The 57671-nt window shown below is 65.0% G+C and carries 38 protein-coding genes, 2 tRNA genes and 2 pseudogenes (1 of these 42 running past the window's edge); 18 read left to right on the forward strand and 24 right to left on the reverse strand.

The features are described 5' to 3' along the window. Nucleotides 1–351 precede the first annotated feature (351 nt). The 6 genes from HPS01S_RS21880 (at nucleotide 352) to HPS01S_RS18605 (ending at nucleotide 7379) form a co-directional block, all read left to right on the forward strand. Entirely contained in the window at nucleotides 352–1992 is a 1641-nt protein-coding gene (locus tag HPS01S_RS21880) for a PKD domain-containing protein (protein ID WP_157576453.1), read from the forward strand. Between the two features lie 186 nt (nucleotides 1993–2178). Then, on the forward strand, nucleotides 2179–3075 hold the full coding sequence (locus HPS01S_RS18590; protein ID WP_066159573.1) for a glycosyltransferase family 2 protein: 897 nt from the start codon (nucleotides 2179–2181) through the stop codon (nucleotides 3073–3075). Then, nucleotides 3075–5033, forward strand: a complete 1959-nt coding sequence (asnB, locus tag HPS01S_RS18595) for an asparagine synthase (glutamine-hydrolyzing) (RefSeq protein WP_066159576.1) — start codon at nucleotides 3075–3077, stop codon at nucleotides 5031–5033. Before HPS01S_RS18590 ends, asnB begins: the two co-directional genes overlap by 1 nt. Nucleotides 5034–5332: 299 nt before the next feature. Further along, a tRNA-OTHER gene (locus tag HPS01S_RS21885) sits at nucleotides 5333–5441 on the forward strand. Next, nucleotides 5393–6244 (forward strand): glycosyltransferase family 4 protein, encoded by an 852-nt coding sequence (locus tag HPS01S_RS18600; protein ID WP_157576456.1) that lies wholly within the window; start codon nucleotides 5393–5395, stop codon nucleotides 6242–6244. Before HPS01S_RS21885 ends, HPS01S_RS18600 begins: the two co-directional genes overlap by 49 nt. Nucleotides 6245–6263: 19 nt before the next feature. Next, nucleotides 6264–7379, forward strand: coding sequence for a polysaccharide deacetylase family protein (locus tag HPS01S_RS18605; RefSeq protein WP_066159581.1), 1116 nt, complete (start codon nucleotides 6264–6266; stop codon nucleotides 7377–7379). Nucleotides 7380–7392: 13 nt separating this feature from the next. Here HPS01S_RS18605 and HPS01S_RS18610 read toward each other — a convergent pair whose 3' ends face one another. The 14 genes and pseudogenes from HPS01S_RS18610 to HPS01S_RS18665 form a co-directional block, all read right to left on the reverse strand. Continuing rightward, entirely contained in the window at nucleotides 7393–8283 is an 891-nt protein-coding gene (locus tag HPS01S_RS18610) for a hypothetical protein (RefSeq protein ID WP_133156608.1), read from the reverse strand. Beyond that, entirely contained in the window at nucleotides 8273–9727 is a 1455-nt protein-coding gene (locus tag HPS01S_RS18615) for an undecaprenyl-phosphate glucose phosphotransferase (RefSeq protein ID WP_066159587.1), read from the reverse strand. Before HPS01S_RS18615 ends, HPS01S_RS18610 begins: the two co-directional genes overlap by 11 nt. 40 nt (nucleotides 9728–9767) lie before the next feature. Then, nucleotides 9768–10712, reverse strand: coding sequence for a hypothetical protein (locus HPS01S_RS18620; RefSeq protein WP_127805923.1), 945 nt, complete (start codon nucleotides 10710–10712; stop codon nucleotides 9768–9770). Further along, entirely contained in the window at nucleotides 10709–16714 is a 6006-nt protein-coding gene (locus HPS01S_RS18625) for a non-ribosomal peptide synthetase (protein WP_066159593.1), read from the reverse strand. The genes HPS01S_RS18620 and HPS01S_RS18625 overlap by 4 nt, the downstream gene beginning before the upstream one ends. Next, nucleotides 16701–17924 carry a glycosyltransferase gene (locus tag HPS01S_RS18630; protein ID WP_066159597.1) on the reverse strand — a complete coding sequence of 408 codons (1224 nt, stop codon included), beginning with the start codon at nucleotides 17922–17924 and terminating at the stop codon, nucleotides 16701–16703. The genes HPS01S_RS18625 and HPS01S_RS18630 overlap by 14 nt, the downstream gene beginning before the upstream one ends. A 48-nt stretch (nucleotides 17925–17972) precedes the next feature. Beyond that, nucleotides 17973–18692: a 4'-phosphopantetheinyl transferase family protein gene (locus HPS01S_RS18635; protein WP_066159600.1), complete on the reverse strand. Its 720-nt coding sequence runs from the start codon at nucleotides 18690–18692 to the stop codon at nucleotides 17973–17975. Beyond that, nucleotides 18692–23320, reverse strand: a complete 4629-nt coding sequence (locus HPS01S_RS18640; RefSeq protein ID WP_066159604.1) for a MupA/Atu3671 family FMN-dependent luciferase-like monooxygenase — start codon at nucleotides 23318–23320, stop codon at nucleotides 18692–18694. Before HPS01S_RS18640 ends, HPS01S_RS18635 begins: the two co-directional genes overlap by 1 nt. A gap of 32 nt (nucleotides 23321–23352) precedes the next feature. Then, a complete protein-coding gene (locus HPS01S_RS18645; RefSeq protein ID WP_066159607.1) occupies nucleotides 23353–24345 on the reverse strand; it encodes a glycosyltransferase family 2 protein in 993 nt (330 codons plus the stop codon). Then, nucleotides 24342–26384 (reverse strand): thioesterase domain-containing protein, encoded by a 2043-nt coding sequence (locus HPS01S_RS22055; protein WP_371836605.1) that lies wholly within the window; start codon nucleotides 26382–26384, stop codon nucleotides 24342–24344. Before HPS01S_RS22055 ends, HPS01S_RS18645 begins: the two co-directional genes overlap by 4 nt. A 6-nt stretch (nucleotides 26385–26390) precedes the next feature. Further along, a pseudogene (locus HPS01S_RS22470) lies at nucleotides 26391–26852 on the reverse strand (KR domain-containing protein); the annotation flags it as partial. Between the two features lie 25 nt (nucleotides 26853–26877). Continuing rightward, nucleotides 26878–30843: pseudogene (locus HPS01S_RS22305) on the reverse strand (type I polyketide synthase); the annotation flags it as partial. A gap of 86 nt (nucleotides 30844–30929) precedes the next feature. Beyond that, the gene (locus HPS01S_RS18655) at nucleotides 30930–31829 is read right to left on the reverse strand and encodes an ExeA family protein (RefSeq protein ID WP_084397526.1); all 900 of its coding nucleotides are present in this window, start codon (nucleotides 31827–31829) and stop codon (nucleotides 30930–30932) included. Between the two features lie 175 nt (nucleotides 31830–32004). Beyond that, complete coding sequence (locus HPS01S_RS18660; RefSeq protein WP_066159611.1) at nucleotides 32005–32760, reverse strand: WecB/TagA/CpsF family glycosyltransferase; 756 nt, start codon at nucleotides 32758–32760, stop codon at nucleotides 32005–32007. Between the two features lie 122 nt (nucleotides 32761–32882). Then, entirely contained in the window at nucleotides 32883–33848 is a 966-nt protein-coding gene (locus HPS01S_RS18665; RefSeq protein WP_066159614.1) for a glycosyltransferase family 2 protein, read from the reverse strand. 314 nt (nucleotides 33849–34162) lie between these two features. On the opposite strand from HPS01S_RS18665, the gene HPS01S_RS18670 reads away from it, so the two are divergent. Next, entirely contained in the window at nucleotides 34163–36601 is a 2439-nt protein-coding gene (locus HPS01S_RS18670) for an AMP-binding protein (protein ID WP_066159812.1), read from the forward strand. Between the two features lie 12 nt (nucleotides 36602–36613). Here HPS01S_RS18670 and HPS01S_RS18675 read toward each other — a convergent pair whose 3' ends face one another. The 8 genes from HPS01S_RS18675 to HPS01S_RS18715 form a co-directional block, all read right to left on the reverse strand. After that, nucleotides 36614–38128, reverse strand: coding sequence for an O-antigen ligase family protein (locus HPS01S_RS18675; protein ID WP_066159617.1), 1515 nt, complete (start codon nucleotides 38126–38128; stop codon nucleotides 36614–36616). Between the two features lie 133 nt (nucleotides 38129–38261). Further along, a complete protein-coding gene (locus HPS01S_RS18680) occupies nucleotides 38262–39119 on the reverse strand; it encodes a CpsD/CapB family tyrosine-protein kinase (protein ID WP_066159620.1) in 858 nt (285 codons plus the stop codon). Nucleotides 39120–39133: 14 nt separating this feature from the next. Beyond that, nucleotides 39134–40735: a Wzz/FepE/Etk N-terminal domain-containing protein gene (locus HPS01S_RS18685; RefSeq protein WP_066159623.1), complete on the reverse strand. Its 1602-nt coding sequence runs from the start codon at nucleotides 40733–40735 to the stop codon at nucleotides 39134–39136. 14 nt (nucleotides 40736–40749) lie between these two features. Then, nucleotides 40750–41850: a hypothetical protein gene (locus tag HPS01S_RS18690; protein WP_066159626.1), complete on the reverse strand. Its 1101-nt coding sequence runs from the start codon at nucleotides 41848–41850 to the stop codon at nucleotides 40750–40752. A gap of 2 nt (nucleotides 41851–41852) precedes the next feature. Then, a complete protein-coding gene (locus HPS01S_RS18695; protein ID WP_066159629.1) occupies nucleotides 41853–42413 on the reverse strand; it encodes a polysaccharide biosynthesis/export family protein in 561 nt (186 codons plus the stop codon). Nucleotides 42414–42757: 344 nt separating this feature from the next. Next, a tRNA-Ser gene (locus tag HPS01S_RS18705) sits at nucleotides 42758–42847 on the reverse strand. A gap of 39 nt (nucleotides 42848–42886) precedes the next feature. Further along, nucleotides 42887–43804, reverse strand: a complete 918-nt coding sequence (locus HPS01S_RS18710) for an SPFH domain-containing protein (protein ID WP_066159640.1) — start codon at nucleotides 43802–43804, stop codon at nucleotides 42887–42889. A 51-nt stretch (nucleotides 43805–43855) separates the two neighbouring features. Then, nucleotides 43856–44281 (reverse strand): NfeD family protein, encoded by a 426-nt coding sequence (locus HPS01S_RS18715; RefSeq protein ID WP_066159643.1) that lies wholly within the window; start codon nucleotides 44279–44281, stop codon nucleotides 43856–43858. 159 nt (nucleotides 44282–44440) lie between these two features. Here HPS01S_RS18715 and HPS01S_RS18720 point away from each other — a divergent pair, with 159 nt between their 5' ends. Further along, nucleotides 44441–46735: an arginine/lysine/ornithine decarboxylase gene (locus HPS01S_RS18720; protein ID WP_066159646.1), complete on the forward strand. Its 2295-nt coding sequence runs from the start codon at nucleotides 44441–44443 to the stop codon at nucleotides 46733–46735. Between the two features lie 29 nt (nucleotides 46736–46764). Next, the gene (locus HPS01S_RS18725) at nucleotides 46765–46983 is read left to right on the forward strand and encodes an HP1242/YdcH family protein (protein WP_066159651.1); all 219 of its coding nucleotides are present in this window, start codon (nucleotides 46765–46767) and stop codon (nucleotides 46981–46983) included. A 9-nt stretch (nucleotides 46984–46992) separates the two neighbouring features. On the opposite strand, the gene HPS01S_RS18730 is transcribed toward HPS01S_RS18725, so the two are convergent. Continuing rightward, nucleotides 46993–47859: a DNA ligase gene (locus tag HPS01S_RS18730; protein ID WP_066159816.1), complete on the reverse strand. Its 867-nt coding sequence runs from the start codon at nucleotides 47857–47859 to the stop codon at nucleotides 46993–46995. Between the two features lie 27 nt (nucleotides 47860–47886). Next, nucleotides 47887–48684, reverse strand: a complete 798-nt coding sequence (gene fabI, locus HPS01S_RS18735; RefSeq protein WP_066159654.1) for an enoyl-ACP reductase FabI — start codon at nucleotides 48682–48684, stop codon at nucleotides 47887–47889. Nucleotides 48685–48722: 38 nt separating this feature from the next. On the opposite strand from fabI, the gene HPS01S_RS18740 reads away from it, so the two are divergent. The 9 genes from HPS01S_RS18740 to infB form a co-directional block, all read left to right on the forward strand. After that, on the forward strand, nucleotides 48723–50567 hold the full coding sequence (locus HPS01S_RS18740) for an extracellular solute-binding protein (protein WP_066159662.1): 1845 nt from the start codon (nucleotides 48723–48725) through the stop codon (nucleotides 50565–50567). A 1-nt stretch (nucleotide 50568) separates the two neighbouring features. Next, the gene (locus tag HPS01S_RS18745; protein WP_066159665.1) at nucleotides 50569–51594 is read left to right on the forward strand and encodes a microcin C ABC transporter permease YejB; all 1026 of its coding nucleotides are present in this window, start codon (nucleotides 50569–50571) and stop codon (nucleotides 51592–51594) included. After that, on the forward strand, nucleotides 51594–52628 hold the full coding sequence (locus HPS01S_RS18750) for an ABC transporter permease (RefSeq protein WP_084397528.1): 1035 nt from the start codon (nucleotides 51594–51596) through the stop codon (nucleotides 52626–52628). Before HPS01S_RS18745 ends, HPS01S_RS18750 begins: the two co-directional genes overlap by 1 nt. After that, nucleotides 52625–54220: an ABC transporter ATP-binding protein gene (locus tag HPS01S_RS18755; RefSeq protein WP_066159667.1), complete on the forward strand. Its 1596-nt coding sequence runs from the start codon at nucleotides 52625–52627 to the stop codon at nucleotides 54218–54220. Before HPS01S_RS18750 ends, HPS01S_RS18755 begins: the two co-directional genes overlap by 4 nt. Before the next feature lie 73 nt (nucleotides 54221–54293). Beyond that, a complete protein-coding gene (locus HPS01S_RS18760) occupies nucleotides 54294–55073 on the forward strand; it encodes a DUF2189 domain-containing protein (RefSeq protein ID WP_066159669.1) in 780 nt (259 codons plus the stop codon). Nucleotides 55074–55093: 20 nt separating this feature from the next. After that, nucleotides 55094–55315 (forward strand): DUF2788 domain-containing protein, encoded by a 222-nt coding sequence (locus HPS01S_RS18765; RefSeq protein ID WP_066159673.1) that lies wholly within the window; start codon nucleotides 55094–55096, stop codon nucleotides 55313–55315. Between the two features lie 154 nt (nucleotides 55316–55469). Continuing rightward, entirely contained in the window at nucleotides 55470–56045 is a 576-nt protein-coding gene (gene rimP / locus HPS01S_RS18770) for a ribosome maturation factor RimP (protein ID WP_066159677.1), read from the forward strand. A 48-nt stretch (nucleotides 56046–56093) separates the two neighbouring features. Beyond that, a complete protein-coding gene (nusA, locus tag HPS01S_RS18775) occupies nucleotides 56094–57593 on the forward strand; it encodes a transcription termination factor NusA (protein WP_066159681.1) in 1500 nt (499 codons plus the stop codon). A gap of 32 nt (nucleotides 57594–57625) precedes the next feature. Then, nucleotides 57626–57671: the beginning of a translation initiation factor IF-2 gene (infB, locus tag HPS01S_RS18780; protein ID WP_066159684.1), read on the forward strand. The gene runs 2810 nt beyond the window's last position; 46 of the gene's 2856 nt are visible here — the first part of the coding sequence; the start codon lies at nucleotides 57626–57628; its stop codon lies off the right edge, out of view.

A 57671-nucleotide genomic window follows, 5' to 3' on the forward strand; every position in this document is an offset into this window, starting at 1 on the left:
ATCCTGATGGGACGCCGCATGTCGTCGCGCGGCAATACCCGCGCCGATGGTGGCGTGCCCAACATCAACCAGTTCGGCAACTCGTACCAGCTGCTGCCGGCCGACTGGGTGGGGCCGTTCTACCTCCAGTGAGCAAGGATGGCACTGTTGCATTTCGTCCGTAGTACCTTTTGTGGCAGAGGCCTGCTGGTCTGCTGCTCCGGTCTTTCCTTCGAAGTGATCGTCTCAGAAGACTGCTGTCGTTCTTCATAGAATGGGCTCAGTTGCTGATGGTGTGTGTGCTGCCGCCCTGCACCCAGCTCTTTCGGGCCAAACGACACCGGGGCGACGCAGCCCCATGGGAAGGAACAAATGCCGATCCCTGCCAGTTCGTGTCTCTCCATGTTGCTGGCAGCGCTGGCCAGCGTGTCGATGTTTGCTGCCTGCGGTCCAGCACAGCCGGGAGTCAGTTCCCCGGGCCTAGTTGAGACCCTTGCCAGCAAGTCCGATCTGGTAGCGTCGCCGGAGCCCTGGGATCGCAAGTCTCTCGGTGGATTGGGGGCATCGTCGACGGGGGCTGGCACTCTCACGCAGGTGGTCTACCGCGCCACCGACCAGCGGAGCGAAACGCCGGGCAGCGCTCAGTCATCCCGCACGGTTGCGGCAAGCCTGGACGCCACGCGCTTGAGTGGTCCGGCGCCGCTGGCGGTGCAGTTTGACGCCACGGGCACCACCTCCAGTCTGGCGGGTCAGCACCCGTTCCACCAAGTGCGTTATTCGTTCAATTTCGGTGACGAGCGGGGCCAGACGTGGGCGATATCGGGTCTGCCAAAGAATGTGCAGTCGGGTGGTCCGCTGGCTGCGCACGTGTTCGATCATCCGGGTACTTACCAGGTGCGTGTTCGTGCAGCCGATCTGGCAGGGGGGTACTCTGAGCGCTCGGTCAGCGTGGAGGTGCTCGACCCCAACGTGGTCTACGCGGGGACGAAAACGATCTGCGTGTCGACGGTGGGCAACTTCTCGGACTGCCCGGACGGGGCGTCGCGCGTGGTGATGGTGCCCAACTCGGCAGCGCTCAACGGCCGCCGGGTGTTGTTGCGCCGAGGCGAGACGTTCGGGTCCATCGAGATCGGACATGGCAGCCAGAACGTGCAGGTGGGGGCGTTCGGAACCGGTGCGAAGCCGCGGGTGAGTCGTGTGCTGGTTGGGTCGATAAGACCCTCTTCTGCGGCGTTCCCTCAGGACATCTCCGTGATGGATCTCCACATTCTTCTGAATTTCGAACAGTTCGGGACGATGTCTCGTCTGTTGCTGTACCGGAACACCTTCGATGTGCCAACGGGTGATTTCCTGGCTGCCCAGATAAGCCTCGCAAGTGCGCTGGCCTACATTGTTCAACACCACAAGCTGGCACCGGACCAGTATTTCCAGCCACGCGAGCTGTTCGTGGTGGAGAACCAGCTGAGGGGAAGCACAACGCTCCCGCACATCAACATGGCGGGCGAAGGCAGCCGCTTCGTCATCATGGGCAACGACATGAGCACGGCCCAGCAGCACACGGTGCGTCTGTGGCGCATGAACAAGGGGTTCATCGCGCACAACGCACTGCGGGGACGCTCATCCGACGGCACCCGCCATGCCTTGAAGATCCACTCTGGAGGACTGGGCGCCTACGACGACAACTATGGCATTTCGGGGTCCACCTGGGCATCAAGGCAGATCGTCATTGCCAACAACCGCTTGGGAGACGCCACGGACAACAACTCCTTCACCGGCGGAGCAGCTCCTGAGAACAACGGCCCCGACAGCCGCCAAGGCCTGGAAGACGTGGTGCTGGAGAACAACGTGTTCCACCGTGGCCCGAACACGAACACCGAGTTCATCCTGATGGGGCGTCGCATGTCATCACGCGGCAACACCCGCGCCGATGGTGGCGTGCCCAACATCAACCAGCTTGGCAATTCCTACAAGCTGCTACCGCCCGACTGGGTGGGCCCGTTCTTCACCAAGTAGCCGCTGCGCCTTGCCCATTGACCGGCTGGTGGCCCCAAAACGCAGGCCTCATATCCGGCCGACGTCTGGCGAGCGCTTGCGCTGGAACAGGTACAAATTGTTGCGTGTACCATCCCTTCCAGTACCCAGCTGAATACTGCCGACTCAGTTGCGGGGCCCAAAACCCAAGATGTGCACAACCCAGATATGACACAGCGTTATGTTTTGATCTCGCCGTGCCGCAACGAGGCGAAGTACATGCGCCAGACGCTGGACACCGTGGTGAGCCAGTCTGTTCGCCCGGCCCGCTGGGTCATCGTCGATGACGGTTCCAGCGATTCGACGCCGCAGATCCTGGCCGAATACGCGGCCCGCCACGACTGGATCCAGATCGTCACCCGCCAGGACCGTGGTCACCGTGCGGTGGGTCCGGGCGTTGTGGATGCCTTCTATTCCGGATACGCAGCGATCCATCCGCAGGACTACGAGTTTGTCTGCAAGCTGGATCTGGACCTGCGTCTGCCACCCAGGTACTTCGAGATCCTGATGCAGCGCATGTCCGATGAGCCCCGTATCGCGACCTGCAGCGGCAAGGCCTACGTGGAGGAAGGCGGCCAGCTCATTCCAGAGCGCCATGGCGATGAAACGTCGCTGGGCATGACCAAGTTCTACCGGGTCAGCTGCTTCGAGGCGATCGGCGGCTTTGTGCGCGAGGTGATGTGGGATGGCATCGACTGCCACCAATGCCGCATGAAGGGCTGGATCGCCTGCAGCTGGGACGACCCCGATCTGCGCTTCGTGCACCTGCGACCCATGGGCTCCAGCCAGGACAGCATCTACACCGGCCGCATGCGCCACGGCTACGGCCAGTACTTCATGGGGACCGGCTTCCTGTTCATGGCGGCGAGCGCGTTGTCGCGCGTCAACCAGAAACCCTACGTGCTCGGCAGTGCAGCCATGTTGTGGGGCTGGCTGAAGGCGGCCCTGCAGCGAAAGCCGCGCTACGACAACCCGGAGTTCCGGCGCTTCCTGCGCGCCTACCAGCTCCGGGCGCTGCTGGTCGGCAAGGCCCGCGCGGCGCGCGAACTGACGGGGCGTGCCTGATGTGCGGCCTGGCTGGAATCGTTGGACGCGTCGGTGAGGCGAACCGCCTCGCGCTGCAATGCATGACGGACGCCATGGCGCACCGGGGACCGGATGGCGACGGCATCTGGATGGGGCCGGCGGACGCCCGTGGCTGGGGCGTCATGCTCGGGCACAGGCGGCTGTCGATTCTCGACCTCACTTCGGCAGCCTCGCAGCCCATGACGGACCCCGAGCGCGGCGACGTCACCGTGCTCAACGGCGAGATCTACAACTACATCGACATCCGCAGGGCGCTCGGCGCCCAGGGCCAGACGCTGTGGTCGAGCGGTGACACCGCGGCCATGCTGCGGCTCATCAGCATGCATGGGTTCGACGCGGTGCAGGAGCTTCGCGGCATGTTCGCGCTGGCCGTGTGGGACCCGCGTCGCCGCGAGCTGCTGCTGGCGCGCGACGCGCTGGGCATCAAGCCGCTGTATTTCATGAAGAATCCCGACGCCTCGGGCGACTGGACCTTCGCGTTCGCGTCCGAGGTGCGCGCGCTGCTGCGTTCCGGTCTGCTGCGCAAGCCCCGCCTGCGCCGGTCTGCCGTGGCCAGCATGGTCTGGAACGGGTTCACGGTGGCGCCGGAAACCATCGTCGATGGCATCGAGTCGCTGTGGCCGGGCGAGATGAGGGTGTATGCCCAGGATGGGCGCGAGCTGCGGCGCAAGCGCTACTGGACGCAGGCCGCGCTGCCGCGCACGGGTGAATCGACCGACCAGGACGTGGCCATGGCGCTCGAAGACAGCGTGCGCCGCCACCTCGCTTCCGATGTGCCGCTCGGGGTCTTCCTCTCGGGTGGAGTGGATTCCTCCGCCATCGCCAACGTGGCCAAACGCGTTTCCCGCGACCCGGTCCACTCCTTCACACTCGCGTTTGCCGAGCAAGAGCGCAACGAAGGCGAGATCGCCCGGGCCGTCTCCAAAGCGATCGGCACGCAGCACCACGAGATCGTTCTGCGCCAGGAGGGATTTGTCGATCGGCTGGACGAGGCCATGGGCAGCCTGGACCAGCCCAGCTTTGACGGCCTGAACTCGTTCTTCATGTCGCAGGCCGTCGCACAGGCCGGCTTCAAGGTGGCTCTGGTGGGCAGCGGAGGCGACGAGCTGTTCGGTGGCTACACCTCGTTCCGCGACCTTCCTGCGATGGCGGCATGGTCGCGCCGCCTTGGCTTCGTTCCGAGCGCTTTGCGCAACGCCGGCGCGCGGGCGTTTGCGCGCTGGAAGGCGCCCGATGGTGGGGCTTTCCGGCCCCAGACCCGCTGGGCCAAGCTGCCGACCATGGTCGAGGCCGGGGACGACCTGCTGGCGCTCTACCAGTGTGCCTATGCACTGTTTCTGCCCGACACCCACCGCAGCCTGCTGGGCACGGCGGCGCATGGGCTGGAGATGGGCTACTGGGGGCTGCCGTCCGAGGTGGTCGCGGCACTGCGCACCGAGGTGGACGGACGCAGCGATCTGTCGTCCATCGCCATGCTGGAGCAGCGCCTGTTCCTGGGCGAGCGCCTGCTGCGCGACGCCGACTCGACGAGCATGGCCGCTTCCATTGAAACCCGCCTGCCCCTGGTCGATCAGCAGTTGCTCGAAGCGGTGGCGTCCTTGCCGGACGACGTCCGTTTCCAACCCGTGCGCTCCAAGTCGATGCTGCGCAGCGCGGGGCTTCAGGGGCTGGACCCGGCCCTGTTCGACCGGCCCAAGTCGGGCTTCGAGCTGCCCTACGACCACTGGCTGCTTGGCGCACTGGGCTCGGAAGTGGGCGCGGTGCTCACCGACCGCGACCTGATGGCCAGCGTGGGGCTGGCGCCGACCGTCGTGGCCGACCTCTGGCGCGCCTACCAGGCGGGCGCCCCAGGTCTCTACTGGACGCGGATCTGGTGCCTGTACGCGCTGGCATCGTGGGCGCGGCGGCATGGTCTGTCGGTGGAGTCCGCGCCATGAGGGTGGCCTACCTCATCAGCGAGTATCCGAAGGTCAGCCACAGTTTCATCCGCAGAGAAATCGCAGCGCTGGAGCGGCAGGGTGTCGAGGTGCTGCGTTTTGCGATCCGAGGGCCGTCGGACGGAAGCCCCGACTCAGCGGACGTCGAGGAACTGCGGCGCACGCGCTACGTGCTGGGCGCGGGCGCCATGTCCACGCTCGCCCACGTGATGGCGGCCGTGGTGCGACGGCCGAGGGCCTTCATGGCCGCGGCCCGTTCCGCGTGGCGGCTGTCCCGTCGCGCAGACCGCAGCCTGCTGCACCATGTGGCCTATCTGGTCGAGGCCTGCATCGTCGGGAACTGGATGCACAAGGAAAAAGTGCCGCACCTGCACGCGCACTTCGGTTCGAACCCTGCCACGGTGGCCATGCTGGCGGCACAGATCAACGGCGGCACCTTCAGCTTCACAGCGCACGGCACGGTGGAGACGGACGCAGCGCAGTTCATCGGCATTCCCGAGAAGGTGCGCCGTGCGGCGCATGTGGTCGCGGTCAGCGAGTACGGACGAAGCCAGCTGTGCCGCTGGGTGGAGCCCTCTCACTGGAAAAAGATCTCGGTGGTGCACTGCGGACTGGACGAGGGCTACCGTGCGCCTCCCGCGCAGCCGTTCAACGCGGTGCGGCGCTTTGTCTGCGTGGGGCGATTGAGCTCGGAGAAAGGGCAGTTCGTGCTGATCGACGCGCTGGGCGAGCTGCGTCGCCAGGGCGTGGAGGCCGAGCTGGTGTTGGCGGGCGACGGCGAGCTCCGGTCCGCCATCGAACAGCACTGCCAGCTGCGCGGGGTGGCGGACCGGGTGCGCATCACCGGCTGGATTTCGGGTGCCGATGTGCGCAAGGAGATCGAGGCCTCGCGCGCGCTGGTGCTCAGCAGCTTTGCCGAGGGCTTGCCGGTCGTGCTGATGGAGGCCATGGCCTGTGCGAGGCCGGTGATCGCCACACGCGTGTCTGGCATTCCCGAGCTGGTGCGCGATGGTCAGGACGGCTGGGTTGTGGCGCCCGGCAACGCCCTGGAGCTGGCGCAGGCCATGCGCCGCTGCCTCGAAACGGAGGCCCCGCAGCTCCAAGCCATGGGCGAAGGGGCGCGGGCGCGGGCGCTGGAGCGGCACGATGTCGACCGGTCGGCGCAACAGCTGCGTGAGATCTTTGCTCCGCTCGCCGGGGCCAGCGCATGAGCGCGCGCAGGGAGTTGCCATGAGCGCGGTCTCGACCCTCAAGGCCCTGGTCCGGGACACCTGCGGCCAAGCCCTTTCGGTGGCACGCGTGACCGCGCCGTCGCGTCGGCTCGCGCAAAGACTCTCCATCGTCACCTTCCACCGCGTCCTGACCGGGCCGCAGCGACGGGTCTACCCATTGCCGGGCCTCGCCGTCACCCCGGACGAACTGGACGACCACCTCCGGTTTCTCACCCGTCATTTCCAGTGCCAGTCGCTTGATGCCGCCCTCGGGCTGTGGGAACAAGGTCGCATAGCCAGCCGGCCACTGCTGGCGATCACCTTCGACGATGGCCAGCTCGACAACTACGAGAACGCGCTGCCCGTGCTGGAGAAGCATGGCGTGACCGCCAGCTTCTATGTTCCCAGCCAGGTTCTTGAGGATTCGACGCCGCTGTGGCACGACACCATGGCGGTCTCGGTCGCCTGGCTGGTGAACCAACTGTCAGGAGAGGGCGTTCGGTCAGGATCCACGGACCGCGGCGCGGCGCTTGCGTTGTTCGTCGAACTGCACCCTGGCGGGGAGCTGGGCGGTGTGGCGGGCCACCTCACCGTTGAAGCCGCGCTGGAGCACACGAAGCGCTGGAGCCCCGCGCAGCGTGAGGACTGGATGCGGCGCGCCAGCGGCGTGCTGCCCCCCGCCCAGCGGCCCGGCTGGGATGGGTTCATGAGTGTCGAGCAGATGAGAGACCTCGTGGCCCGCGGTCACGAGATTGGTAGCCACTCCCACTCCCACGCGCTGCTGCCGCAGTGCACGGACGACGAACTGCGCGCCGAGATCGCCGGCTCCCGCCAGAAGCTGGAAGCCGTGCTCGGCACGCCGGTGACCACCTTCTGCTATCCCAACGGGTCTTTTGATTCGCGGTGTGTGGCGCAGGCCCGCGAGGCCGGCTACCGGGCGGCCGTCACCACCCGCTGGGGCAGCAACGCACCCGGTGCAGACCTCTTCCGCCTGCAGCGCTTCAACATGAACGCGCAGCATGCGCAGGACCGGAACGGGCGCTTCTCCGAGGCCCGTCTGGCCTGGCGCATGAGCGGACTGCACCCGGGACTGGACAGGGTGAGCCAGGACCCTTGCGGCGGCGACGCCACGTGACTTTGCAGGCAGCTCAGTCTTTTCTGGGCGAAAAACCCATCACGGCGGGGTGATCCAGCCGGTGCAGCAGCGCCTGCATGGAGGCGATGCTCTGGAAGCGGCCAACGAACTTGCCGAACAGCGAGCGCTTGAGCAGCGGGAAGCCGGCGTCGATCATCTGTTCCGGGCAATTCAGGCACAGGTCCAGATGGCGTGAGCCATCTGCGTACCAGTAGGCGCCCACGCTGACGTGGGGGCTGGCCACCCGGGCCAGCAGGGTCTCCTGCAGCAGGATGACCGATTCGGAGGAGTCGTAACACCACTCGGTGGAAATCACCGGCGCGATCACTTTCAGCAGCTCCGCGTCGACCTGCCGGGCGATCAGGGCAAAGGACTGCAGGTGGTTCTCTTCGAGCGCGTTGGCGCTCAGGCCCGCCACCCGCCAGGGGGCCTGCTCGACAAAGGGAGTCAGCGGGGAAAACGGACCGAGCACGGAGTCGTTGAACATCAGCACATCGGAGCCTGGAGCCCGTTGTGCCAGCTCGTTCAGGCAGATCGCGTAGGCCGAGAAGTCAAAGCCATCCGTCCCTTTCCAGTACAGCGCATCGCAGTGCCGCTTCAGCTCATCGAGCACCGGGTGACCGGGGGGGCAGGCGCACACGATCATCACCGAGGCATCCTCTGATGCGAGGCGTTGGAGCGTGAACCGGTGCTGGGTCGACAACTGGCCCTGGGGCGCGTACAGGAAGTACATGAGCCAGCGGCCGGCTCCGCTGGCCGGGACCACAGGCTTCCAGACCGGGGGCTTCTGTCGCGTCCGGCGGGCCCGCCACCGGGCCACGATGATGCGCGGGCGCGGCTGGCTGGGTTCGTAGTTCCAGAAGGTCTGCGCCCCTTCCACCGGCCTGGCGAGTTCAGTACGCATTCTTGCCCGTCAGCGCGCCCAGGGTGCGCAGCAGGATGGAGAAATCGAGCCACAGCGACCAGTTGTTGATGTACTCGATATCCGCTTCGATGCGCGCCTGCATGCGCTCGATGTCGGTGGTCTCGCCTCGAAGGCCCCGCACCTGGGCCAGTCCCGTGATGCCGGGTTTGATGTTGTGGCGGGCGAAGTAGGCGTTGATGCCCTTGGAGTACAGCTCGTCGTGCTGCACCGCGTGCGGTCTGGGTCCCACCAGCGACATCTCGCCCATGAGGACATTGAAGACCTGCGGCAGCTCGTCCAGACTGGTCTTGCGGAGGAAGGCCCCCACGCGGGTCACCCGGGGGTCGTTGCGGGTGGCCTGGCGAATCACGCCGGCCTCGGGCTGGTGCACATACATGCTGCGGAACTTCCAGATGTGGAACACCCGCCCGCTCCATCCCATGCGCGCCTGCCGGAAGAACACGGGGCCCTGGCTGTCGAGCTTGATGGCCGCGGCGATGATCAGCAGGACCGGCGAAATCACCATCAGGATCAGCAACCCCAGGATGCGGTCTTCTAGGGCCTTGAGCAGGAGCCTGGTGCCTGTCAGCGGGGTTTCAGACAGGGTCAGCACGGGCAGTCCCGCGATTTCCCGGACGCTGTGATTGACCAGCAGCAGCGAGAAGATGTCCGGCACCCAGTGCACCGACACATGGCGGTCCAGCAGCTGGAAATACAGGCTCTCGATCAGGTCGGACTCGCCCAGGGGGATGGCGAAATACACCGTGCGCACGTCGTGGCGCTCGATGATGGACAGCATCTGGTCGAGCGGTCCGATGATGTTGAGCTCCTTGAGCGATGCGAAGTCCGAGCTTTCGTACAGGGTGGCGCCCGCCCTGGCCTCGCTGACCTGCGCGGCCGAGGGCAGCTCCAGACAGCCCACCACCTTCTGGTTCAGCCACGGGTTGCCCGAAATCTTGTTCTGCAGATAGCTCGCGAGCTTGCCCGTTCCGACGATCAGCACGTTCTCGGCAGGCAGAGCGTGGACCATGACCCGGATCTGGATCTCGCGGCTGAGGTACTGCAGAAAAACCTGCAGCAGATAGCCCGCGATGAACAGCTGCCCCAGCAGCAGGCGGGAAAACACATCGGTCTGCTTGGTCACAAAACCGACGACCAGCAGGAAGCCGAATGTCAGCGACCAGGCCTTGAAGAGGGTCAGGGCCTTGCGCGTGAAACTGCTGTTGCTGCGGTAGACGCCGAACTGGTTGTAGGCGAACACCATCACCATGGCCAGAAGGAGCAGCAGCACGGAATAGGGCGTGGTGACGGTGCCGATGTGTTTCTGGATCAGCAGCAGGGACAGGGTCATCACGGCCACCACGTCCACCACGGCCTGCACCGCCGTGGAGATGCTTCCGCGGCGCTTGAGGATGGATCGATGGGGTCTCTTCGAGAGTGCCATGGAACAAATGTATCGGGTTACGACGAGCGGGCGACCCGCATCAGCTGCCGCGCTGTGCCACGCCGGTCTTGGGGTAGCTGGTCACCACCGACCAGATCACCTCGCTCATCAGTCGGGCCAGTTCCGGCGAGATGGGGGGCAGCTGCGTCCCGTCGACCAGCCGGATGGTCTGCGACTCTGCCGGAGGCGGGCGGTGATAGAGGACCGCGTAGTGGGTGAGGGCGACGAGGTAGTTGCCCAGCGCACTGAGATGAATCATGTCGCGTTTGCCCTCGTCGCTGATGTAGAACAGGTCTTCGCGCGATCGCAGCCGGTCGACGCCACCGCGGGCTTCCACCTCCCGCACCAGACGGGCCATCACCTGGCCGGCGGGAATGACGTACACCGGACCGCCGGTGTCGCCGTGCGCCAGGCCCCTTGCCAGGAGCACACCCTCCCAGTAGAGGCTCAGGTCCTCGTCCAGCCGTTCCAGCCAGCCTTTGGGGTCGTTCAGCTCGTGCCAGAGCTCGTAGAGGTATACCCGGATCTTGGGATTGGCTGCCCGCGCTGCCCGTGCCCACTGGCGGATGTACTGCGGGCTGTCGTGGTGCTTGATCGCGTCTTTGATCTCCACCGACTCCGTCAGGACCAGTACGTCGAACTGGCCGCTGTTGACGGCCTGGTGCGCGTCCTGGTAGCGGGGGTGCGCGTTCTCGATCTCGAAGCCGTTGACCGGAACGTCAGGTTCCCAGTGCGACCTCAGCGAGGCGCCCCATCCCAGCTGCGAGCGGTGGTCGTGGCCTGCGCCGGCCAGCTGCTCCAGCATCATGGGGATGTCCTTGTTGACCAGGCTGTGGCCGATGTGGAAGACGCGCAGCGGCTTGTCAGGCGGCGACAACGGCTGCGTGTACAGGGCCGAGAGTTCGACCGGGTCGAGCGACTTGTGCCATCCGCAGGCGGTGAGTGCGAAGGCCAGCAGGTATTTCAACGAGTGTTTCAGCATCATGTGGTGGAGGCACGGGTTGAAGAGGGCGACGCAGTATGACCGGTCTGGACCGGGGAAGTGCCCATGCGTCTGGCGTCGGCGAGGTGCGGGCGCATCGCTGCGGCCAGCACCTCCACATGGGGTGGCTCCAGGATGTCCATGTGTTTTCCAGGCACGCGTTCGATGGTCAACCGTGGCAGCAGCGAGCGCCAGCCATAGGCCGGCGCCGTGGACAGGTCGTCACCGGCTTGCAGGAAGACGGCGGGCAGGTCACAGGGTGTGGCCTCGTGGTCGCGCATGGCCTTGGCATAGACCTGGATGCGCCGACTGCCGGGTTCGTGTCGGTGTTCGGTCTGGTGCCGGAACACACGGTAGACGTGCAGGACGTGCCCCAGCCCCCCGCGCCGGAGCAGGCGCAGGCGCCTGACCACCCCCGCCACCAGGTGCCTGAAGCCATGTCCGGGCAATCTGGAGTCGAGCAAGGCGATCAGGCCGATGGTTTCGCCTTCTGTCTGCAGCTGTCGTGCCACCTCGAACGCCAGCAAGCCGCCGATCGAAAAGCCACCGAGGAAATAGGGGCCGTGCGGCTGGATGCCTCGGATCAGATCCTTGTATTCCCGCGCCAGCGTCTCCACGGTCACCACGGGCGGCGCCAGGTCCGTCGGCTGCTCCAGCAGGTCGATTTCGGTCTGTGAGAACACGCCGTACACCGGCATGCCCGGATCAAGCAGCTGCGCCAGCCGCCTGTACATCTCCGCGCCTGCCAGCAGGAAGAGGCCAGGACCCTGACCAAGGGGTTGCAGCACCGCCACCGGGATGTCCTTGTGGTCCCCGGGCGAGGTCTGCGACAGCGCCTCGGCCAGCTCCGCCACCGTGGGATGCTTGAACAGCAGGGCCAGCGCGCAGGGTCGTTGCAGCGCCGACTCGATGCGGCTGACCACCCCCACGGCCAGGATCGAGTGCCCGCCGAGGTCGAAGAAGTTGTCGTGGATGCCGATCGTTTCGGTCTGCAGGGCGGCTTGCCAGATGGACAGGATGACCGTTTCGGTGGGGTTGCGGGGCGGGGTCAGCGAGGTGCGCCCTCCCGAAGGATTGACGGAGGGCGCTGGAAGCGCACGGCGGTTGGTCTTGCCGTTGGGCAGCACCGGGATGCTGTCCAGTGCGACAAACAGGCCGGGCACCATGTGGTCCGGCAGCCAGCGGCGCAGGTGCTCGCGCAGCTCGTCGCGAGAAGGCAGAGGCCCTCTGGGGACCACGTAGGCCACCAGCCGGGGCTGACCTGGCGAGTCCTCGCGCAGCATGACCACCGCGCGTGCGATGGCTTCGTGGGCGAGCAGCCGGGACTCGATTTCCCCAAGCTCCACCCGGAACCCGCGCAGTTTGATCTGATCGTCGAGCCGGCCTCCGTGCTCCAGCGACCCGTCGCAGCGCCAGCGCCCGCGGTCCCCCGTGCGGTAGATGCGGGTGGTGAGCGGGTCCGGTGCATCGGGCTGGTCGATGAAGCGCTCGGCGGTCAGTGCCGCCTGCCGGTGATAGCCGATGGCCACGCCGGTGCCGCCGATGTAGATCTCCCCGGGAACTCCGATCGGGCATGGCTGCAGGTGCGGGTCGAGCACCTGGATCGAGGTGTTGAGCACCGGGCGGCCCAGGTCGATGGCCTGGACGGCGCCCGGAGACACCCGCCAGCAGCTGGACCACACCGTGGTTTCGGTGGGGCCGTACATGTTCCAGACCTCGTCGCAGCGGGCGAGCAGCTGGCTGGCAAGATCGGGCGTCAGGGGCTCGCCGCCCACCAGCGCCTTGAGCCGCGGGTTGCCAGCCCAGCCTGCGTCGAGCAGCAGGTGCCAGCGCGACGGTGTGGCCTGCAGCACGGTGATGTCCTCTCGCGCCAACAGCTCGGCCAGCGCCCGGCCATCGGTGGCGTCGGCCTGGCTGGCCACCACCACGGTGCCGCCCGTGCCCAAGGGGAGAAACAGCTCCAGGACGGCGATGTCGAAGCTGGGGGTGGTCACGGCCAGCAACCGGTCGTGCACGGTGCAGCCGGGCGCGCGCGCCATGCTCTCCAGCAGGTTCACCATGGCCCGGTGTGGCACGGCGACCCCCTTGGGCCGACCGGTGGAGCCGGAGGTGTAGATCAGGTAGGCCGGGTCTTCCGGGCGGGCATCGAGCAGGGCATCGTCCGGCAGCCGGTGCGGTGCGGCCGCGTCGATCTGCGCGCGGTCCCTATCGACCAGCAGGCGGGGGGTCTGGTCCTCGTCCAGCACCACCGAACTGTGGCTCACCAGCAGCGCCAGCTCGGCGTCCAGCATCTGGTCGCTCAGCCGTTGCCGGGGATAGTCCGGGTCCAGGGGCACGTAGGCCGCGCCTGATTTGAGGATGGCCAGCAGCACGATCACCAGTTCGTGGTTGCGGGGCAGGCAGACGCCCACACGGCAACCCCGCGCAACGCCGCGCTGGCGCAGCAGCCTCGCCAGCCGGTTCGAAGCCTCGTCCAGTTCGTGGTGGGTCAGCCGCGCAGCGCCGTGGACCAGCGCGGGCCGCTGGGCCGACTGCAGCAACCCCCGGGTCACCCAGGCGTGCGCCGATGCGGCGACGGGTGCCTCGACGGGGCCATGCGACCACTGGTTCAGGTGCTCGCGTTCGGCCTCGCCCAGCAGCGGGAGTGTGGCCACGCGGGAGTCCGGCGCCTGGATGGCGATGCGCAGGATCTGCAGCAGGTGCTCGCCCATGCGCTGCACCGTCTCCGGCACGAACAGGTCGGTGGCGTACTCGATCGTGAAGGCCTGGTCGTACATCACGTCGACCACCACACTCAGGTCGAACTGGGTCGACGCCCGGTCGAAGTCCAGCCGCGACCAGGTCAGGCCTTCGAAGTGGCAGTCCCGGGCCTGCGTGTTCACCATGTTGAAGAGCACGTTGAACAGCGGCTGGCGGCTGCTGTCCGGCCGGGCCGCGAGTTCGCGGACCAGCACCTCGAAGGGCATGTCCTGGTGCGAAAAGGCCTCCAGGGAGACGGTGCGCACGCGCGAAAGCACCGTGAGGAAGTCCGGGTTGCCGTCCAGATCGGTCCGGAACACCAGGGTGTTGACGAAGGTGCCGATGAGGTTCTCGGAGGCCAGATGGTGCCGGTTGGCAATGGGCACGCCGATGCCGATGTCGGTCTTGCCCGTGTGCCGATGCAGCAGCACATTGAGTGCCGCGATCAGCACCATGGACAGGCTGGCCCCGTGCGCCGCGCCGAGCGCGCGCAGGCCGGCGATGTGCTCGTGCTCCAGTGGAAAGCGCAACGCCGCACCGCGGAAGCTCTGCTCCAGGGGGCGTTGCAAGTCGTTGTTCAGCGGCAGCAGCTCCAGGCCGTTCAGCCGCTGCGACCAGTACGCGAGCTCGCTGCTTCGTCGCTCGGTTTCAAACCAGTCCCGGTGCCAGACCGCGTAGTCCGCGTACTGGATCGGGAGCTCGGGCAGGCAGGCCTCGGACCCGGACACCAGGGCGCTGTAGTGAGCCGCCAGCTCGCGCCCCAGCTCCGCGAACGACCACTGGTCGCTGACGATGTGGTGCATCACGATCAGCAGAACCGCGTCCTGTTCGGCCAGGTGGATGAGCTGTGCGCGGACCAGCGGGCACTGGTCCAGCACAAAGGGCTGGCAGGTGACATCGGCCAGATGGCGGCGCAGCACCCCGTCGGGCACACCGCGTCCCTCGGTGGCCAGCCGCACCTGCTGAAGGGGCACGGCCGGTGGCGGCACCACCTCGGCAAACACGCCGTCGGCGGTCTTGACAAAGCGTGTGCGGAGTACTTCGTGGCGTTCGACCACGCGATCCATGGCCTTCTGCAGGGCCGCCACCTCCAGCGGCCCCTTCAACCGCATGGCCAGCGGGATGTTGTATGCGCTGCTCTGTGGCGCCAGTTCGTGCATGAACCACATGCGCTCCTGGGAGAACGACAGGCCCAGCCGGCTGCCAGGGCCGCGCGCCGCTGAAGGTGTGGCCGCGGCCGGCACCGATGGGCTCGCCACAACGCTGTCCGGCGTGGGCGACAACTGCATCAGCCGCTCGGCGAGTCCGCGCACCGTGGGCGTCTCGAACACCGCGCTGATGGGCAGGTCGAGGCCAAGCCTCGTGCGCAGACGCGAGACCAGCTGTGTGGCCAGCAACGAATCGCCACCCAGGTCGAAGAAGTTCGCGTCGTGGTCGATCACCTCGTGCCCGAGGATCTCGGACCAAAGCAGGGTCAGGCTGTCCAGCAGCGCGGCATTGGCGGAGTGGTCCGTCGCCGTGTTTGTGGAGGATTGGGCCGACAGGCGCAGGGGCTCCAGCCGCCCCTCCAAATAGAGGCGCCGCGCCGCGCCGCGCTGCGGCTTGCCGCTGGAGGTCCGGGGCAGGGTGCCGGTGCGCAGGGGAACGATGTCGTGCAGATCGACCTGGTGCTCCGCGGCCACCCGCTTGTGGACGGCATCGACCAGCTGCCGCACCACGTCCGGCGAGGGGCGCCGGCTGCACTCGACCAGCATCACGACCGCTTCCCGGTCTCCCTTGTCCACCGAAATGGCGATGACGCCACCGCCCCGGATGCCGGGGTGCGCCGATTCGGCTGTCTGCTCCAGGTCCTGGGGGTAGAGGTTGCGGCCGTTCGCGATGATCAGGTCTTTGCGGCGGCCGGCGACGAACAGCTCGCCGCCGTGCAGGAAACCCAGGTCGCCGGTGCGCAGGTAGCGCGTGGGGTCGGCAACTTCGGGGGCAAGGGTTCCGCCAAAGTGCTCGGCGGAGACGTCGGGCTGTCCCCAGTAGCCCTGGCCCACGCTCGGTCCGGCCACCCAGATCTCGCCGATCCGGTCGGGGGCGCAGGGCGTCCTGGTGTCGGGATCGACGATGCGCAGCTGGAAACCCGGCAGCGCCGAGCCGCAACCCACCAGCGTTCTGGTGCCGGTCGCTTCATGGTCGGCTGGTCGCACTTCGTGGCGTTCGATGGCCTGCGCATCCAGCGTGATCTGTTGCAGCGGTGTGGCGGCATTCTTCACGGTGACTGCGAGCACCGCTTCCGCCAGTCCGTAGGAAGGCGCCAGTGCCGCACGGTGGAACCCGAAAGGCGTGAAGGCCTGCGAGAACGCGTCCAGCGTGGTGGCACGCACCGGTTCCGCGCCGCAGGTGGCGTATCGCCAGCTGTCCAGACGGGCGTTCCATTGCGGTGCGCGGGCCAGTGCCTGCACGCAGGCGGCGTAGGCGAAGTTGGGTGCACCGCTGTGGGTGACGCCATGCCGGGCAATGGCCTCCAGCCACTTCAAGGGGTGCAGCAGAAACTGCACGGTGGACATCAGGAACGAGGTGCCACCCGAGTACAGCGGCTGGAGCACTCCGTGCACCAGGCCGTAGTCGTGGAACCAGGGCAGCCAGACCAGTGCCTTCATCCGGGGCGTGTCCACACTGCTCACCAACGAGCGGCACTGGGCCAGCACGTTGTCGTGGGTGATCTCGACGCCCCGCGGGGCGCTCGTGGACCCGGAGGTGTACTGCAGATACGCCACCGGGCTCTCGTCCAGGCCTTCGGGTGACGGCGCCACCGCGTCGGTCTGCAGCGGTTCGTTCAGAAGGGTGTCCAGCGTGCACCAGGTGCGCTCGGGGATCTGGGTGCGGCCGGCTTCGATGTGTCCCTCGTCGGTCATGGCCAGCGCGACATCCGCACTGTTGGCAATGCCCAGCAAACGCGATTCGCTGTTCCGTGCGTTCCTGTTGTCCGGCGCAGGCGCTGGGACGGGGATGGCGCCGGCCAGGATGCAGCCCCAGAACAGCTGCACAGCGTCCAGGTTGTTGTCGAATGCGAGCAACACCCGATCACCTGACCCGATGCGCGCGCGCAGACGCTTCGCGATGGCTTCGGCCGACTGGCCCAGCGCGGCGTAGCTCAGCGAGTGGCTGGTTTCCAGGCCGTGCCCCAGGAACACGTAGGCCGCGTGTTCCCCGTAGTCCGCCACACGCTTGCGCAGCAGTTCGCGCAGATGGGCGTACTGGAGATCAGAGGTGGGCACGGATCACCTCGCTGCGGTGCCTGAAGACGGCGACGTCGTTGAAGGGGTGACCATCTTGCGCGGCCCGGCCAATGAGGTCCGCGAGCCGCTGGCGATCCCGCGCCAGGCCGGCCAGACTGGACACCAGTGCGCCGACGTCGTCTTTGGGGGTCAGTAGGCCGCCGCCGTGGGCGGAGATCAGGTCCTTCGGGAACGGGCTGTCGTAGCCGACCAGTGGCGTGCCTGAAACCAACGCTTCGATCAGGTTTCTCGGTGACTCCGGGGTCTTGTGGCAGAACACGAACACCTGGGCCTCGCGCAGAACCTTCAGGATGGCCGCGCGGTCCCTGATGAAGCCGGGCAGCGCGACCTGCCCGGTCAGTCCCAGGCGCTCCACCTGCGCCTTCATCTCGGGCAGACGTTCGCCGTCCCCCCACCAGGTCGCGCGGAAATCGACACCGGCGTCCTTCAGCGACGCCATCACCCGGATCCAGTCGTCGGCACCCTTCATCACGTCGGCACGGCCGAGATAGCAGATGTGCAGCGGGCCTTCCATGACTCCCTGCAGCTTGTTGCGGAGGGCATCGGGCGGGATGCGGTCCTCCTCGCGGAGGTGGATGTCGTGGACGATTTCAGCCTGTGAGGCGTAGGGCGCGTAGGTGGCGTAGGTTTCGGCACCATGGAACAGCCCCAGGGCCGAGCGCCGGATGATGGCCCGCTCCAGTGCGGCCATGGGCCGGTGGTACAGCGATGCTTTCAGCCGCGCCCGGCGGGTGCGGGCCGCACGGGCTTCGTGCCGCACCACTTCGGACTCCACCCGGTCGGTCCAGACGGCAAAACGCCGACCCTTGCGGTGGGCTTCCAGAGCGGCCACCGAGCCCCAGTCGCCGAAGAGCCCGCCAATCGAGAACGACAGGTAGTCCGCTTCGTCGATCAGCTGGGCAATCTGGCGCCGCACCGAGGGGAGGAAGCGGAAAAAGCGGTCGGGGCGGTAGGCCGACGGCAGGGCGACGAGGTGCACGCGCTCCAGGTCGATCGCCGACGAACGCACCGGAATCCAGCTCGGCGGCGGGGTGCCGGGCTCCAGCGGGTGCATCACCGTGACCTGTTCGAAGTTTTCGGCCCAGAGGCGCAGTCCGTTGCAGGCCTGGTCTTCCAGCAGGTATCCGTCTTTTCCGGCGTAGAGCGGCACGGGTGCATACAACAGCAGGCGGCTGCCGGAGGTCTTCATGTGGGTGCTTTCAAGGTGTTGCATGGCTCGTCGGCGCGCAGCAGTCGTTCATGAGCCCGACCCGGCAGGCCCGAGCATCCAGGCCAGGACCAGGCCATCGCGCGCGAGCAGGGTGCCTTGCCCGGTGCATCGGGGCACCGGGGTGTCGCTGGAGGCGGCGCGCACCACAAAACCGGTGGCATCCGCCGAGAACGTCACCTGCACATCGAGGAAGTCCAGCAGGCGCCCGGTCTGCGGGTACTGCCACTTGTAGAAGGCCTCCTTGGCGCAGAACAGCCGGGTCACCCGCCGTCCCCGCTCGTGTGGTGGCAGCTGATCGAGCAGGGCCCGTTCTTCGGTGGTGCAGAGGCTCGGCCAGAGGTCGGACGCCATGGCCCGGTCTTCTTCGATGTCGATGCCCACCGCGTGCACCTGGTGTCGCCGGCCGACCACCGCCACGCACACCCGGCCACCGTGTGCAATGGACCCGGTCAGTCCGTCGGGCCAGATCGGTGACCGGTCGGGGGCACTCGGAATGGCTGCGGGAACACAACCGATCTGCTGCATCGCAGCGCGTGCCGCCTGCCGCCCGGCGGCGTACTCGCTCTGCCGGGCCGGCACCGCTTTCAGGATGGCCGCGCGTTCGGCGGGCCAGAGCAGGTCTGGCTCGCCATCAACGCCGGTGCAGGCCACGCCAACACCCGCGCCAAGAGCCTGCGCCAGCTGCAGGCGCAAGGACTGCAGCAGCGGGAGCTCTGTGGACGATTGAAGGCATTCGAGCGCGTGCATCAGTCCTGCGGCAGCTTGCCCGAGCGCATCGCGCGCCGGCGCGACATCGCGTCGGCCCGCATCTGCGCGCGTTCCGTGGATTCCGCCGCGGTCTCGGCGGTCTCGCGGGGCTTGTCGTCCAGGTGCTGCGCCAGCGCCGAGAGGGTCGGGAAGCGGAAGATGTCGGTGATGCTCAGCCGGGTGGTGTTGAGCGCCTGCTTGATTTCGCGGTGGGCCTGAACCGCCAGCAGCGAATGGCCGCCCAGGGCGAAGAAGCTGTCCTTGGACCCGATCTGTGGCACGCCCAGGATGCGGGACCAGATGGCCGCGATCTTCTGTTCGACCTCGTTCTCGGGAGCGACAAAGGCCTCGGTGCGCTCGCGCTGCGTGTCCTGCGAGGGCGCGGGCAGGGCCTTGCGGTCCACCTTGCGGTTGGGCGTGAGCGGGAACTCGTCGACCATGACGAAGTGCGCCGGCACCATGTGCTCGGGCAGCCGGGTGGCGGCCCACTCGTGCAGCTGCTCGGTCGACACGCCTGCGTCGGCGCGCAGGTAGGCCACCAGGCGCACGTCGCCCGGCTGGTCTTCGCGGGCCACCACCACGGCCTGCTGCACACCGTCGCACGATTCGAGCACCGCCTCGATTTCACCGAGCTCGATGCGGTAGCCGCGGATCTTGACCTGGAAGTCGGCGCGACCGAGAAAGTCGATGCGCCCGTCCGCGCGCCAGCGCGCCAGGTCGCCGGTGCGGTACATGCGGGCACCACCAGGGGCGGCGCAGTCCGGGCGCACGAACGGGTCGGCCGGGAAGCGCTCGGCGGTGAGGTCGGGGCGCTGCCAGTAGCCGCGGGTGACCCCGTCGCCACCGATGTAGAGCTCGCCCGGCACACCCACCGGCACGGGTTCCTGGTGCTCGTCCAGCACGTACATCTGCGTGTTGGCAATCGGGCGACCGATGTTGACGATGTTCTCGCCAGGCCCCGCGGTTTCCGTGGACGACCAGATGGTGGTCTCGGTGGGGCCGTACATGTTCTCGATGGTGGCCGCACCGAGCTGGGACAGTTCGGCCACCAGCGAACCGGGCAGGGCCTCGCCGCCGATCATCAGGTGTTGGACCTTTCCCAGCGCAAGGCGGGCCTCGTCGTTCATGGCGATCATGCGCGCCATGCTGGGCGTGCACTGCAGATGGGTGACGCTGTGCCTCACGATCTGGGCCGCGATGGAGAAGTCGTCAGGTGCCGGGCCGGCGCCCTCGTTGGACCTGCGCAGCACCTCCGCCAGCGGGTAGAGGCCTTCCATGACCTTTTCGGACGGAATGCCGTAGTCGATCAGACAGGCGATTTCGTGCACGCCAATGCGCTTGAGCTGCTCCACCCGGTCCAGACAGTCCTCCACCGTGCCGAACAGGCCGGAATCTTCGAAGTAGCGCTGGAATGCGAACTCCAGAATGCCTTCGAGCTCCTCGGCGTCGAGGGTGCGGATGTCGATCTCGGCCGGGTTGGTGACGCCTTTTGGTTTTTTGAAGGCGGGGAAGGCCCAGGCGTACTGCTTGATCAGGCCGGCGGCGCTGCGCAGGTAGTCCTTCATCGGGCCACGCGCGGTCTCGCGGGCCTGCTCGCGGTCTCGGGCCACATAGGTGTGCAACATCAGCGTTACCGTGAACTTGGCCGGGTCGTGGCCGGCCTCACGCAGCGCGTCGTGGTAGAGCCCAATCTTCTCGGCGACTTCCTCGATGGTCTGGCCCAGCAGATGGGTCAGCACGTTGGCGCCGACCCGTCCGGCGTCGCGCCAGGTCTCGGGGTTGCCCGCCGTGGTCACCCAGATCGGCAGCTCCTTCGAGACGGGGCGCGGTTGCGTCTTGACCGCGAAGGTGCCATCCTTGGTAGGGAAGTCCACCGCCTCGCCGCGCCACAGGCGCCGGATCTGTTCGGTGGCATCGAACAGGGCCTGCCGGTTGGCGGGCGGCGTGTTCTCGGGTCGGAGCACGAAGTCGTCCGGGTGCCAGCCTGATGCCACTGCGAGCGCGGCACGGCCATTGGTCAGGTTGTCGATCACGGCCCACTCTTCGGCAACGCGCGCCGGGTGGTGCAGCGGCACCACGCAGCTGCCCGCGCGCACGCCGATGTTCTTGGTGACGGCCGCCACGGCGGCGCCGGTCACCGAGGGGTTGGGGTAGGGGCCACCGAAGGCGTGAAAGTGGCGCTCAGGCGTCCAGATCGCGCAGAAGCCATGCGTGTCGGCAAACTTGGCGCCTTCCAGCAGCAGCTCGTACTTCTTGGGGCCGGCGCCATCGTCGTTGCCCCAGTAGTAGATGGAGAAGTCCATCTTCTGGCCGCTGGCGATGCGCCCGGACGACACCAGCGCCCGGTTCTCGTCGCTGCTGAGCACCAGCTTGAAGCCGCGCGCCAGCGTGTAGAACAGTTCGAGCACCGAGATGTCGAAGGACAGGCTGGTGACAGCCAGCCACACGCCCGGCGGGTCGTGCCGGATGCGGTCGTCCATGCCGCGGAAGAAGTTGGCCACGTTGCGATGTTCCACCATCACGCCCTTGGGGCGGCCTGTCGAACCCGAGGTGTAGATCATGTAGGCGATGTCGGACACGCTCACGCCGCTGGCCGGATCGGTGTCGGGCTGGCTGGCGATGGCGGGGTCCTGGTCGATCACCAGCACCTGGGCCTGGTGGGCGGGCAGGCTGTCCACCAGCGTGGACTGGGCAACGATCACTGGCGCGCCGCTGTCCTCGATGTAGAGGGCAATGCGGTCGGGCGGGTAGGCCGGGTCCAGGGGCACATAACCACCACCCGCTTTCTGGATGGCCAGGGCGCCGACCAGCAGGTCGAGCGAGCGGGGGGTGTACAGCCCGACCAGGGTGCCGGGCAACACGCCCATGGCGATGAGGCGGTGGGCAACCTGGTTGGCCCGGCGGTTGAGCTGCGCGTAGCTCAGCGACTCGCCTTCGAACACCACCGCCGTGGCGTCGGGGGTGCGCTGCACCTGCTGCTCGAAGAACTGGTGCACGCAGGTCTGGCGTTCATAGTCGCAACGGGTGTTGTTCCAGCCGTAGAGCACCTGCTCGCGTTCGGTTTTGCTCATGACAGGGAGCCGGCCCAGCAGCGTGTCCTGGGCCGAGGCGTCACCCAGCGCGTCCAGCACGCGCTGCAGGCGCTGGCACAGGGTGTTCGCGGTCTCGGCGCTCAGGCGTGTTTCGTCGTACCAAAGGCTGAGGCCGCCCTGCGCGGCGACCTGGATCGTGAGGGCGGTGCCGTCGATGCCGGCCGAACCGTGGCACGTGGTCAGACCGACCTGGGGTACGGTGAGGGCTTTGATGGCCGGGTCGCGGGCGACCAGGTCGAGTGCAAAGGCGGGCGCCTTCCGTGCGGCCGCCAAGGCGTCGCTGCACTGGGCCGAGAACACCGAGAACGGGGTGTCCCCGGCGGCGTCGAGGCGCAGCGGCACCCAGGTTGACAGGAAGCCTGGTGCCTGCGGGATGTCTGCGTCCCGGTAGGCCAGGTCGAAACGGTTCTTGCCGCTGACGCGTGCGACCCAGGCCGCGACGGCGGCCAGCAGGCGGTCGCCGCCGAGGCTGGCGGGTACGTTCAGCGGCAACGAGTGCCAGAGGCTGGGTGCGGTCGATGCGGACACCAGCGGCAGATCGACCCCTTCGGGCGTCTGCAGGCACTTGCGCCAGGCGGCTTCACCTGTGACAACGCGTGCCATGGCATCGGTGAGGGCCGCCGCGCTGGCGGCGTCGGGCAGCGGCAGGCGATCGCCCGCCTGTGCCACGGTCGTCGGGCACACGGCGGCGCCCTGGGTGTCGCGCAGGCCGGCCAGGCGCACCGGGACCGAACCCGTGCCCACCACCAGTCCGCCCATGGTGGCTTCGAGCACCTCGCCCGGGGCTGCTGCAGCGCTGGCCTCGACCGCTGCCGTGGCCACCAGCAGCACCCGGTCGCCGACCACCAGCTTGGGACAGCTGATCGGGTTCCAGTAGCTGCCGTGGTCCAGCGCCGCCACCAGGGCCACCACCTCCTCGGCGGGCCGGGACAGGTCGATGCGGGCCGCTGCGGCGGGTCGGTCCAGGCGCGCGTGGTAGGAGCGCTGGCTCAGGTCCTGGGGGCGGCGTTGGGGGCCTGCACCGTGCAGATCCGCCAGCAACTCGGAGAAGCTTTCGATGGCTGCTTCGTAGCAGCGGGTGTTCAGCGTGAGCGCCGTTTCGTTGGGCGCCATGTCGAAGAGGCGCTGCTTGACGATGTCACCTTCGTCAATGCCGCCTTCGATCATGTGCCAGGTCACGCCGTGCTGCTTTTCCCGCGCCAGGATCGCCCAGACCGGTGCGTTCAGGCCGGCGTGGCGCGGCAGGGGGCCGTCGTGGAAGTTGATGGCGCCGCGCGTGGCTTTGGCCAGCACCGGCTGGGGAATGACCGACAGGTTGGCGATGCTGAAGAACCAGTCGAAGCCCACGTCGGACAGGCGCTCGGCGAGCCCTTCGCCAGGGGGTTCCACACGCAGCCTGTGGTTCGCCGCCCACGAGCGGATGTCGGGGTTGCGGGTGACCACCGCGCCGATGCGGTCACCCGCCCGCAGGAGTTGTTCGGCACATTCGATCAGCAGGGACTCATTGCCCATCACCACACAGGAAAAACTGCTCATGGGGGACTCCGGGATTGGTCAGTTCGGAAAATTCAGATGGAGGCTGCTTCGGGGCGGCCGACCAGCCGGCGGTGCCACGCGCAGCGCAGTGCGTGCGACACCAGGTCGCCGAGGAAGCGCTCGGGCTGGTCGGAGCGCTTCTTCTGAACAAGTCGGCGGGATCTGAAAATCAGGGCGCCCGCCACATGGGCCAGCGTGGCCAGGGCCGCGTAGAGGACGCCGTGGTTCTTGGTGAAGTACCACAGCCGCGAATCGAACCAGAACGGGGGAATGCGCTTCCAGGACTTCATGCCGGTGGAGACCGAGCCGATGTGCATCACGCGGCTCTCCGGGAGGTAGACAGACTGCCACCCGGCCCGGTGTGCCCGCAGGCTCAGGTCGGTTTCTTCGAAGTACAGGAAGAAGCGCTCGTCGAACCCGCCGGTTTCCTCCAAGACGCGGTGGCGGACCATGAGGCTGGCCCCGGCCAGCCAGTCCACCTCCTGCACCTCGTCGGACTCCGGCAGTGCGACGATGTAGCGTCGCAGCAGGCGCGAGATGGGGCCTGTGGCCGCGGCCGTCTCGAACTCGCTGAACACGGTCGGAAAGCGGAACGCCGTCTGGTGGTAGGCGCCGTCTTCGCCGTGCAGGCGGCTGCCGGCAAAGCCCACCCGGGGATGGGCGTCCAGATACTCGGCGAGCACGCGGATCGCGCCGGGTTCGGGAAAAGCGTCGGAGTTCAGGATGTAGACGTAGTCGGGCGACGAGCCGTCGGGCAGGCCTTGGCGGACGCCAAAGTTGTTGCCTGCACCGTAGCCGCCATTGCGACCCGACTGCAGCACCCGCACGCGGTTCCAGCCGCGCTCCCGGACCGCCTGCGTGAGCTTCTCGAACGACCCGTCGCCCGAATCGTTGTCCACCACGGTGATGCCACCTTCCAGCCCTTCCATCTCGCGCAACGCAGCCTCCACCGACCGCAGCGTCAGCTCGGGCGTGCGGTAGTTGAGCACGATCGTCAGCACGCGGGCCTTCGTGGGCTGGCTCATGGGCGGGCCTCCGGTTGTTGGACGGCCTCGATGCAGTCACGCATCAGACCCGCCAGCACGCGCACATTGGGCTCCAGCACCATGGAGTCGTGATCACCGGGCACTTCCAGCACGCGCAGCGACGGCAGGTAGCGCGTCCAGTCGTTGTCGGCGTACACATATTCGCGTTCGGCCGAGACCCAGCGCCCGCCCGTCACCTTCCAGCGCAGGTCGAGGGGCGGGCGGAAGAGCACGGCGTTGCCCTTCCAGACCTGCAGCTGGTAGCGGGGCAACGCCGCCAGGAACGCCGCCTGGATGGCTTCGTTGTTCAACTGGTTCGTGCGGGGCTGGATCGGCGCGGCATTCCTGTTGCGCAGGCGGTTGAGTTCCCAGTCCAGGCGCCCGCGTGCCCAGGTCCACAGGTAGCCCAAACCCTTCTTGCGCAGCTCCGCCAGCTTGATGATGGCCTTGTCCAGCCGGTTGATCTGGGGCCGTACCGGCAGCGGTGTGTCCAGCAGCACGAGCAGTCGGACCTGCTCACCTGCCGCTTCCAGCTGGCGAGCGATCTCGTAGGCGGTAATGCCACCGCCCGAGAAGCCGCCCAGAAGGTAGGGGCCGTGCGGCTGCACCTGGCGCATCTCGGCGATGTAGTCGGCCGCCGCCGCTTCAAAGGTTTCGTGCGGTGCCTGGTCACCATAGAGACCCCGCGCCTGCAGGCCGTAGAACGGCCGTTCGGTGCCGAGCAGGCGCGCCAGATGCCGCAGGTTCAGCACGTTGCCGAACATGCCCGCCACCAGGAAGAACGGTGTCTGTTCGCCGCCTTCGCCGTCGTGCATCGGCACCAGGTGGACAAAGCGGCGCCGGGCGGGCGTGGCCGCGCTGGCTTCGCCGGCGGGGGCATCCGCAGCACCACCGGCGTCGCCGATGCGCTCGCGGATCAGCGCGGCGCACAGGGCGATGGTGGGTGCCTCGAACAGCACGGAAATCGGGAACTCGACCCGGTAGGCCTTCTTGATCATGGCGAACAGGCGCACCGCGATCAGCGAATGCCCGCCCAGGTCGAAGAAGCTGTCCTGGATACCCACCTGATCGACTCCCAGGAGCTCTTCCCAGAAGCCGACCAACGTGCGTTCCACATCGTTGCCCGGTGCCACGTAGTCGCTGTCGAGGTCGGGACGCTGGAATTTCTGGCCAGATGCCACATCGGCTTGTGCCACCTCGCTGGCCTTGCGCACCAGCGCGTCCAGGCTCATGGAAGAAACGATGACCTGCGGCAGCCCCGTGGCCAGCGCACGGCCAAAGGCGTCGGCGCCTTCGTGCGGCAGGATGCCTTGCGACATCGCGTGCTGGAGTTGCTCTTCCGCCGGTGACAGCCGGCTATGCGCGCTGTCACCGGCGCTCTTCTCGAACAACACCTCGCGCGCATCAAGCCGGCTGTTCGAGGCCGAGAAGCCGCCTTCCTGCAGCCGCTTGATGGAGAAGCCGCGCACCTCGACACAGACCTCGCCCTGGGGGTCGCACAGCGTCACGTCGAACACGGCGAAGGGCGTGTCGGCGTGGTTGGCCTGGGCGTTGCGCACCCAGCTCCAGACCGTGCCGGGCAGGGGGCGGTGCACCTGGACCGACTGGTACGACACCGGCACCCACAGGTGATCGGCCCGGTAGCCGTCGATCAGGTGCATGGCCCAGCCGGTGGCCAGGTCGAGCAGGGCTGGGTGCAGCAGGTAGCCGGCGCTCAGATCGCCTTCAAACGCGGGCGGCAACTGCAGCAGTGCGATGCCCTCGTTGTCACCATAGGCCACGGAGCGCAGCACGCGCCAGCGCGGCCCGAAGTTCAGGTGTTCTTCCTGGGGCGACCTCAGGCCATCCGCGGCTTCGTCCCGCTGGCGGGCGCACCGGGCCTGCAGCGCAGCGGTGTCCACCCGCGCCGCGGCCGGCAGCGCGCCCGGCACCAGCGTGGCCTGCGCATTGAGCTGGAAGCCCTTGCGCCCTTCGTACTGCACATCGCTGCGCACTTCCAGGGCATAGCCCTCGTCGCTGCGCGCCAGCTTGACGCGCACCTCGCGTGTCTGGTCGTCGTTGACTTCCAGCGGGCGGAAGAAATACAGGTCTCTGATGGTGAACGGGCCGGTCTCGCCGTTGCCCCGGAGCGCTTGGGCCGCCAGCTCCAGATAACCCGTTCCGGGCAGCAGGGCCTGGCCTGCCTTGGTACGGTGGCCATCCAGGATCCAGCGGTTGTTGGTCTGCCAGCTCGCAGTGAACAGTCGGTGCCCTGCAGCGTCGAAGGTCGCTTCGTCCAGCAAGGGACTGCCGGCGGGATGTCGCGGGGGCGGCGCGGCGTCGCCCAGGCGGCTGGCCATGGCCTTCGCGGCCATGCCGACCTCGTTCCAGATGCCCCAGTCGATGGCCAGCACCTTGGTGCGCTGCCCGGCGCGGCTGGCGGCGTAGGCATTGAGGTACTCGTTGGCCGCCACGTAGTCGACCTGGCCGGCCGGAGCCGTCACCGTGCTGGTCGACGAGAACAGCACCAGCCAGTCGATGCTGCCATCCCGTCACCGTGCTGGTCGACGAGAACAGCACCAGCCAGTCGATGCTGCCATCCGGGAACAGGTCGTGCAGGATCTGCACCCCGTGCACCTTGGGAGCGAACACCTCTTCCACACCGCCCGAGGTCTTGGTCAACAGCGGGCCGTCGTCCACGACGCCAGCGGCGTGGATCAACACCTCGATGCGGCCGAAGCGCTGCCGCGCCTGTTCGGCGGCCTTGCGCATGTCCTTGACGTTGCACACGTCGGCCGCCACCACCAGCACTTCCGCGCCCAGGCCCTGCAGACGGCGCACGGCCGTGATTCGCTGGACCACCGGGTCCAGTGGGTCGTTGTTGCGCAGGCAGGCGTCCCAGGTGTCGGCCGGCGGCAGGGGCTGGCGCGCGAGCAGCACCAGGCGCGCCTGCTTCTCGCGCGCCAGTCGCTCGGCCAGCGTCAGTGCAATGCCACCCAGGCCACCGGTGAGCATGCAGACGCAGCCCTTGGGGAGGCCGGCCAGCTCTTCGGAGGGCGGAAGGGGCAGGGGGACGTGGGTCAGCTCGAAGCGCTTGTCGGACCGGATCGCCGCCACGCAGTTGTCAGGGGCGGCGAACAGCTCTTCCAGCACGCGATCGGTCAGGGCCGACCAGTCCTGGGCATTGGGTTTGGCGCGCCAGCCCTTGTCGACAGTGGGCAGCACCAGGTCCAGCACCGAGCAGGTCAAGCCAGGCAATTCGCGCGGAGCGACCTTGGCTGGCCCCATGAGTGTGGATTTTTCCGGGTAGCGCAGTGTTTCGTTGCGCACGCGCACGGCGTCGGAGCTCAGCACGGTGAGGTGCTGGGGGCGCGGCAGGTTTTCTTCCGCCATCGCCTGGACCAGGAACAGCAGGCTGAAGAAGCCCTGTTCGATGTTCCGGTGAAAAAAGCTGCTGCCGGGACGGAAGCGCTCTTCCTGGGTGACCAGCCAGGCGTGCACGATGTGCTGGGGCGTGTTGCCCGAGGCCACCAGGTCGCGCAGCAGTTCGTCGTAGCCCTCTCGGCCGCGTTCCGGCGCCAACAGGTACTCGTTGTCGTTCTGGCGTGCGAAGAGGTCACCGGCCCGCACCACGGTGACGCGGTGGGAGGCGTCCCGCAAGCGGGCCACGAGCCGGTCGGCAAGGCCTGCTTCGTCGGCAAACACCAGCCAGTTTTGAGGAGACGTTTGGCCCAGGTCCAGGGTCACGTCGATGTCGGCATTGGCCTGCCGCGGGCGCCAGCGGGGCTGGTACCCCCATGCACCAACGTCGTCGTTGCGCAGCAGTTGCGGCGCTTCTTCCGCGGCGGCCCGGGCCTTGCCGGGCTCGATGAAGTAGGGCTTGCGCTGGAAGACGTAGGTGGGCAAGGGGACACGAAGCCTGCGGGCCTCGCCCCAGATGGGTTCCCAGTCCACCCGGACCCCGTTGGCCCACAGGCGGCCCAGGGTGCCCAAGAACCACATGTCGTCGGGCACCACGTGGTCTGCATGGCGCAGCGAATTGATCACCTGGGAGGAGGGGACTCCGTTGGCCTGCGCAAGCGAGCCCAGCGCCTTGCCGGGGCCGACCTCCAGATAGACCCGTTGACTGGTTTTCTTCAGCGTTGTGAGGCAGTCGGCGAACTGCACCGTGTTGCGCAGGTGCCGCACCCAGTACAGCGGATCGATGGCGTCGGCCGCGCTCAGCGGCTGCCCGTCGCGGTTGGAGATGATGGGAATCTTGGGAGGGTTGAGACGGATGCTGCGCAGGTAGGCCTCGAAGCGGCCCAGGATCGGCTCCAGCATGCGCGAGTGCGCTGCGATGTCGATCTGTATGCGCTGCGGCTCCACCTCGCGCGCGCGCAGCCGCGCTTCCAGCGCGTCCAGCGCCGCCTGCGGGCCCGAGACCACGCACAGCTCCGGCGCGTTCACGCTGGCCATGTCCAGCTCCGGCCCCAGCAGGCCACGCACCTCGTCCGCAGCCAGCGGGACGCTGAGCATCCCGCCCGGCGGCACCGTGTCGAAGAGCCGGCCGCGCAGAAGCACCAGGCCGATGCAGTCCTCGAACGACATCACACCCGCCAGACACGCCGCCGTGTTCTCGCCCATGCTGTGCCCGACCAGTGCCGCTGGTTTGACACCCCAGGACATCCAGAGCTGCGCCAGCGCGTACTCGACGATCATGATCAGCGGCAGCTGCACCGAGGGCTGCTTGAGCTTCTCGACCGCTGCCGCGTGGTTCTCGGCGTCGGGCAGCCAGAGGGCGCGCACGTCGTAGTCCAGCTGCCGCTGCAGGATCTCCAGTCCGCGGTCCATCCAGTCCTGGAACACAGGTTCGGTTGCATACAGCTCCCGGGCCATGCCGGCGTACTGCGCGCCGCCGCCCGGGAACATGAACACCACCTCCGGATCGTCTTCCAGATGGGTGTGGGTGAACACCCGCCGGGTGTCGCTGCCTTCCAGCAGGGCGGCGGCTTCTTCGTGGCTCTCGGCCACGAGCACGCGCCGGTGCTCGAACGCGCGCCGACCTTCCTTCAGCGTGAACGCCACGTCCGCGAGGGCTTGCTCCGGGTGGGCCCTGAGGTGGGCCGCCAGTGCCTTGGCGTTGGCATCCAGCGCGGCCCGCGTCCGGCCCGACACGACCAGCAACTGGAAGGGCCAGTCCGACGGGGGAGAGGGCTCGCGCGCGGGTGCCTCCTCGACCACGGCGTGGGCATTCGTGCCTCCCACGCCCAGCGAGTTCACGCCGGCGCGGCGCGGACCCTTGTGCGAGTGCCAGGGACTCAGGGCATGGTTGACCTGGAACGGGCTGGACTCGAAGTCGATCGAGGGGTTGGGCTTCTCGTAGCCCAGGCTCGGAGGGATTTCCTGGTGTTTGAGCGCCAGCGCCACCTTGATCAGGCTTGCGACCCCCGCGGCCGTATCGGTGTGGCCGATGTTGGTCTTGACCGAACCGATGCGGCAGAAGCCGGTGTCCTGCGTCGTCTCCCGGAATGCCTGCGTCAGGGCGGCCACTTCGATGGGGTCGCCCAGGTAGGTGCCGGTGCCATGGCACTCGATGTAGTCGATGGTGTCGGCGCTGACACCGGCCACGGCCTGCGCTTCGGCGATCGCCTTGGCCTGACCGTCCACGCTTGGCGCCAGGTAACCGGCTTTGGCCGCGCCGTCGTTGTTGATGGCTGTGCCCTTGACGACGGCCCAGATGTGGTCGCCATCCTTGAGGGCATCGGCCAGACGGCGCAACACCACCACGCCGGCGCCCGAGCCGAACACGGTGCCCTGGGCCCGGTGGTCGAAAGCGTGGCAGTGGCCGTCTGGCGAGAGGATTTCGCCCTCTTGAAAGATGTAGCCGCGCGCGTGAGGCAGTTCGATGGTGACCCCGCCAGCCAGGGCCATGTCGCACTCGCCCAGCAACAGGGACTGGCAGGCCTGGTGCACCGCCACCAGCGAGGTCGAGCAGGCCGTCTGGATGTTGACGCTGGGACCCTTCAGGTCAAAGATGTGGCTCACCCGGGTGGACAGGAAATCCTTGTCGTTGCCGGTGTGGCGCAGCAGAAACATGCCTGTGCTGGCCACCAGGTCGGGGTTGGAGCAGATGTTGAAGTAGAAGTAGCTCCCCATGCCACAGCCGGCGTACACGGCGATGGGACCGGAGAAGGTCTCGGGCGGGTGCCCGGCGTTCTCCAGCGCCTCCCAGGCCACCTCCAGAAACTGGCGGTGTTGGGGGTCCATGATCGCGGCTTCCTTGGGGCTGAAACCGAAGAAGTCCGCATCGAACTGTTCGAACCCGTCCAGCGGCGCTGCGGCTGGCACATAGTTGCGATGCCGCATGCGTTCGGGACTTTCACCCGCAGCCAGCAACTCGCTTTCGCTCAGTCGCCGAATGGACTCCACCCCCTCCCGCAGGTTGGACCAGTAGGCCGTCAGGTTGGCGGCGCCTGGTAGATGGGCGGCCATGCCGACAATGGCGATGTCGTTCGAATCTTCTGAAGGCGTGGTCACACAGATCTCTCAGGTATGGCACCCGGTCCTACTCCCATCGGGTAAACCATTATGACTCAACAAATTGTTACCTCACGTGAGGCAACTCACACTTTTGGGGGATCTGATGCGGAGGGGAAATTGCTATCCCCCCATTGGCTGTTGCCAGTCTGTCCGACGTTGAAATTGGTGTCGCCCAGCACACCGTAGTCGCTGCGGTCCCGCAGCACTTCATCGATCACATGGACGTCGATCAGCCTTGCTTCCGAAGCAAATCCGTACACCAGGGCCATGTCGCAAAGGATGTTGATGCTTCGGGGGATGCCGTGAGTCGCTTTGGCAATCTTTGCCGCCGCGTACGGCGTGAACAATTGCCTGTCACGGCCGGCCACTTTCAGCCGGTGCTCGATGTAGTCCCCGACCTCGACCGTATTCAGCGGCGAAATGAAAAAATCGGCCGCCACTCTCTGGGCGAACTGTTGCAGTTCGGGGCGCCTGAGCAAATCGCGCAACTGGGGCTGTCCGACCAGCACCACTTGCAGCAACTGGTCCTTGTCAGCATTGATGTTGGAGAGCATGCGCAAAGACTCCATCGCGGCGGAGCTCAGGTTCTGCGCCTCGTCGACGATCAGAACCACCCTGCGATTCTTCCCGTACTCACTGATGAGATACCGCTGGAAGGCATCGTACCGCGCGACCGGTGACAGGCCATCGTAGGGGAGGCCAAAGGCCAGCATGATCCACTCTGTCAGGTCGGCCAGGTCGGGATGGGTGTTGGTGACCAGTCCCACCGACACCTCGTCCCCGAGCTCCCGCAGAAGGCGGCGGATCAAGGTCGTCTTGCCGCAGCCGATGTCACCACAGATGACCGTGAAACCAGCGCGGTTGTAGATCGCGTACTGCAGCATCGTGTAGGCCAGCGAATGGCGCTTGCCCATGTAGAGGAAGTCCGGGTCCGGCTGGATGGAGAACGGCTTCTCTCGAAGCCCATAAAAGTGTTCGTACACGCTGAAGCCTTGAAAATTGTGCTGTCTACCAGTGTCCTGCACACACGCTAGTTGCCATCTTTGCTTGTGCTTTGATGTACACGACGAGATCAAATTCGTGTTGTGCTGCCGTCAGCGCACTTGCCACGAGGCGCAATCTTATGAACGAAATTCCTCTGAGGAATGGCCAATCAGATCAGTGACGTGAGGTCTCGACGCGGGGCTTGAAGCAATCTCGGAGCAGCAACCCAAGGCCGGCCGGGTAGTGCACAAGATAGCGCCTCCACAAGCGACCGGGTTCTCTCGTCAGCCGGAACAGCCATTCCAGGCCTGCGTTCTGCATCCACCGGGGGGCTCGACCGCCCTGCGGACCCAGAATTTCAAAGCTGCCGCCAATGCCTGCGACGACCAGATCTGGCACGGCCTTTCTGAGCGTGAACGCCAACTGGTCCTGTTTTTCGCCACCCAGGGCCAAGAAAAGCATTCTCACTTCCTTCTCACGCAGCGCACCCGCAAACTCCTGGACTTGGTCGGCACTCAGGTCCACCCGACCATCAAACAGATATCGACAGGCTCGAACGGCTGGCTCTCCATACAGAGCCAAGGTGGCCGCCGGATCGACACCACCAATGACTGCGTAGGCCGGAATGGAGGGGAGCCTGAGGTAGGCGTCCACCAGGTCCACCCCCGTCGTGCGTTCGGGGATCGCTTGGTCCGGTCCTTTGAATCGGGATGCCCAGACCAGGGGCATGCCGTCGGCGGTGATGATGTCCGCCTGGGACAGGAGATCGTGGGAGCTTGGATTGCGCGCGAAGCGCGCAATCATTTCGGTGTTGAGAGTGAGGACCCAGGTTCCCCTTTTCTGGCCTATGCGCGCAAGGATCTCTTCCAGCGTTTGCTTCATGTGCGCTCGCGAAACGGGCAACCCGCACAGGACACAGTGTTCACTCATGGTCGGTATTCCAGTTGGATGGAGCCAGGGAGGGCTGCTTCAGCCCGTCCGCCAACATTCCTTTTGCACAAGGTCTGCACCACCCCATCCCCGATGCAGAAACCCCCTTGAGTATTGTCCACCTACTTGTATTCGATGATGTGGCGGGTTTGGCCTCTTAGGCGCGAGAGGTGGAATTTCACGGCTCCCTGGGCCTCGGCGAACTTGCCCAGAATCATGAAGGTGCTTTCCCGAGCAGAGCCGCTTCGCGCCAGCAGGCGTACCCACTGCAATGGATAGATGGTCGCAAGGAGCCCCGCAGGGGCCCCAGCCAGGAGCATGGCAAGGCCGATTGAAGCAGGGATCCACACTCCCCAGAACCAGGCGCGACGGGCCTCCCGAATCCAGAAGCGTTCCGGTGACGATCCATGCAGCCAAGCCCCTTCGGCAAAAGCATGGCCTGACCGCACCGTGCGCACCCACCATTGCCGCAAACGCGTGATGTTCGCATCGTGCAGCGTCATGTCTCTGTCAAGCCGGTGGATGTGCCAACCGGCCTGGCGCAGACGAAAGCACAACTCCGGCTCTTCCCCGGCAATCATGCTGTCACGGTAGCCTGAGGCGGCCTTGAGCGCGTCGACCCGCATCATGGCGTCACCACCACAGGTCTGGGTGTCGCCGATGGGGGTGTCCCACTCCCGGTCGCACATCGCGTTGTACATGGAGCGTTCAGGGTGGCGCTCGCGGCGTCTGCCGCACACCACGGCATATGTTGGGCGCTCCGCCAGGAAACTGCGCGCCGCCTCCAGCCAGCCGGGCACCACTTCACAATCCCCATCCACAAACTGGACGAGGGTGACATCGGGGAACTGCTGAAGCAACTGCTGAAAGCCGGTATTTCTGGCTCGCGCAGCTGTGAATGGTTGCGACATGTCGAGATCAACAACCACCGCTCCCATTTCGGAGGCCATCTGGCTGGAGCCATCAGTGGATCCCGAGTCGACGTAGACGGTGGCTGGCACCACTGGCAGCAGAGACAGCAGGCACCTGCGCAGTCGCTCCCCTTCGTTGCGCCCGATCGCAACCACGCCCAGCTTGTGTTCTTGCATGTGAATTGACTTACCGATGACCGGGAGGGCGACAGACGCAACGCCTTCCGCATTTGCCGGAGTTCAGAAGTATTAAAACTTCCGTTCAATCCTAGCATTGATCTCGAAGTCACCCGGAGCACCTGCAATGGCTCTCTTGGGCTCATTGTTCGCGGGTCGTGCTCGCCTATGTGGCAGGCAGAATATGGCAACTGATGCAGGCGCGCAACGCCTCATGGCTTCGCTGCGGAGCCTGTAAGCGTTTCGTAGTGCCGGTGCTATGCTGCCGGCGAGCTTCCCCCGAGTTGCGTGTCAATGAACCACAGGTGCTGAGAATGCAGATATCCAAGTTGCGTGCAACCGGTCTGATTCGGCGAAATTCCCTCTCCTTTATAGAGAATGTATTTGCGCTGAACGAGAAGCGCCAGCCGCTGGTCAGCTTTCAGGATGAGGCCTCTGCCAAGGAGCCGGTGGGCATCGCCATTGATGACTGCATCGTTCCCGAAGCGGGGGGAGGCTGGTTCCGGCAGCAGCATGCGTTGATCCGTGACGATCTTCCTGCGCAGGTGACCTTCACGTCGGGCACCGAGGGCAAACCCAAGGGCATTGTGCTCAGCTATGCCAATCTGGCAGACGCTGCCGACAGGATCATCGACCAGATGCAGCTGACGGCGGAGGTTCGCGAGTACGTCGGTGTTCCCGTCACGCACAGCTTCGGCATGGCGCGCATTCGCGTCATCAGTGCCGTGGGTGGTCAGTCTTTCATACCCTCGCGCGGCTTCGACCCACTGGAACTGGCGCGCATGCTAGAGGCCGGCGAAGTTAATTCGCTTTCTGCTGTGCCGACCCTTCTTCGGATCCTGCTTCAGAAGCCGCAGGCCATCGGAGAGGCGGGCAAGAAGCTTCGCTGGATGGAGATCGGTTCCCAATACATGACCGCCGCGGAAAAACGGGGTGTCCGTGACCTCTTTCCCAACGCGCGAATCGTCCAGCACTATGGGTTGACAGAAGCTTCGCGCAGCACGTTCTTGCTGATTTCGGACGTTTCGGACGAGTTGCTCGAATCGGTGGGCCGGGCGGTTGGAAAAACCGAGGTGGGTATCTCCCCTGAGGGGCGCATCCGGATACGCGGCCCACACGTGGCCCAGTGGCGCATCGAAGGTGACCACTTGCAGGCGCTACCGGGAGCAGATGGCTGGCTGGTCACCGGTGATCTGGGGCATTTGAAGGACGGCTATCTGTTTTTTGACGGGAGAGCCGACGATCTGATCAACAGCGGTGGCGTGAAGATCAATCCGGACCTCCTGGAAGAGAAGATCGGCAAACTGCTGCCTCAAAGCGGGCGGCTGGTCGTGGCCAAGGTGCCCGATGCCATGCGAGGTGAGGGCGTTCTGGTGGTGGCGGAGTCGGCGGACATGGATTCCGCTCAATTGCAGACAGCCGCGAACCAGGCCTTGAAAATGCTCGGTCTGGAGGTTGGTGATGCCCTGCACGTCAAGGTCATGGCCTCCATTCCGCAGACGGCGACTGGAAAGCCATTGCGTCGTCTGCTGACCGAGGCATTCGTCGCCGAGAACAAGGACTCTCGCAACAAACCTGACACTCGAGACCCGGCCGGGCAGCCAAGGGCGGACGATGTCATGGGCTTCTTCCAGCAGTTCTTTCCTGGACGCAAGATTGACGCAGGCGCGAGCTTTGAAGCGCTTGGTGGCGACTCCCTGGGCTATATCCAGTTTTCAATGGGATTCGAGGACCGGTTTGGTCCGCTGCCCAGCGGATGGGAATCGCTGACGGTCGCGCAACTGCAAAGCAGCGTTCAGTCTGAACCTCAAACTTCCTTCCTGCGTCTGGAAGCGGCCACGCTGACGCGGGCGTTTTTCATGATCTGCATCGTGGCCCTGCATCTGGACACGTTCGTCTACAGCAACAACTGGGGGGCTGCCTATTTCCTGTTCTTGCTCGCTGGCTACAGCGTGATGCGCTTCCAATGGCCTGAAATCAGCAGGACCGGGAAGGTGAGGACGATACTGGGAACGGTGGTGAGAATCGCTGTTCCGACCGTGATGGTGGTTGCGGCGCTGCAGATCTGGGCGCATGAGGCCGAGTTGAAACCCCTGTTGCTGATATCGAATCTTTTTGATCCGCGCGAATACCATGTTGCATATTTCTATTTTGCAGAAATGTACATGCAACTATTGCTTCTGATTGCACTTCTGTTTTCTTTCAAGGCTGCGAGGGATGCATTCAGGAAGAGTCCGTTGATCAGTGGAACTGTGCTGCTTGTTTTTGCGATGGTGTTGAGCTACTTCGCCGAGCTTGTATGGGACACAAATTACATCTACCACCGCACTCCGACCTGGTATCTGTGGACTGTGGCGTGCGGCATGTTGATCGCCAGTGCCGGTGCACGTGATGTGCTGACACGCTTGTTGGTGATGGCCATTGTGTCGATCGCCGTGGTGATGCACCATGGGTTCACGTCGGCAACCTACTACATCTGCGCCGGGTGTGCGCTGTTGCTTTTCTGGCCCGAGATTTCGGTTCCTGCCCCCGTCAAGCGGGTGGTCGGTGAGATCGCCGGGGCCTCCATGTTCATGTATCTCAGTCACTACCAGGTCAAATCTGTGGTGACGCGATTGTTTCACGGGCCGATGCCCTGGGTTGCCCTGTTTGCAGCAATTCTCGCGGGCATTGTGTTTGCTCGCGTTTATTATTGGGGTGAAGGTCGGGCGCTTGCTTTTGGGCGGCAGCGGGGATGGTGGGGGCGGCAATGAGTTGCGACGGGTTCAGGCTTTTTGTGGGAGCTCAGCCAGTTTCCGCATTTGATCTCTTATTGTGCCCGTGTAGGCCACGCAGATCCCCAGAAGAGGCCAGTACACCACAGGGATCGCAATGATGCTGCTTACCGTGTAGATGATAAACATGGTGGCTGACACTGCGGCGAACAACGAGCGACCCATGACGGAAACTCGCGGTTCCAACTGTCGCGCAACCCTTGCGTGCTTTCGAATTTGAAGGAGGGTGCTCAAAAAAATTCCAAGAAAAAGCACCAATCCAATCATGCCGGAGTACAAGGCGACGCCGATATATGAGTTGACGACGTCGATGATTTTTTCACCCTGCATCATTACTTGCAGTTCAGGGGCGCTCAGGAAATCAAACGAACCCAGCATGAGATGCCGTTCAATAACCGGCAAGGCAGAGGTGATGAGGTTGGCGCGGTACTCGACATTGCCTTGATCGGCAGTTCCTATAACTGGCAGCATGTCGATAAATAGCTGACCGCCCGGGATCAGGCTCATAAGAAGAAATGCAGCAACGACGCCCAGCCCCAATCCTCCCACGCGTTTGACAGCCTTGGGGCCGATGGCTATGAAGCTCGCTACAAGTAGCAAAGAACCCACCCAGGGGCCTCTCGACAATGAGGCGACAATGCCTCCAGCGAGCAGAGCCAGCCCTAGAAATCTGTGCAAGGGGCTGGATAAGAGCTCCTTCAGGTAGAGAAAGAAGCCCAGTGCAACCACCAAGACATATCCGAGGACGATCGAGTTGCCCACCGTTGCATTCGGTCGCAAGAAGCCTGATCGCATGAGATAGCCACCGAACATCCATTCGTTCACGCCCAATGCTCCGAGAACGGCTGAGTAGAGTTTCCAGCCGCGAAGCATTTCAAAGATCGCAACCAATGACAGGATCATTGACGCGACGACGAATCCGGTCATGGCGTGCCGGAGCCCCTCTTCGTTGCGAATGCTCCTGCTGGCCACGTAGTACGGAAGAAAGATGTCGATCCAAAGCGACAGAACGGTCCGGAGCCCGCTGGTGACATTGCCCGGGCGAAATGCAAGCAACGACATGAGAGCGAGGTAGCCCAGCACCCACCAATCCACCGGCGAGCTGCCAACACGCGGGGTGCTTGCTCTCTGGAAAAGCGCAAACGCCACCGGCAGCAGCAGCGTCACACCAAGCAGTCTGTAGTGGTCCAGCACCCATAGATGGTCGATGATGCCCAGTCCCGGTATCTCTGCCGGTACCGGTGGAGATACGAACAGCAGAAAAAAATACAGCCCCATGACATGTTCTTCGCGCCTTCGGTAGAGAAGGAGCAGGGCTCCGGTGACCAGGATGCAAACCCACACGCTGTTCGATAGGAACAGTGCCAGCGTGGCCGCTACCCAGAGATTGCGCCAGCGCCTGAAGGTCGCCTCTGGAATCAATTGAGAAACCGCGCCTCGGACCACCTGGAAGAACACCAGGCTGAGTGCCATCAGCACGATCAGCGCACGCACATGTTCAGCCATAGCAGGGGAGTCGTGGGCTCATGTCAGGAGTTGGGGCGGTGATAGGCCCGATGGCAGCCATCGGTGGATGGCCAAGAAATACTGGGCACATCGGCTGCGTGTGGCCAAGGTGCGGCCTCTGTCGGGCAAGAAGTCAGTAGTAGGCGTTCTGGGTGGGCGACTCGTCCTTGTTCAGCACGATACCCATCAGGTTGGCTTTCGAAAGCCGATTCATGGCTTCCTCGATCTCTGTCTGGGTGGACACACCACTGCCAACCACCATCAGAACGCAGTCAACCCTGGGAAGCACACTCATGACGTCATCTGCTGCCAGAACAGGTGGTAGATCAAAGATGACGATGCGGTCGCTGTAGCGTTCGCGCAGGTCTTTTATCAACTTGCCCACTTTTGCAGACGCCAGCAACTCCGACGCGCCATTGACTGGTCGGTTGGTCGGCAGCACAACAAAACGTTCAATGCCAGGGTTGACCAGCGCCTCTGCAAGGTTTGCATGCCCATCAAGAAAATCATTGAGTGACTTCGGGCGGTTCAAGCCCAGGGAGCGGGCAACACTTGGGCGGCGCAAGTCAAAATCCACCAGTAGCGCCGTGCGGTTGGTCTGCTGGGCAATGCTGATGGCCAAGTTGATTGCTACCACTGTCTTGCCGGATTCCACGCTGGGGGATGTGATTGCCAACGTCCGCCAACCGGACTCATCCATTTTCTGGAGCACTTGGGTTCGCAACACGTCGAAAGCCCAGCTCGCTGGATGGGCCTTCTGATGTGCGACAACGCGGTGGCGTTCCAGGTGTACGGGATCCATGGACACCACCGCGGTCTGTGCATACTGCACGGCGCCCAGATCGTCGGGCGTGTCCTCGTCTCTTTCGGGCGAGTCGTGCTCGATGAATATTCCTGCATCGCCTGGGTGGTGCGATGAACTGCTGTTCGGTGACAACAGATCCGTCCTGGAGGCCTTCGCCTTCTCGATTGCAAGCTTGATGCGTTCCATGTGACAGCTTTCCTTCAACCCAGATGGGAGAACAAGGAGATCAAAAGGGTCTGAAGGGGGATTACCAGGAAGTGGATCGCAGCAATTCCAACCACGGCAAGGACGGCGGCAAGCTTTACAAGCCGCTTTCGCAAAACTTGAGTGGACTGGATTTCATCGGCCGTCGTGATGTATGGCACCACCACCATGGGGCGTTGACCCGTCAAGGCTGTGAGCGAGTTGACGCCGCGCACGCGCGCGAAGATCAGCTCCAGCACGGCAACAACGGCCGCTGCAGCGGCCAGCGCAAGGAAGAAGCCCAATGCGACGATCTTGCGGCGGTCAGGCTTGATCGGGTATTCGGGCAGCAAGGGTGGCTCCAGCAGGGTGAAGCGTTCGCCTTGCTGTCCACCCTCCAGGTTCTGAACGATCTGCGCGGATAGTTGCTTGGACCGGAGGTCTTCGTACTTGGCCCGGGTCGCGTCATAGTCACGCTGGAGGGCGGCCAGGTCCCGTTCCACCTGCGGGGCACGTGACACCTGGGCTCTTTGCTGGGCAATGGCACTGCGAAGGCTCCTTTGCTGCTCTGCCAGCAGGTCTGCACGCGCCCGTGCGGTGCGGCTCTGTGCTTCAAGGCGGGACACGGCCAGCTTGGCCTGTGCAGCGATGGCGTCGCGTGTCGGACTGCTGGCGGTGGCCTCAGAGCGCACGGCGCGTTCCAGAAGATCGATCTTTTGCCGCTGAGCCCTGACATCCGGGTGGTCGTCTGTGTATGTGCCTCGCAGGCGGGCCAGCTCTGCCCGGGCGCGCTCCAGATCCTGTTCTGCGGCAGACGGGCCCGATGGCGTGACCGTTCCGGGTGCCAGCACACCTGCACGCGCGCCTGCCAGCTCCACTTCCAGTGTCTGTAACTCATCCAGAGCCATTCGATGCTCACGCTCAGCGGCTCTCAGATCGCTCTCAAGCGTCTGAATGTTCGCCAGCGCGACCACTGGGCTGTCTTCCGAGACGCCTCCTTGCGAACGCTTGTAGGCAGCGATGCGTTGCTCCAGGCTCTCCAACTGGGCCTTGACCCGATCGGCTTCCTGACTCAGAAACTCGTTGGCCCTGGACGCCTGCTCGACCCGTTCCCGCACGCTGCTTTCAAGAAACAACTGGATCAGAGCGTTGGTGACTTCCAGCGCTTTCTCCGGCTCGCTGTGCTGAAAAGACACGGAGAACGCAAGGTTGTTGGTGGGTCGTTCCCAAGCCGGCATGTTTCCGACCTGCACATTGACACCAATGCTTGCACGCATTGCAGTTGCGATGTCGGTGTCTTTCAGCACGACGCCTGGGGGTGGTTCAAATACACGATGTTCGGCCGCAATGCGCAGCAGGCTCTCGCGGGTCATGATCCGCTGGCGCAGCGCCTGAACCCGTTGTTCAGCGTTGCCACCCGAAGGCGGCTGCACCACTTCTCCTGCAATCTGTGGACCCTCTGCCAGCAGTGTTCCGCTGGCTTGGTAGGCCCGCGGCAGTATCAGCGCCACCACTACCGAGGCGCCAAGCACGACAACAAAGGTCAGGACAATCACCCAGGCACGGCGTCGGATGATGGACAGGTAGTCGTTCAGGCTCAGTTGGTAGTCGGCCGGCATGAGGAATCGTGAAATTAGAAGTCAGGGTGCGAATACACCAGCCCCACGGCCACCGAGTGGCCTTTGGCTGTGGGTCCGCCGGAGGGCTTGGCTCGCCGCTGCTCCAGGCTCATGGAAATGGCCCAGAACCTGGTGAGCTCGGATTGGATCCGTGCGTACATCATGGAGCCGGTGTCACGGTCTCCATCGAGGGACTGGGCATGGCTTACACCCAGCGAGAAGGATGTATCGATGGTAAGGGGATAGGTTGCAGAGGCGTCAAAAACCTGCGACCGCGTGTACCCAGCGACCGCACCGTCTGCACTCACCTCTCGGGACCATGCAACGGCATAGCCGATGCGTTCTCCCGTGTAGGTCAGACGCAGCAAACCGACAGGCGCCGTCTTGCCTCTCGCAGTGTTGGCGCGGACGACTCCTGCCGCTGCGTTCAGAACAAGGCCTTCACTGAGATCTCTTTCGTACCCGAGGCCGAGTTCGCTTCGTGACTCCCGCTCGCGGTCTCCGTCTGGCGTTAGGCGCGAAGCGCCCGCTGTCAGCGAATACCGTGCATTGGAGCTTGCCGAGATGCGATAGGCGACCGATCCACTCGTTTCCCTGTGGTTCACAAGCAGCGGTGTGTCGTAGGTGACGCGCTCATGCGAGAGATCCATCTCAAGGGCCGTTCCGGCCGTCAGGTTGTAGGTCCAGGTGCCTCCGACGGATCCCGTGCGTTCCTTGCTGTCCAGTGTCACCCGGCCAAAGTCGGCAAATTCTGTCTCGCGCGTGGACGCTTCTTCCAGGGAGGCCCGCAGTCCAAAGACCGCCACAGGGCTTGAGTTCTCCCAGAGCACGCGGACGCTGGGTAAGCTGCGATTGGCGCTCAGATCGGTGTTGCCAGATCGTTCGATCAGCGCACCCAGCGCCAGCTCGGTGCTGGAGGCTCCTTGGGTGGTCCGCAGCGTGAACTGCGGGTGCATCCGAAACAGAGTGACACTACCGCGGCTTTCGGGCGAGAGGTCGGGATTGCTGATCCGAACGGCCTCCAAGGGCACGGTCAGCGAATTTTGCGCAATGGCAGGAGACCAGACGAAGGCCTGGAGGACGAATGCCAGAGGGGGTGTGAGTCGTGCGTTCATGTTCAAGGAACCAGAATGGTGTCGCCGGGCATCAGAACCACGTTGGTGTCGAGCTGGTTCCCCTTGACCAGATCGTCGTAGCGAACCGGCAGCACCCGGTTGCCCTGAGGCGAACTGCGCAAGACCCGGATCGAGTTGCCATCGGCAAACCGATCCAGCCCCCCGACCTGACTGAGCATTTGCAGCACCGTGGTCTCCGATGACGTCAAGGTCACCGCTCCGGGGCGCACCACCTTGCCGAGCACAAACACCTGATTGCCATCCGTGGCTGTGATCGCCACGGTCACGACGGGCTCAGGAATGTACTTCTTGAGCCTCTCGGCCACCTTGGCTTCGACTTCCGGGGTGCTCAGTCCCACCACCGAAACACGCCCGGCCAGCGGAAAGGTGATGCTGCCGTCGGGCAGAACGCGCACCTCCATCCGCAAGGCTTCGTCCTTCCAGACCGAGACCATCAGGGCGTCGCCATGCCGCAACTTGTAAGCAGCATCAGACTGAGCCATCAAAGAACCGCTGGCGGTCAGCAAAACTGCGGTCGTCACTAAGCTGGACAGAACAGACATGGCAATCTCCAAGGATCAGAGTGGTTGCAGGGAACCCGTTGACCAGGCAGAAGATGAAATTCTCCATGCTCAGACATGGCGAGGTTTCAAAATATTACGAACTTTATCTTAAGCCAAGTCGACAAGGTCGCGGTTTCCGCAATCGTCATCCGTACCCTCCAAGGGAGTAGCGGGACCCGGGTATCCGCCCTCAGCGGGGCAAGTTGCGGGTCGTATCTCACAAACGCTTGGGACTGTTGCAGACAACGACGCTCCATCATGGTCATGGTTCTGTTGCTGCGGGGTGCGGGAATGACTCAAGGCAAAAAAAAACCCCAAGTGATCGAATCACTTGGGGCATGTTCTGGCGGAGAGGGCGGGATTCGAACCCGCGGTGGGGATTAGCCCACACACGCTTTCCAGGCGTGCGACTTAAACCGCTCATCCACCTCTCCGCGAAGCCTGCGATTGTAGCAGGCTGCAGGGCGTTGTTTTCAGGCCTTTGCCTTGGTCGTGCCGATCATCTGCATGGCTGAGCCGATGAGAGCCGAGACCTCGCTCATGTTGCCGGGGACGATGAGCGTGGTGGTGGCGTCGGCAGCCACCTTGCCGTAGGCATCCACGGCGCGTTCGGCCACCTTGAGCTGGACGGCCTGCTCGCCGCCAGGTTGCCGGATGGCGGTGGCGATGCGCTCGATGGCCTGGGCCGTGGCGTCGGCCACCGCCGTGATTGCTGCGGCCTCACCCTGGGCCTGGTTGATGGCGGCCTGCTTTTCACCCTCCGAGCGGGCAATGAAGGCCTCGCGCTCGCCGGTGGCAATGTTGATCTGCTCCTGACGGCGGCCCTCGGAGGCGGCAATCAGTGCGCGCTTTTCGCGCTCGGCCGTGATCTGCTGCTGCATGGCGTGCAGGATCTCCTTGGGTGGCGTCAGGTCCTTGATCTCGTAGCGCAGCACCTTGACCCCCCAGTTCAGCGCCGCCTCGTCGATGGCCTGCACCACCTGCGCGTTGATGATGTCGCGCTCCTCGAAAGTCTTGTCGAGTTCCAGCTTGCCGATCACCGAGCGCAGCGAGGTCTGTGCGAGTTGGGTCACGGCGACGATGTAGTTGGAAGAGCCGTAGCTGGCGCGCATCGGGTCGGTCACCTGGAAGTAGAGGATGCCGTCCACCTGCAGCTGGGTGTTGTCGCGTGTGATGCAGACTTGGCTGGGCACATCCAGCGGGATCTCCTTGAGGCTGTGCTTGTAGGCGACTTTGTCGATGAAGGGCACCAGAAAGTTGAGACCCGGTGCCAACGATGCGTGGTACTTGCCCAGGCGTTCGACCACCCAGGCATTCTGCTGGGGCACGACCTTGACTGCCCGGATGATGAAGATCGCCGCGATGATGAAAAGAAACAGTGCGATTTCCATGGTGATGTCCCTGTACGGTTGGAAGATTGATGATGGAAGGTTGTTGGGAGATCAGGCCTTCTCGACCTTGAGCCGGTTGCCCACCAGTTCCGTGACCCTGTAATTGCCGGCTTCCGCCACCTGGCCTTGTTCAAGCACGGCGGTCCACTGTGCGCCCCGGTAGCGCACGCTGGCGGTGCCATCGGACTGCCAGTTGTCCACGTGCAGCGTTTCCCCGACGTCCAGGTTGACGCTGCGCAGGGACCGGACCGATGGATCTCCTTTGCGTTTGCGGCGTTGCAGGTGCCCGATGACCACGGCTGCCGCCCCGATCAAGGCTGCAGCCACCAGCTGTCCGGAGAAAGAGAGTCCCAGGTGGGCGGCGAGGGCACCGGCAGCCAGCCCGACCGCCAGCATGAGCAGGTAGAAGGTGCCGGTAAAAAGCTCCAGCGCCACCAGCGCCGCAGCCATCAACCACCACATGGTCGACTCGTCCATTGAACATCCTCCTCGATAGATGCCACACCATGTCTGGCAAGCGCCACATTCTGCGTCAAAAGCCCTGCGACAGAAGTTCAGCGTCATGTGATTTCCGTACACTTGCCCGCTTCCTGGCCCTTCCCACCCGCCCCGGCTCGCACCGGCTGGAGATACGCGATGAAATTCCGCTTTCCCATCGTCATCATCGACGAGGACTTCCGTTCCGAAAACACGTCTGGCCTGGGGATCCGCGCCCTGGCACAGGCCATTGAAAGCGAAGGCTTCGAAGTGGTGGGCGTGACGAGCTACGGCGACCTTTCACAGTTTGCGCAGCAGCAGTCGCGCGCCAGCGCCTTCATCCTGTCCATCGACGACGAGGAGTTCACCCCGGGGCCTGATCTGGACCCAGCGGTGCTGAATCTTCGCAACTTCATCGAGGAAGTGCGCCGCAAGAACGCCGAGGTGCCGATCTACGTGCATGGCGAGACCAAGACCAGCCGCCACCTGCCCAACGACGTGCTGCGCGAGCTGCATGGCTTCATCCACATGTTCGAGGACACGCCGGAGTTCGTGGCGCGCCACATCATCCGCGAGGCCAAGAGCTATCTCGAAGGCATCCAGCCGCCGTTTTTCAAGGCCCTGCTGGACTATGCGGAAGATGGTTCTTATTCATGGCACTGCCCTGGTCACTCGGGTGGAGTGGCTTTCCTCAAGAGCCCGGTGGGCCAGATGTACCACCAGTTCTATGGTGAGAACATGCTGCGCGCCGACGTGTGCAACGCGGTGGAGGAGCTCGGCCAGCTGCTGGACCACAACGGCGCCATTGGTGCGAGCGAGCGCAACGCCGCACGCATCTTCAATGCCGACCACTGCTACTTCGTGACCAACGGCACGTCGACGTCGAACAAGATGGTCTGGCACCACACGGTGGCGCCGGGCGATGTGGTGGTGGTGGACCGGAACTGCCACAAGTCCATCCTGCACTCGATCATCATGACGGGTGCGATACCCGTGTTCCTCAAACCCACGCGCAACCACTACGGCATCATCGGTCCGATCCCGCAGGCCGAGTTCGAGGTCGATGCCATCAAGGCCAAGATTCGCGCCAATCCGCTGCTCGCCGGAGTGGATGCCGACAAGGTCAAGCCGCGCATCCTGACACTGACGCAGTCCACCTACGACGGCGTACTCTACAACACCGAGACCATCAAGAACCTGCTCGATGGCTGGGTGGACAACCTCCACTTCGACGAGGCCTGGCTGCCGCACGCGGCCTTCCATCCCTTCTACGGCAGCTTCCACGCCATGGGCAAGAAGCGCGCGCGTCCGCAGCATTCGGTGGTGTACGCCACGCAGTCCATCCACAAGCTGCTGGCCGGCATCAGCCAGGCCAGCCATGTGCTGGTGCAGGATTCCCAGAGCACCAAGCTCGACCGCCACCTCTTCAACGAGGCCTACCTGATGCACACCAGCACCAGCCCGCAGTACAGCATCATCGCCAGCTGCGACGTGGCCGCTGCCATGATGGAGCCGCCGGGCGGCACGGCGCTCGTGGAAGAGAGCATCGCCGAGGCGCTCGACTTCAGACGTGCCATGCGCAAGGTGGAGGCCGAGTTCGGGCAGGACGACTGGTGGTTCCAGGTCTGGGGGCCGGACAGCCTGGTGGAGGAGGGCGTGGGCAGGGCCAGCGACTGGGTGCTCAAGCGCACCGACGCTGATGGCGTGCAGCCATCCGATGGTGAGGAGGCCTGGCACGGCTTCGGCGACATGGCGCCGGGCTTCAACATGCTCGATCCGATCAAGGCCACCATCGTGACGCCGGGCCTGAACCTCAAGGGTGACTTTGCGGCCACCGGCATCCCGGCGTCCATCGTCACCAAGTTCCTCGCCGAACACGGTGTGGTGGTGGAGAAGACCGGGCTGTATTCCTTCTTCATCATGTTCACCATCGGCATCACCAAGGGCCGCTGGAACACGCTGCTGACGGCGCTGCAGCAGTTCAAGGACGACTACGCCAAGAACCAGCCGATGTGGCGGATCATGCCGGAGTTCTGCGCCAAGCAGCCGCGCTACGAGCAGATGGGTCTTCGCGACCTGTGCCAGCATGTGCACGCGCTTTACGCCAAGTACGACATCGCCCGTCTGACCACCGACATGTACCTGAGCGACCACACGCCGGCCATGAAGCCCAGCGATGCGTTCGCGCACATCGCCCACCGCACGACGCAGCGCGTGCCGATCGACGATCTGGAAGGGCGCATCACCACCAGCCTGGTGACGCCGTACCCGCCGGGCATTCCGCTGCTGATTCCGGGAGAGGTGTTCAACAAGAAGATCGTGGACTACCTCAAGTTCAACCGCGAGTTTGCCCGTGAATGCCCTGGGTTCGAGACCGATATCCATGGCTTGGTGCAGGAGGTCGGGCTCGACGGCGTGGTCAGCTACTTTGCGGACTGTGTGAAGGCGGGGTAAGCTGGCATCCCGACACCAGAGGAGCACCGATGTTTCCCGAATACCGCGATCTGATCACAAGCCTCAAGGGCCACGATCACCACTTCACCCGGCTGTTCGACAAGCACAACGAGCTCGATCAGCAGATCAGGAACAAGGAAGCCCACATCGAACCGGGCACGCAACTGGAGATCGAGCGGCTGAAAAAGGAGAAGCTCGCCCTCAAGGATCAGATCTACGCGCACCTGCGCCAGGTGTCTGGCGCCTGACGGACAAAGTCAGCGGGCGGGTGGCCGGTAGTCCGGGCGCTCGCGCAGGAAGCTGGCGAACCGGGGCAGCCCGCTGTCGTGCAGACCCCGGTAGCGGTAGGTGATCCAGCTGCCGACGGAGGGCGGACGTTCACGCTGCGCGTCTGAGAAACCCGTGCCCAGCCGGAAGCGCTGGCCGTCGGGCGTCTCGACCCACAGCGCACCCATCCGCCCGGCATGCCGTCCTTTGCCGGGCACGTAGGACAGTACGCGCGCCTCGGCATCGTCAAACGGCTTGAGCTTGACCAGGTCGTCGCCCCGCACCGCGCGGTAGGGCGAATCTCCTCGGTGCAGCATCAGGCCCTCGGCGCCCGCCTGTATGTCGGTCTTGAGCCGGCGCTGCAGCGTGCTGTGGTCGGTGATTTTCTCCTGGGGCACGGCCACCACCCACGGCAGATCAAGCTGGCGCACCAGCGCCTGGTAAGCCGCCAGCCGCTCATCGAACAGGCCTGGATGGGCGGGCAGATCGAACACCATGAAGCGGATGCGACGCCAGGCCTCGTCGCTGGCCTGCAACTGGCGCACGGTGCCACTGACTTCCTCGAAACGGCCGCGCCCGGCCCACAGCTCGCCGTCCATGGGCGTGGGTGGCCAACCCTGCGTGAACCAGACGGGTGGCGACAGCGGCTCACCACCCCGGGTCCACAGGCGCTGCCCATCCCAGTAGCCACGCACGCCGTCGTATTTTTCACTGACCCAGTAGGCCGAAAGATCCAGTCCGGGCCGGTACTTGCCCGCCAGCATCAGGGCCGGTGGCGCGTCGGCCGCCAGCGATACCAAAGGGCACAAAAAAACACCGGCGATGGCAGCGAGAACGCTGCGTCGACCGGTGCCCATGGTGGTCATCGCGTAGGAAAAGAACGGTCAGGAGACCGACTCGCTGTCCTTGCTGATGCCGGCGGTCTGGCTGAAGCCGCAGTCCACGTAGGTGATTTCGGACGTCACGCCCGAGGCCAGGTCCGACAGCAGGAAGGCGGCCACGTTGCCGACGTCCTCGATCGTGACGTTGCGGCGCAGCGGGGAGGCCGCGGCCACATAGCCCAGCAGCTTGCCGAAGTCCTTGATGCCGCTGGCGGCCAGGGTCTTGATCGGGCCGGCGCTGATGCCGTTGACCCGCATGCCGCGCGGGCCCAGCGATTCCGCCAGGTAGCGCACGCTGGCTTCCAGGCTGGCCTTGGCCAGGCCCATGGTGTTGTAGTTCGGGATGGTGCGCAGCGCCCCCAGGTAGCTCAGCGTCAGCAGCGCCGCGTTGGCATTGAGGTAGGGCAGGGCGGCCTTGGCCATGGCCGGGAAGCTGTAGGCGCTGATGTCGTGGGCGATGCGGAAGTTCTCGCGCGTCAGGCCGTCGAGGAAGTCGCCGGCAATCGCCTCGCGCGGGGCGAAGCCGATGCTGTGCACGAAGCCGTCGAACGTCGGCCAGGTCTGCGACAGATCGGCAAACAGCTTCTCGATCTGGGCATCGTCGCCGACGTCGCAATCGAAGATGAGGTTCGAGTTGAAATCGGCCGCAAATTCGGTGATGCGGTCCTTGAAGCGTTCGCCCACGTAGCTGAAGGCCAGCTCGGCCCCTTGCGCATGACAGGCCTTGGCAATGCCGTAGGCGATGGACCGGTTGGACAGCACGCCCGTGATCAGCAGTTTCTTGCCGGCGAGAAAACCCATTGTTCAGACTCCAGAAAAATTTCCCGCAGAATTGTCGCATGCAAGCCCATCGAGCCTTTTCCCTTCGCCTGTGGCGCCTTCTGGTGGCCGTCGGCGTTGCGATGGCTTCGCTGCCGGCCTGGGCCGCACACGGCTATGCGCTCTGGGGTGAACTGCGGTATCCGCCTGGCTTCACGCACTTCGCCTATGTGAATCCCGATGCGCCCAAGGGCGGTGAACTGCGCCTGGTCAGTAACCTGCGGGTCTCCACCTTCGACAAGTACAACCCGTTCACCCTGCGCGGCAATGCGCCGGCTTACCTGTCGTCGCTGATGTTCGACAGCCTGCTCACAGGGGCGCTGGACGAAAACGGCTCGGCCTACGGCCTGCTGGCCTCGGATGTGGTGCTGGCGCCCGACCGGTTGTCGGTGACCTTTCGCATCCGGCCAGAGGCAAAGTTCCACAACGGACAGCCGGTGCTGGCCGCTGACGTGAAGCACAGCTACGAGACGCTGATCGGCCCCCACACCTCGCCGGCCTACAAAACGATTCTGGAAGACGTGGCTGGTGTGGACGTGGTCGATGAGCGCACGGTGCGCTACCGGTTCAGGAAGTTCAACCGCGAACTGCCGCTGACGGTGGGCGGCCTGCCGGTGTTCAGCCGCGCCTGGGGCGACGAGAAAGATCCGAAGACCGGCCAGCGCAAGAGCTTCGACCTGGTGGTGATGGACATCCCCATCGGCAGCGGGCCCTACAAGATCGGGCCGGTGCGCTTCGGCAAGGACATCACCTACGTGCGCGACCCGGCCTACTGGGCGAAGGACCTGCCGGTGCGCCGCGGCACGGCCAACTTCGACCGCATCACCGTCAAGATCTACAAGGACAACACGGCGCGGCTCGAAGCGCTCAAGGCGGGCGAGTTCGACCTGATGCGCTTCTTTTCGGCCGGCGACTGGGCGCGGCGCGTCAACGGCAAGCGCTTTGACAGCGGCGAACTGGTCAAGGCCGAGTTCGTGCACAAACAGCCCACCGGTTTCCAGAGCTATGTGCTCAACACCCGCCGCCCGCCGCTCGACGACATCCGCGTGCGGCAGGCGCTGGGCTTGGCGCTGGACTACGAATGGATGAACCGGCAGATGTTCTACGGCGCCTACCAGCGGGTGCAGGGCCTGTTCGGCAACACCGACTGCTCAGCCGAGGGGGCACCGTCCCCGGCCGAGCTGGCTCTGTTGTCGCCCTGGCGTGCGCAACTGCCGCCCGCCGTTTTCGGCCTGGCCTACCGCTCGCCGCGCACCGACGGGGATGACTCGCTGCGCGGCAACCTTCGCAAAGCGCAGGCCCTGCTGCGCGAGGCGGGATGGACGGTAAAGGACGGGGCCCTGCGCAATGCGAAGGGCGAGGCCATGGTGCTGGAGTACCTGGACAGCCAGGAAACGGGTGCGCGCGTGGTGACGCCCTGGTCGCGCAACCTCGCCAAGCTGGGCGTCCAGCTGAGTTTTCGTCCGGTGGATTTCGCGCTGTATCAGCAGCGCTTGCGCACGTTCAACTTCGACATCACATCGATCGCCTACGGTGGCACGCACAACCCCGGTCCGGAATACGCCGACCTGTTCGGCAGCAAGGCCGCCGACATCGAAGACTCGGGCAACATGGCCGGCGTGAAAAGCCCGGCAGTCGACGACCTGATCGGCCGAATGGTCGGCGCCGACACCCGTCCCGAGTTCCTGGCCGCCTGCCGTTCGCTGGAGCGTGTCATCACGCACAGCCACTATCTGGTGCCGCAATGGTCTTCCAGCACGCACCGCATGGTCTACAACGCCTGGCGCCTCGCCCGTCCGGATGCCATGCCTCCCTATGCCACCGGCGAGGACTGGGCGATCGACACCTGGTGGGCGAAACCCTGATATGTGGTCCTACATCCTCAAGCGCCTGCTGTTGATGATCCCGACGCTGTTCGGGGTGCTGCTGCTGACTTTCGTCGTGATCCAGTTCGTGCCGGGCGGGCCGGTGGAGCAGTACCTGGCGGAGGCGCGTGCCGGAGCAGGCACGGGCGCGGAAGGCGGCTCGGTTTACCGGGGTGCCCAGGGCGTGGACCCGCAACGGCTGGAGCAGATCAAGGCCCTCTACGGCTTTGACAAACCCGCGCACGAGCGCTTCTTCCAGATGCTGGGCCAGTTCGCGCGCTTCGACCTCGGCACCAGCTTCTTCCAGAACAAGGCGGTCTCGCAGCTGATCGTCGAGAAGCTTCCGGTCTCGGTCAGTCTGGGGCTGTGGACATTCCTCATCAGCTACCTGGTGGCGGTGCCGCTGGGAGTGGCCAAGGCTGTGCGCGCCGGGTCGCGCTTCGACCTAGTGACCACGCTGCTCGTGCTGGTGGGCTATGCGATACCAGGCTTCGTGCTCGGGGTGGCGCTGCTGGTGATCTTTGGCGGGCAGCTGCAGTGGTTTCCGCTGCGGGGCCTGACCTCGTCGAACTGGGAGGAGCTGAGCTGGGGCGCCAGGATCGTCGACTACCTCTGGCACATCACGCTGCCGGTCACCGCCATGGTGCTCGGCAGCTTCGCTGTGACGGCCATGCTGACCAAGAACTCGTTCCTGGAGGAAATCCGAAAGCAGTATGTGATGACAGCCCGCGCCAAGGGACTGAGCGAGCGGCAGGTGCTCTGGAAGCACGTGTTCCGCAACGCACTGATCCCCATCGTGACCGGTTTCCCGGCTGCCTTCATAGGCGCCTTTTTCACAGGCGCACTGCTGATCGAGACCCAATTCTCACTCGACGGGCTGGGCCTGCTCGGCTATGAGAGCGTGATCCGGCGTGACTACCCGGTGGTCATGGGCACGCTGTTCCTGTTCACGCTGATCGGCCTGGTCACCAAGCTGGTGTCCGACCTCTGCTACGTGTGGGTGGACCCGCGCGTGAAGTTCGACTGATGGCCACCACCTCGCTGTCGCCATCCCGCCGGGCCTGGCTGCGCTTCAAACGCAACCGCCTGGGTTACTGGAGCCTGGTGCTGTTCTGCACCCTGGTGCTGCTGAGCCTGTTCGCCGAGTTGATCTCCAACGACCGGCCGCTGGTCGTGCGCTACGAAGGCAAGACCTATTTCCCGATGGTCCAGGACCTGCCGGAAACCACTTTTGGTGGCGATTTCGAGTCCGACACGGACTACCTCGATCCCTTCATCCGCGAGCGCATCACCCAGGGGGACAGCTGGTCGATCTACGCGCCCAACCCCTATGGCCCCAAGACGCTGAACTACTTCGCGAAAGAGCCCAACCCGTCCCGCCCGACCGCCGAGAACTGGCTGGGCACCGACGACCGCGGGCGCGACCTGCTGGCGCAGCTGATCTACGGTTTCCGTGTCAGCGTGCTGTTCGCCCTGGCGCTCACCTTCATCGGCACTGTGCTGGGCATCCTCACCGGTGCGGTTCAGGGTTTCTTTGGCGGCAAGACCGATCTGGCCTTCCAGCGCTTCATCGAGATCTGGTCTTCCATGCCCGAGCTGTACCTGCTGATCATCTTCTCGGCCGTGCTGTCCCCGAGCATTGGCCTGCTGCTGGTGCTGCTGAGCCTGTTCGGCTGGATGGGGCTGTCCGACTACGTGCGCGCCGAGTTTCTGCGCAACCGGCAGATGGATTACGTGCGCGCGGCGCGCGCCATGGGGATGTCCAACGGGCAGATCATCTGGCGCCATGTGCTGCCCAATAGCCTGACGCCGGTGGTCACCTTCCTGCCGTTCCGCATGAGCGCGGCCATCCTGGCGCTGACCTCGCTGGACTTCCTGGGCCTGGGCGTGCCGCCGGGCACGCCGTCGCTGGGCGAGCTGCTCAGCCAGGGCAAAAACAACATCGACGCCTGGTGGATCTCGCTCTCGACCTTCGGCGTGCTGGTCATCACGCTGCTGCTGCTGACCTTCATGGGTGACGCGCTGCGGGACGCGCTCGATCCGCGAAAGGCCGACCAATGACGCCGCTGCTGGAGGTCAAGGGCCTGAGCGTCTCGTTCGGTGGCCACGAGGTGGTGCATGGCATCGACTTCTCGCTCGCAGCTGGTGAGAAGCTGGCGCTGGTCGGCGAGTCGGGCTCCGGCAAGACCGTCTCGGCGCTGTCGCTGCTGCGGCTGATCCACAACGCCGAGGTGCGCGGCACGGCCCACTTCGGCGGCACCGACCTGCTGTCCCTGAACGAACACGCGCTGCGCGGCATCCGGGGCGACCGCATCGCGGTGATCTTCCAGGAGCCGATGACCGCGCTCAACCCGCTCTACAGCGTGGGCGAGCAGATCGTCGAGGTGCTCCAGCTCAAGAAAGGGCTGACCACCGCGCAGGCCCGGTCAGGCGCCATCGAGTTGCTGGCCTCGACCGGCATCTCCGAGCCCGCCCGGCGCGCCGGGGCGTTTCCGCACCAGCTCAGCGGCGGTCAGCGCCAGCGCGCCATGATCGCCATGGCGCTGGCGGCCCAGCCGAAGTTGCTGATCGCCGACGAGCCGACCACTGCCCTGGACGTCACGGTGCGGGCCCAGATCCTGGCCCTGCTCTCGGATCTGCAGCGCCAGCACGGCATGGCGGTGCTGCTCATCACCCACGACCTGAACCTGGTGCGGCGCTTCGCTGACCGGGTGGCTGTGATGGAAAAAGGGCATCTGGTGGAGCAGGGCGGGGTGGAGTCGGTGTATGAGGCGCCTCAGCATGCCTACACGCGCCGCCTGCTGGCCAGCGAGGCTCGGCGGGATGTGGCCGAGCCAACCGCAGATGCGCCGACGGTGATGCGGGCGCAGGGCCTGCGTGTGAGCTATCCGGTGCCGCTGCCCGGGCTCCGGGGCTGGTTCCGGCGCGGCAGTTTCGTCGCGCTGGAGGGGGCCGATTTTGCGATTCCGTCCGGCGGCACACTCGGGGTGGTTGGTGAGTCCGGGTCGGGCAAATCAACCCTGGCTCTGGCTGCGCTGGGCCTGCTGCCGCACAGCGGCGATCTGCATATCGGCGACACCGGCTGGGAGCAAGCGCGCCAGACCGGCGCCGAAAAAGCGCTTCGCCGCCAGGTCCAGGTGGTGTTCCAGGACCCGTTTTCCTCTCTGTCCCCGCGCATGACGGTGGAGCAGATCGTCGGGGAGGGGCTCGTCGTTCACGAGCCGGCGTTGGATGCGGCGCAGCGCCGCGAACGGGTGAGGGCGGCGCTGGCCGACGTCGGGCTGGTGTCCGAACCCAGTCAGGCCGACGACTGGCTGCAGCGCTACCCGCACGAATTTTCCGGCGGGCAGCGCCAGCGCCTGGCCATCGCGCGCGCGCTGATCGTCGAGCCGCAGCTGCTGGTGCTGGACGAGCCCACCAGCGCGCTGGACGTGACCGTCCAGCAACAGGTGCTGACCCTTCTGCAGCGCCTGCAGCGAGAGCGCGGCCTGAGCTACCTGCTGATCACCCACGACATCGCGGTGATCCGGGCCATGGCCCACGAGGTGCTGGTGCTCAAGGATGGTGTCGTGATGGAGCGGGGCCCCGTCGAGCAGGTCCTCCGTGCGCCAAACAACGCCTACACACAGGCGCTTGTCAGCGCCGCGTCCTGAGCTTCCATTAGGATCGGTTGCGGCGCAATCGCGTCTTGCCGAACGCACCGACCACGTCCAAACGCTGCTTTTCATGACCCAAGCCTCCAAGCCCGCGACGACACGGACCATGCCCGTGGACATGATTTCGCCGACCCGCTGGATCGAGCGCGGCTGGGAAGACCTGCGGGCCAACCCGCTTCCGGGCATGCTGCACGGGCTGGCGCTGGCACTCTTTGGCTGGCTGCTGCTCTGGCTGGCACGGGACCGCTTCTGGCTGCTGGCGGGTGCGTTTTCGGGTTTCCTCATCGTGGCACCGGTGCTGGCCACAGGTCTCTATCACATCAGCCGAGAACGCGCGGCCGGCCGCAAGGCGGGGCTGCGAGATGTCTTCGCGCTGTGGAAGTCCTTCGATGGCCGTCTGGTGCGTTTCGGCGTCTTGCTGGGCCTGGCCGGAACAGGTTGGGTGATGGCTTCGGCTGGTCTGATCACGCTTTGGTCCCCGACACCCATCCTCAAGCCGGTGGACTTTTTCCGCCACGTGGTGCTCGTCAAGGAGGTCGGCCTGTTTGAGGTTTGGCTTGTGCTGGGGTCCCTGCTGGCGGCACCTGTGTTTGCATCCAGCGTGGTCGCCATTCCCATGCTGATCGACAAGAGCGTGCCCGTGAGCATGGCGGTCACGGCCAGCTGGCGCGCGGTGGCCGACTACCCGGGGCCGCTGGTCTGGTGGGCCGTGCTGATCACGATGCTGGTCGGGCTCGGCATGGTCACCGCACTGGTGGGACTGGTGGTGGTCATACCGCTGATCGCCCACGCGAGCTGGCATGCCTACTGCGACCTCACCGCGACCCCATCGCCGGTTTCGGCCCACTGAGTCCGGCCCATTTCCCAGTCATGGAAAACACGATATTTGGTCTGACCGAGGGTCAGATTGCCCAGTTCGGCCTGACCTTCGGGGTGGGGGCCTTCATTCTCTACATGCTGTTCATCGTGCTGAATCTGGCCCTGGAGTCCAAGGCCGGCAAATTCGGCACCTTCATCATCTTTCTGGTGCTGTCCCTGGGCATGATGGGTTTCATGGCCAAAAACGTCATTCAGTGGGTGCTCGGCATCTGACGCATTCCTGGTGGGTGCTATTGCAAGAACGGTGCCGCACGGAGTACAATGCCGGCTTCACGACCAAATGGGCGGGTTACTACCGGCCCATTTTTTTTGTCCAAACGCTTTCCGGAATCTCGATTCCATTCACCACAAGGCTTCAATACACCCGATGAGCTGGCAAGACACCATTGCGCAAACCGTGACCGGACTGGGTTTTGACCTGGTGGATCTGGAGCGTTCGGCTGGTGGCTTGCTCCGGGTGACGATCGACCTGCCCTGGCAGGCCCCGCCGCCAGGTGAACCCGCGGGCCCCGAACAGTTCGTGACTGTGGAAGATTGCGAGACGGTCACCCGGCAGCTGCAGTATCTGCTGGAGGTCGAGGGTCTGGATTACCGGCGCCTCGAAGTGGGTTCGCCCGGTATCGACCGGCCGCTGCGGCACGAGGCCGACTATCAGCGGTTCCAGGGGCAGGTCATTGATCTCACGCTCAAGGCGCCCATCGGCGCCACCGGCGGCGCAGTGGCGGCCAACAGGAAAAAGTTTCGCGGCACGCTGGAGCGGGCCGCCGACGGGGTGATGTGGCAGGTGGTATGGAGTGACGAGCCGCCCGTCAAACCAGGGCAGCGCGTGAGCAAAAAGCGCGAACCTGCACCTCTTCAGGCGCTGACGTTTGCGCTGGGCGACGTCCAGCAGGCCAGGCTGGCTCCCCTCGTGAATTTCAAGGGGCGGCGTGCCGGCTCCTGAGTTTTTTTGTGATTTGAGAGAAGAGATACGGAAAGGTAGGCGACTGATATGAATCGCGAAATGTTGATGCTGATCGATGCCATCTCGCGCGAGAAGAACGTCGAACGCGACGTCGTGCTTGGTGCGGTCGAACAGGCGCTGGCTTCGGCGACCAAAAAACTCTACAAGGGTGAGGTCGACATCCGTGTCGCGATGGACCCGGACACGGGTGCTTACGAAACCTTCCGCCGCTGGCTGGTGGTGCCTGATTCGGCGGGCCTGCAGAACCCGGATGCCGAGGAGTTGCTGAGCGATGCCCGTGACGACATCCCGGACATCGAAGAGGGCGACTACATCGAGAAGCCGGTGGAAAGCGTGCCGATCGGCCGCATCGGCGCCATGGCCGCCAAGCAGGTGATCCTGCAAAAAATCCGTGACGCCGAGCGCGAAATGCTGCTCAACGACTTCATGAGCCGCGGCGACAAGATCTTTGTCGGCACCGTCAAGCGCATGGACAAGGGCGACCTGATCGTCGAGAGCGGTCGTGTCGAAGGCCGCCTCAAGCGCGGCGAGATGATCCCGAAGGAAAACTTCCGCACCGGCGACCGCGTGCGCGCCATGATCATGGAGGTCGACCTGACACTGCGTGGCGCGCCCATCCTGCTGTCGCGTTCCGCACCCTCGTTCATGATCGAGCTGTTCCGCCAGGAAGTGCCGGAGATCGAGCAAGGCCTGCTGGAGATCAAGACCTGCGCCCGCGACCCCGGTTCGCGCGCCAAGATCGCCGTTCTGTCGCATGACAAGCGCATTGACCCCATCGGCACCTGCGTCGGTGTGCGTGGCTCGCGTGTCAATGCGGTGACCAACGAGCTGGCGGGCGAGCGCGTGGACATCGTGCTTTGGTCCGAAGATCCCGCGCAGTTCGTGATCGGTGCACTCGCACCGGCCAACGTGGTGTCCATCGTGGTTGACGAAGAGCGCCATGCCATGGACGTGGTGGTGGACGAGGAGAACCTCGCGATCGCCATCGGCCGCGGTGGCCAGAACGTCCGCCTTGCGTCCGATCTGACCGGCTGGCGCATCAACATCATGACCGCCGACGAGTCTGCGCAGAAGCAGGCCGAAGAGGCCGACGGCATCCGCAAGCTGTTCATGGCCAAGCTTGACGTGGACCAGGAGATCGCCGACATCCTGATCGAGGAGGGCTTCACCAGCCTGGAAGAGGTGGCCTATGTGCCTCTGCAGGAGATGCTGGAAATCGAGTCCTTCGACGAGGACACGGTCAACGAGCTGCGTGCCCGCGCCAAGGACGCGCTGCTGACGATGGAAATCGCCCGCGAAGAAAGTGTGGAAGAGGTGTCGCAGGATCTGCGGGACCTGGAGGGGATGACCCCCGACCTGGTCGCCAAACTGGCCGACGGCGGCGTGCACACCCGCGACGAATTGGCCGATCTGGCCACCGACGAACTCACCGACATGACCGGCCAGACGCCCGAAGAGGCGACCAGCCTGATCATGCGCGCCCGCGCTCACTGGTTCTCCGGTGAGGAGACGCCTGCGTCCAACTGACCCGTGCAGGCACGAGCGGAGAACAAACACCTATGACCAGTACCACCGTTGCCGAATTGGCCGCTGAGCTGAACAAGC

This window comes from Hydrogenophaga pseudoflava NBRC 102511 (assembly GCF_001592285.1).
Classification (GTDB): Bacteria; Pseudomonadota; Gammaproteobacteria; order Burkholderiales; family Burkholderiaceae_C; genus Hydrogenophaga; species Hydrogenophaga pseudoflava.

Bases quoted from the DNA above. Each gene is read 5' to 3' on its own strand.
- HPS01S_RS18635 (WP_066159600.1), bottom strand. From the start codon at position 18,692: ATGCACGCGCTCGAATGCCTTCAATCGTCCACAGAGCTCCCGCTGCTG.
- HPS01S_RS18685 (WP_066159623.1), bottom strand. From the start codon at position 40,735: ATGCCGGCCGACTACCAACTGAGCCTGAACGACTACCTGTCCATCATC.
- HPS01S_RS18740 (WP_066159662.1), top strand. From the start codon at position 48,723: ATGCAAGCCCATCGAGCCTTTTCCCTTCGCCTGTGGCGCCTTCTGGTG.
- HPS01S_RS18695 (WP_066159629.1), bottom strand. From the start codon at position 42,413: ATGTCTGTTCTGTCCAGCTTAGTGACGACCGCAGTTTTGCTGACCGCC.
- HPS01S_RS18620 (WP_127805923.1), bottom strand. From the start codon at position 10,712: ATGATGCTGAAACACTCGTTGAAATACCTGCTGGCCTTCGCACTCACC.
- HPS01S_RS18630 (WP_066159597.1), bottom strand. From the start codon at position 17,924: ATGAAGACCTCCGGCAGCCGCCTGCTGTTGTATGCACCCGTGCCGCTC.
- HPS01S_RS18640 (WP_066159604.1), bottom strand. From the start codon at position 23,320: ATGAGCAGTTTTTCCTGTGTGGTGATGGGCAATGAGTCCCTGCTGATC.
- HPS01S_RS18605 (WP_066159581.1), top strand. From the start codon at position 6,264: ATGAGCGCGGTCTCGACCCTCAAGGCCCTGGTCCGGGACACCTGCGGC.
- HPS01S_RS18610 (WP_133156608.1), bottom strand. From the start codon at position 8,283: ATGCGTACTGAACTCGCCAGGCCGGTGGAAGGGGCGCAGACCTTCTGG.
- HPS01S_RS18730 (WP_066159816.1), bottom strand. From the start codon at position 47,859: ATGGGCACCGGTCGACGCAGCGTTCTCGCTGCCATCGCCGGTGTTTTT.
- HPS01S_RS18645 (WP_066159607.1), bottom strand. From the start codon at position 24,345: ATGAGCCAGCCCACGAAGGCCCGCGTGCTGACGATCGTGCTCAACTAC.
- HPS01S_RS18590 (WP_066159573.1), top strand. From the start codon at position 2,179: ATGACACAGCGTTATGTTTTGATCTCGCCGTGCCGCAACGAGGCGAAG.
- HPS01S_RS18760 (WP_066159669.1), top strand. From the start codon at position 54,294: ATGACCCAAGCCTCCAAGCCCGCGACGACACGGACCATGCCCGTGGAC.
- HPS01S_RS18615 (WP_066159587.1), bottom strand. From the start codon at position 9,727: ATGGCACTCTCGAAGAGACCCCATCGATCCATCCTCAAGCGCCGCGGA.
- fabI (WP_066159654.1), bottom strand. From the start codon at position 48,684: ATGGGTTTTCTCGCCGGCAAGAAACTGCTGATCACGGGCGTGCTGTCC.
- HPS01S_RS18715 (WP_066159643.1), bottom strand. From the start codon at position 44,281: ATGGACGAGTCGACCATGTGGTGGTTGATGGCTGCGGCGCTGGTGGCG.
- rimP (WP_066159677.1), top strand. From the start codon at position 55,470: ATGAGCTGGCAAGACACCATTGCGCAAACCGTGACCGGACTGGGTTTT.
- HPS01S_RS18690 (WP_066159626.1), bottom strand. From the start codon at position 41,850: ATGAACGCACGACTCACACCCCCTCTGGCATTCGTCCTCCAGGCCTTC.
- HPS01S_RS18755 (WP_066159667.1), top strand. From the start codon at position 52,625: ATGACGCCGCTGCTGGAGGTCAAGGGCCTGAGCGTCTCGTTCGGTGGC.
- HPS01S_RS18750 (WP_084397528.1), top strand. From the start codon at position 51,594: ATGGCCACCACCTCGCTGTCGCCATCCCGCCGGGCCTGGCTGCGCTTC.
- asnB (WP_066159576.1), top strand. From the start codon at position 3,075: ATGTGCGGCCTGGCTGGAATCGTTGGACGCGTCGGTGAGGCGAACCGC.
- HPS01S_RS18765 (WP_066159673.1), top strand. From the start codon at position 55,094: ATGGAAAACACGATATTTGGTCTGACCGAGGGTCAGATTGCCCAGTTC.
- HPS01S_RS18710 (WP_066159640.1), bottom strand. From the start codon at position 43,804: ATGGAAATCGCACTGTTTCTTTTCATCATCGCGGCGATCTTCATCATC.
- HPS01S_RS18745 (WP_066159665.1), top strand. From the start codon at position 50,569: ATGTGGTCCTACATCCTCAAGCGCCTGCTGTTGATGATCCCGACGCTG.
- HPS01S_RS18665 (WP_066159614.1), bottom strand. From the start codon at position 33,848: ATGCAAGAACACAAGCTGGGCGTGGTTGCGATCGGGCGCAACGAAGGG.
- HPS01S_RS18720 (WP_066159646.1), top strand. From the start codon at position 44,441: ATGAAATTCCGCTTTCCCATCGTCATCATCGACGAGGACTTCCGTTCC.
- HPS01S_RS18725 (WP_066159651.1), top strand. From the start codon at position 46,765: ATGTTTCCCGAATACCGCGATCTGATCACAAGCCTCAAGGGCCACGAT.
- HPS01S_RS18675 (WP_066159617.1), bottom strand. From the start codon at position 38,128: ATGGCTGAACATGTGCGTGCGCTGATCGTGCTGATGGCACTCAGCCTG.
- HPS01S_RS21880 (WP_157576453.1), top strand. From the start codon at position 352: ATGCCGATCCCTGCCAGTTCGTGTCTCTCCATGTTGCTGGCAGCGCTG.
- HPS01S_RS18660 (WP_066159611.1), bottom strand. From the start codon at position 32,760: ATGAGTGAACACTGTGTCCTGTGCGGGTTGCCCGTTTCGCGAGCGCAC.
- HPS01S_RS18670 (WP_066159812.1), top strand. From the start codon at position 34,163: ATGCAGATATCCAAGTTGCGTGCAACCGGTCTGATTCGGCGAAATTCC.
- nusA (WP_066159681.1), top strand. From the start codon at position 56,094: ATGAATCGCGAAATGTTGATGCTGATCGATGCCATCTCGCGCGAGAAG.
- HPS01S_RS18680 (WP_066159620.1), bottom strand. From the start codon at position 39,119: ATGGAACGCATCAAGCTTGCAATCGAGAAGGCGAAGGCCTCCAGGACG.